General features: G+C 31.3%; 55 protein-coding genes and 2 pseudogenes (2 of these 57 only partly in view). 10 read left to right on the top strand and 47 right to left on the bottom strand.

The features are described from left to right. Window positions 1-201, top strand: partial view of a LysR family transcriptional regulator gene (locus tag C1I91_RS11640; protein ID WP_128213029.1) — the 3' portion only. Its footprint begins 654 nt before the window's first position; 201 of the gene's 855 nt are visible here — the last part of the coding sequence; its start codon lies off the left edge, out of view; its stop codon occupies window positions 199-201. A gap of 258 nt (window positions 202-459) precedes the next feature. On the opposite strand, the gene C1I91_RS11635 is transcribed toward C1I91_RS11640, so the two are convergent. The 3 genes from C1I91_RS11635 to C1I91_RS11625 form a co-directional block, all read right to left on the bottom strand. After that, window positions 460-1,095 (bottom strand): putative bacteriocin export ABC transporter, encoded by a 636-nt coding sequence (locus C1I91_RS11635; RefSeq protein ID WP_128213028.1) that lies wholly within the window; start codon window positions 1,093-1,095, stop codon window positions 460-462. Between the two features lies 1 nt (window position 1,096). Further along, window positions 1,097-3,094, bottom strand: coding sequence for a hypothetical protein (locus tag C1I91_RS11630; protein WP_128213027.1), 1,998 nt, complete (start codon window positions 3,092-3,094; stop codon window positions 1,097-1,099). Between the two features lie 148 nt (window positions 3,095-3,242). Next, window positions 3,243-3,608, bottom strand: a complete 366-nt coding sequence (locus tag C1I91_RS11625; protein ID WP_128213026.1) for a hypothetical protein — start codon at window positions 3,606-3,608, stop codon at window positions 3,243-3,245. Between the two features lie 472 nt (window positions 3,609-4,080). Between C1I91_RS11625 and C1I91_RS28890 the strand changes: the two genes are divergently transcribed. Next, a complete protein-coding gene (locus tag C1I91_RS28890; protein ID WP_238475982.1) occupies window positions 4,081-4,266 on the top strand; it encodes a hypothetical protein in 186 nt (61 codons plus the stop codon). A 2-nt stretch (window positions 4,267-4,268) separates the two neighbouring features. Next, window positions 4,269-4,982 (top strand): metallophosphoesterase family protein, encoded by a 714-nt coding sequence (locus C1I91_RS11620; RefSeq protein ID WP_238475981.1) that lies wholly within the window; start codon window positions 4,269-4,271, stop codon window positions 4,980-4,982. Window positions 4,983-5,218: 236 nt separating this feature from the next. Here the strand turns inward: C1I91_RS11620 and C1I91_RS11615 are convergent, their stop codons facing one another. The 14 genes from C1I91_RS11615 to C1I91_RS11550 form a co-directional block, all read right to left on the bottom strand. Beyond that, complete coding sequence (locus C1I91_RS11615) at window positions 5,219-6,940, bottom strand: MFS transporter (RefSeq protein ID WP_128213025.1); 1,722 nt, start codon at window positions 6,938-6,940, stop codon at window positions 5,219-5,221. A gap of 111 nt (window positions 6,941-7,051) precedes the next feature. Then, entirely contained in the window at window positions 7,052-7,579 is a 528-nt protein-coding gene (locus C1I91_RS11610) for a PadR family transcriptional regulator (protein ID WP_164880508.1), read from the bottom strand. Between the two features lie 170 nt (window positions 7,580-7,749). After that, window positions 7,750-7,932: a hypothetical protein gene (locus C1I91_RS11605; protein WP_128213023.1), complete on the bottom strand. Its 183-nt coding sequence runs from the start codon at window positions 7,930-7,932 to the stop codon at window positions 7,750-7,752. A gap of 195 nt (window positions 7,933-8,127) precedes the next feature. Next, window positions 8,128-8,940: an EFR1 family ferrodoxin gene (locus C1I91_RS11600; RefSeq protein WP_128213022.1), complete on the bottom strand. Its 813-nt coding sequence runs from the start codon at window positions 8,938-8,940 to the stop codon at window positions 8,128-8,130. A gap of 98 nt (window positions 8,941-9,038) precedes the next feature. Next, window positions 9,039-9,437 carry a MerR family transcriptional regulator gene (locus C1I91_RS11595; RefSeq protein ID WP_128213021.1) on the bottom strand — a complete coding sequence of 133 codons (399 nt, stop codon included), beginning with the start codon at window positions 9,435-9,437 and terminating at the stop codon, window positions 9,039-9,041. A 127-nt stretch (window positions 9,438-9,564) separates the two neighbouring features. After that, complete coding sequence (locus C1I91_RS11590) at window positions 9,565-10,929, bottom strand: S41 family peptidase (RefSeq protein ID WP_238476036.1); 1,365 nt, start codon at window positions 10,927-10,929, stop codon at window positions 9,565-9,567. Window positions 10,930-11,320: 391 nt separating this feature from the next. Continuing rightward, complete coding sequence (locus C1I91_RS11585) at window positions 11,321-13,129, bottom strand: M3 family oligoendopeptidase (RefSeq protein WP_128213019.1); 1,809 nt, start codon at window positions 13,127-13,129, stop codon at window positions 11,321-11,323. Between the two features lie 269 nt (window positions 13,130-13,398). Beyond that, the gene (locus C1I91_RS11580; protein WP_128215973.1) at window positions 13,399-14,442 is read right to left on the bottom strand and encodes a Fic family protein; all 1,044 of its coding nucleotides are present in this window, start codon (window positions 14,440-14,442) and stop codon (window positions 13,399-13,401) included. Between the two features lie 393 nt (window positions 14,443-14,835). Then, window positions 14,836-15,186 (bottom strand): DUF2200 domain-containing protein, encoded by a 351-nt coding sequence (locus C1I91_RS11575; RefSeq protein ID WP_128213018.1) that lies wholly within the window; start codon window positions 15,184-15,186, stop codon window positions 14,836-14,838. 263 nt (window positions 15,187-15,449) lie between these two features. Further along, entirely contained in the window at window positions 15,450-16,370 is a 921-nt protein-coding gene (locus tag C1I91_RS11570; RefSeq protein WP_128213017.1) for a phosphotransferase, read from the bottom strand. Window positions 16,371-17,047: 677 nt separating this feature from the next. Continuing rightward, entirely contained in the window at window positions 17,048-18,199 is a 1,152-nt protein-coding gene (fliB, locus tag C1I91_RS11565; protein ID WP_128213016.1) for a flagellin lysine-N-methylase, read from the bottom strand. Between the two features lie 841 nt (window positions 18,200-19,040). After that, complete coding sequence (locus C1I91_RS11560) at window positions 19,041-19,676, bottom strand: hypothetical protein (protein ID WP_128213015.1); 636 nt, start codon at window positions 19,674-19,676, stop codon at window positions 19,041-19,043. 130 nt (window positions 19,677-19,806) lie between these two features. Continuing rightward, window positions 19,807-21,009, bottom strand: a complete 1,203-nt coding sequence (locus C1I91_RS11555) for an alpha/beta hydrolase family protein (RefSeq protein WP_128213014.1) — start codon at window positions 21,007-21,009, stop codon at window positions 19,807-19,809. Between the two features lie 21 nt (window positions 21,010-21,030). Continuing rightward, window positions 21,031-21,603 (bottom strand): flavodoxin family protein, encoded by a 573-nt coding sequence (locus C1I91_RS11550; protein ID WP_128213013.1) that lies wholly within the window; start codon window positions 21,601-21,603, stop codon window positions 21,031-21,033. A gap of 142 nt (window positions 21,604-21,745) precedes the next feature. Between C1I91_RS11550 and C1I91_RS11545 the strand changes: the two genes are divergently transcribed. Further along, window positions 21,746-22,258 carry a MarR family winged helix-turn-helix transcriptional regulator gene (locus C1I91_RS11545; protein WP_238475980.1) on the top strand — a complete coding sequence of 171 codons (513 nt, stop codon included), beginning with the start codon at window positions 21,746-21,748 and terminating at the stop codon, window positions 22,256-22,258. 418 nt (window positions 22,259-22,676) lie between these two features. Here C1I91_RS11545 and C1I91_RS11540 read toward each other — a convergent pair whose 3' ends face one another. The 8 genes from C1I91_RS11540 to C1I91_RS11505 form a co-directional block, all read right to left on the bottom strand. After that, a complete protein-coding gene (locus C1I91_RS11540; RefSeq protein ID WP_238475979.1) occupies window positions 22,677-23,498 on the bottom strand; it encodes a gluzincin family metallopeptidase in 822 nt (273 codons plus the stop codon). Window positions 23,499-23,809: 311 nt separating this feature from the next. Further along, complete coding sequence (locus C1I91_RS11535) at window positions 23,810-24,472, bottom strand: response regulator (RefSeq protein WP_128213012.1); 663 nt, start codon at window positions 24,470-24,472, stop codon at window positions 23,810-23,812. Next, window positions 24,465-25,745, bottom strand: a complete 1,281-nt coding sequence (locus tag C1I91_RS11530; protein ID WP_128213011.1) for a sensor histidine kinase — start codon at window positions 25,743-25,745, stop codon at window positions 24,465-24,467. Before C1I91_RS11530 ends, C1I91_RS11535 begins: the two co-directional genes overlap by 8 nt. Window positions 25,746-25,909: 164 nt before the next feature. Next, complete coding sequence (locus C1I91_RS11525; protein WP_128213010.1) at window positions 25,910-27,004, bottom strand: alkaline phosphatase family protein; 1,095 nt, start codon at window positions 27,002-27,004, stop codon at window positions 25,910-25,912. A gap of 521 nt (window positions 27,005-27,525) precedes the next feature. Continuing rightward, window positions 27,526-29,085: an AAA family ATPase gene (locus C1I91_RS11520; RefSeq protein WP_128213009.1), complete on the bottom strand. Its 1,560-nt coding sequence runs from the start codon at window positions 29,083-29,085 to the stop codon at window positions 27,526-27,528. A gap of 154 nt (window positions 29,086-29,239) precedes the next feature. Continuing rightward, window positions 29,240-29,629, bottom strand: a complete 390-nt coding sequence (locus C1I91_RS11515) for a VOC family protein (RefSeq protein WP_128213008.1) — start codon at window positions 29,627-29,629, stop codon at window positions 29,240-29,242. Between the two features lie 298 nt (window positions 29,630-29,927). Continuing rightward, a complete protein-coding gene (locus tag C1I91_RS11510) occupies window positions 29,928-30,551 on the bottom strand; it encodes a class I SAM-dependent methyltransferase (RefSeq protein ID WP_238475978.1) in 624 nt (207 codons plus the stop codon). A 326-nt stretch (window positions 30,552-30,877) separates the two neighbouring features. After that, entirely contained in the window at window positions 30,878-31,336 is a 459-nt protein-coding gene (locus C1I91_RS11505; protein WP_128213007.1) for a GNAT family N-acetyltransferase, read from the bottom strand. Window positions 31,337-31,736: 400 nt separating this feature from the next. Here C1I91_RS11505 and C1I91_RS11500 point away from each other — a divergent pair, with 400 nt between their 5' ends. Then, window positions 31,737-32,303 carry a DJ-1/PfpI family protein gene (locus C1I91_RS11500; protein ID WP_128213006.1) on the top strand — a complete coding sequence of 189 codons (567 nt, stop codon included), beginning with the start codon at window positions 31,737-31,739 and terminating at the stop codon, window positions 32,301-32,303. Between the two features lie 565 nt (window positions 32,304-32,868). Then, window positions 32,869-33,420 carry a VanZ family protein gene (locus tag C1I91_RS11495; RefSeq protein ID WP_128213005.1) on the top strand — a complete coding sequence of 184 codons (552 nt, stop codon included), beginning with the start codon at window positions 32,869-32,871 and terminating at the stop codon, window positions 33,418-33,420. 250 nt (window positions 33,421-33,670) lie between these two features. Here C1I91_RS11495 and C1I91_RS11490 read toward each other — a convergent pair whose 3' ends face one another. From C1I91_RS11490 to C1I91_RS11435, 12 genes are all read right to left on the bottom strand, one after another. Next, window positions 33,671-34,045, bottom strand: a complete 375-nt coding sequence (locus C1I91_RS11490) for a DUF956 family protein (RefSeq protein ID WP_128213004.1) — start codon at window positions 34,043-34,045, stop codon at window positions 33,671-33,673. A 291-nt stretch (window positions 34,046-34,336) separates the two neighbouring features. Further along, on the bottom strand, window positions 34,337-35,248 hold the full coding sequence (locus C1I91_RS11485; RefSeq protein ID WP_128213003.1) for a PTS system mannose/fructose/sorbose family transporter subunit IID: 912 nt from the start codon (window positions 35,246-35,248) through the stop codon (window positions 34,337-34,339). 19 nt (window positions 35,249-35,267) lie between these two features. Next, complete coding sequence (locus C1I91_RS11480) at window positions 35,268-36,074, bottom strand: PTS mannose/fructose/sorbose transporter subunit IIC (RefSeq protein WP_128213002.1); 807 nt, start codon at window positions 36,072-36,074, stop codon at window positions 35,268-35,270. A gap of 52 nt (window positions 36,075-36,126) precedes the next feature. Beyond that, window positions 36,127-37,104, bottom strand: coding sequence for a mannose/fructose/sorbose PTS transporter subunit IIA (locus C1I91_RS11475; RefSeq protein ID WP_128213001.1), 978 nt, complete (start codon window positions 37,102-37,104; stop codon window positions 36,127-36,129). Between the two features lie 555 nt (window positions 37,105-37,659). Next, a complete protein-coding gene (locus tag C1I91_RS11470; protein WP_128213000.1) occupies window positions 37,660-38,397 on the bottom strand; it encodes an HAD family hydrolase in 738 nt (245 codons plus the stop codon). A 311-nt stretch (window positions 38,398-38,708) separates the two neighbouring features. After that, window positions 38,709-39,350, bottom strand: coding sequence for a dienelactone hydrolase family protein (locus tag C1I91_RS11465; protein ID WP_128212999.1), 642 nt, complete (start codon window positions 39,348-39,350; stop codon window positions 38,709-38,711). 92 nt (window positions 39,351-39,442) lie between these two features. Beyond that, on the bottom strand, window positions 39,443-40,495 hold the full coding sequence (locus C1I91_RS11460; protein WP_128212998.1) for a BtrH N-terminal domain-containing protein: 1,053 nt from the start codon (window positions 40,493-40,495) through the stop codon (window positions 39,443-39,445). A 78-nt stretch (window positions 40,496-40,573) separates the two neighbouring features. Further along, window positions 40,574-41,383, bottom strand: coding sequence for a MerR family transcriptional regulator (locus tag C1I91_RS11455; protein WP_128212997.1), 810 nt, complete (start codon window positions 41,381-41,383; stop codon window positions 40,574-40,576). A gap of 113 nt (window positions 41,384-41,496) precedes the next feature. After that, entirely contained in the window at window positions 41,497-42,093 is a 597-nt protein-coding gene (locus tag C1I91_RS11450; RefSeq protein ID WP_128212996.1) for a GNAT family N-acetyltransferase, read from the bottom strand. 322 nt (window positions 42,094-42,415) lie between these two features. Beyond that, a complete protein-coding gene (locus C1I91_RS11445; RefSeq protein ID WP_128212995.1) occupies window positions 42,416-42,841 on the bottom strand; it encodes a VOC family protein in 426 nt (141 codons plus the stop codon). An 82-nt stretch (window positions 42,842-42,923) separates the two neighbouring features. Next, complete coding sequence (locus C1I91_RS11440; protein WP_128212994.1) at window positions 42,924-43,310, bottom strand: VOC family protein; 387 nt, start codon at window positions 43,308-43,310, stop codon at window positions 42,924-42,926. 85 nt (window positions 43,311-43,395) lie between these two features. Beyond that, window positions 43,396-43,758: a dATP/dGTP pyrophosphohydrolase domain-containing protein gene (locus C1I91_RS11435; protein WP_128212993.1), complete on the bottom strand. Its 363-nt coding sequence runs from the start codon at window positions 43,756-43,758 to the stop codon at window positions 43,396-43,398. 192 nt (window positions 43,759-43,950) lie between these two features. On the opposite strand from C1I91_RS11435, the pseudogene C1I91_RS11430 reads away from it, so the two are divergent. Both C1I91_RS11430 and C1I91_RS11425 read left to right on the top strand, forming a co-directional pair. Next, window positions 43,951-45,152, top strand: a pseudogene (locus tag C1I91_RS11430) (IS701 family transposase). 237 nt (window positions 45,153-45,389) lie between these two features. After that, entirely contained in the window at window positions 45,390-46,298 is a 909-nt protein-coding gene (locus C1I91_RS11425) for a carbohydrate kinase family protein (RefSeq protein ID WP_128212992.1), read from the top strand. Between the two features lie 487 nt (window positions 46,299-46,785). On the opposite strand, the gene C1I91_RS11420 is transcribed toward C1I91_RS11425, so the two are convergent. The 7 genes and pseudogenes from C1I91_RS11420 to C1I91_RS11395 all read right to left on the bottom strand — a co-directional run bounded on the left by C1I91_RS11420 (window position 46,786) and on the right by C1I91_RS11395 (window position 53,452). Then, entirely contained in the window at window positions 46,786-48,210 is a 1,425-nt protein-coding gene (locus tag C1I91_RS11420; RefSeq protein WP_128212991.1) for a serine hydrolase, read from the bottom strand. A gap of 838 nt (window positions 48,211-49,048) precedes the next feature. Beyond that, window positions 49,049-49,522 (bottom strand): GyrI-like domain-containing protein, encoded by a 474-nt coding sequence (locus C1I91_RS11415; RefSeq protein WP_238475975.1) that lies wholly within the window; start codon window positions 49,520-49,522, stop codon window positions 49,049-49,051. Window positions 49,523-49,681: 159 nt separating this feature from the next. Then, entirely contained in the window at window positions 49,682-49,825 is a 144-nt protein-coding gene (locus C1I91_RS28135; protein ID WP_164880393.1) for a hypothetical protein, read from the bottom strand. A 120-nt stretch (window positions 49,826-49,945) separates the two neighbouring features. Then, window positions 49,946-50,605 carry an acyltransferase gene (locus tag C1I91_RS11410; protein ID WP_128212990.1) on the bottom strand — a complete coding sequence of 220 codons (660 nt, stop codon included), beginning with the start codon at window positions 50,603-50,605 and terminating at the stop codon, window positions 49,946-49,948. Window positions 50,606-50,645: 40 nt separating this feature from the next. Continuing rightward, window positions 50,646-50,969 carry a hypothetical protein gene (locus C1I91_RS11405; protein WP_128212989.1) on the bottom strand — a complete coding sequence of 108 codons (324 nt, stop codon included), beginning with the start codon at window positions 50,967-50,969 and terminating at the stop codon, window positions 50,646-50,648. A 266-nt stretch (window positions 50,970-51,235) separates the two neighbouring features. Next, a pseudogene (locus C1I91_RS11400) lies at window positions 51,236-52,764 on the bottom strand (IS1182 family transposase). Between the two features lie 115 nt (window positions 52,765-52,879). Further along, complete coding sequence (locus tag C1I91_RS11395) at window positions 52,880-53,452, bottom strand: AAA family ATPase (protein WP_164880507.1); 573 nt, start codon at window positions 53,450-53,452, stop codon at window positions 52,880-52,882. Between the two features lie 444 nt (window positions 53,453-53,896). On the opposite strand from C1I91_RS11395, the gene C1I91_RS11390 reads away from it, so the two are divergent. Together C1I91_RS11390 and C1I91_RS11385 are read left to right on the top strand one after the other, a co-directional pair. Further along, window positions 53,897-54,145 (top strand): hypothetical protein, encoded by a 249-nt coding sequence (locus tag C1I91_RS11390; RefSeq protein ID WP_128212987.1) that lies wholly within the window; start codon window positions 53,897-53,899, stop codon window positions 54,143-54,145. Between the two features lie 184 nt (window positions 54,146-54,329). Then, window positions 54,330-55,355: a hypothetical protein gene (locus C1I91_RS11385; protein WP_128212986.1), complete on the top strand. Its 1,026-nt coding sequence runs from the start codon at window positions 54,330-54,332 to the stop codon at window positions 55,353-55,355. Between the two features lie 462 nt (window positions 55,356-55,817). Here C1I91_RS11385 and C1I91_RS11380 read toward each other — a convergent pair whose 3' ends face one another. From C1I91_RS11380 to C1I91_RS11375, 3 genes are all read right to left on the bottom strand, one after another. Continuing rightward, a complete protein-coding gene (locus C1I91_RS11380) occupies window positions 55,818-56,774 on the bottom strand; it encodes an amidohydrolase family protein (protein WP_128212985.1) in 957 nt (318 codons plus the stop codon). Between the two features lie 237 nt (window positions 56,775-57,011). Then, entirely contained in the window at window positions 57,012-57,158 is a 147-nt protein-coding gene (locus C1I91_RS28130) for a hypothetical protein (protein ID WP_164880506.1), read from the bottom strand. A gap of 256 nt (window positions 57,159-57,414) precedes the next feature. Then, window positions 57,415-57,671 carry the final stretch of a P-loop NTPase family protein gene (locus C1I91_RS11375; RefSeq protein WP_128212984.1) on the bottom strand. It continues 268 nt past the right edge of the window, so 257 of the gene's 525 nt are visible here — the last part of the coding sequence; its start codon lies off the right edge, out of view — the gene reads right to left on this strand; its stop codon occupies window positions 57,415-57,417.

Below are 57,671 nucleotides of genomic sequence, written 5' to 3'. Positions count from 1 at the left end.
AGAAGTATTGGAGAAGGTTTAGGAATATCCCTTCTGCCTAAAAGTATTTTACCAGAAAGCAATAAGTTTTTTATTTACGACTTAGAGGATGGTTTTAGTGAGTTAGAGGTTAGGTTTGTAGTTAATAATAGCTTAAAAATGAATGGTGTACTTAAGAGCTTTATTAATATATCAAATAATTATATATTCAATTCAAAATGATTAGTATTTGCAATAATTTAGTTCTAGTATCTATTATCAAAATAATGTTGAGATTAAAATAAAAAATTTATAACAATATACTTTACCTACAAAAAAACATCCATAGCTTTATTAAAAATAACTATGGATGTTACTAACTCGTTTATATTTTTAGATATTTCCTTTCATCTCTTATGATTCTTCTACTCAATTATTGTACTAAAATAACTTTAACCTGGTACTAAAGCTCCGTCACCAAGTCCTCCGTCTCCTTGACTCTTATAATTTTATTATTCTATCGCAACAGTTTGCAACATAAGAATCATGAGTAACAATTATAATTGTTTTTCCTTGTTTATTAAAGTCTTTTAACATTTGAATAATTACAGCTCTATTTCTTTCATCTAAAGAGCCAGTAGGTTCATCTGCTAATACAAGTTCACATTCTTGCAAATAAAGCTTAAGCATTGCTATTCTTTGCTGTTCACCACCGCTTAACTTATATACAGGTTTGTCTTTTAGACTCTCTAATTTAAGCATTTTTAATGCTTCTTCAATTTTATTATTTCTCTCTCTCTTAGACAATTTCTTATATTCTAATACGATATTTAAATTCCATTTTACAGTTTCATCTTCAACTAAGCCATAATTTTGAAACAAATATCCTATTTTATTGCGCCTTAATAACATTGCGTCCTTTGAATATATATCAACATTTTTTTTATCAAATAAATATAAATCTCCGCTAGACGGCTTTGAAATCAGTCCTATAATATTTAGTAAAGTAGTCTTTCCTCTGCCGCTTTCACCAACAATAGCTATCATTTCTCCTTTTTGTATAGAAAAGCTAATATCGTCGATTACCTTATTATTATCAAACTCTTTATTTATTTTGTCTAATCTCATAACTTCCATACTAGCATCCCCCGTTAATTATCTTATATAAATCGTTAACTATTATTTTTCTATACAGGACTAATAGCATTATCAAATCATATGCAATAAATAATAAATAATAAATAAAATTTATTTTCAAGATGTATAGCACAATAGAACCGGCTATCATTATTACTGTTGTTATAATATTAGCGTTCAATATCTTAATAGCACTATATCCTTGAATATACTGTGCTCCATATTTTTTACTGTTCACAACCATATCTATATAGTTTGATATATAAACAATAAATAATAATACTAGCACAAATAGAAATATAAAAATATTTGCTTGCTCCATTAAAAATTTATAATTACTAATCTTCATCTCAAAAGGTCTCAGCATAGTACTTGCATTATAAATCTTGTCCAAATTATAACGTATTAGCATACTCTTAAATTGGTCCCTATCGTTTAACTTAAAGGCAATGCTACAATTTGTAAGATTGTCATAATAAAAGCTACTTTTAAAACTTCCATTATCTAAAATTATAATAGAATCGTGAATCACTATGTCTGTTGTATCTTCATTATAGATAGAGCTTAATATATTGTATTTTATACCATTGGGTATATAAATAATTTGTATATCCTTTATATTGTTCTCACTGATTTCTGAATCATCTTTTGAAATATTATTTAAATATAGATTATAAGTCTCTATATATGCAGCTTTTATTTCTTTTTCATCTTGCTTATATTTCTCTGGCACCAATATTGTTGGAATACTTTGATTAAAATTCCAATCTATCTTTATTCCAGTATAATCCTCTATATATTTTCTATTTAATATAAGTTTATTTCTTTCATAAGAGTTAACCATTTGTTCTCTTGTTTGGCCTAACTCCTCCTCAAAGGATTTATCTTTCAAATATGGCGTAATTAAATCCTTCATAACATAAGCTTTATCTTTATTTTCAACATACATCTTTTTGACATTATTATGTGCTTCAGTAAGTTCTTTCTTATTACTCCGAAGCCTATCATATTCATCAGAATTAAAACCATTAGAAGTATACATATTATTCAATGCTTTATAAGTATCACATTTCTTATAAAGTTCTTGCAAATTTCCATAGTACTTAATAGACATATTAATCGAAACCGTAATAAAAATAATCAATATAATTTTAATTACATGAATTATATAATTGAGTCTTGAAGAAAAAACCTTATTTTTTAATGCTGCAATGATGTCCATCCCTTTTACATACCTTTGAAGCAACAATATCAGTAAAATATTAATGCTACTTATAATAATAAGAAACAAAGTTAAAAATACTAAATATCTCAAGGAAAGCTTATTATTAAAATAATAGTAAATTGCATATCCACAAACTACTATTGCTATACAAGCGCTTTGTATTTGAACTGTTTCCTTAATATTAGTAAAGACTATTTTTACTGGGGAAAAACCAACCAACTTCTTCACTGAATTTACCTTATATCTAAATATTGTATATATGTATATTATTGCAAAGGTGATAATACACAGTATAACAAATTGAAGAGCATTTTGTTTCAAAATATCGCTATAAGCTATTTTTTGATTTTCTACCATCTTAATATTTATTCCGATTTTTTGTGAAAGCATTTTTATCTGCCCTGAGGGTAAATTAGTAGAAAACAATCCACTACTATCTACAAAATCATCTTGAGTCATTTTAAAATATCTATAAATATTATTTGATACTCCGACAATCTTTTTTATTGAATCTATATCTGTATGATAAATATCATAATAAATTTTATCATTACCAGATATAGGAGTTTTCACTATTTGAAATTTAGCATTATTTGCTGTAAGCTCCTTATATACCTTTAATAAATTTTCACCTTGTGTATCAGATATTTGATACTGAGTTAAAGAAGTATCCCCAATATTATTAAGACCATATATTTCATATATAGAATTGTTAAATACATAGGAGAATATTAACATTAAACCAACTAAATAAATAGCGTATATTTTTTTCATAAGCAACCTCTTTGATATTCTTATTTTATGTGAAGTAACACATCCTAAACTTACGGAGTTATAAGAGACTAAAAAGTTGCTGCTATATGGCTTATTCAACTTTTTAGTCTTATTAATTATTATACTTATTTCATTAAGTTTCTATATCTTAATATGCTGCTCCCCAGTTCTGATTAGTATACTCGGTGATATTAAGTTGTTCATAATCATAATATGATGTTTCATTTGTATACCAGTGTCTATCTTTAGATATAGATGCTGTTCCATAATGCCATCCTGATGAATATGTTGATCCTCCAACTTTAACACTTGCTTTACAGCCCCAAGCCTTGCCATCACCTTTTGTATTCCTAAATGGGGTCTTTGCATCATATATTTTGCTATAAACTTGGCTGTCAGTTTGTCCACCTTCATATCTTAATGCACCGCTTTCAAGATCTAATGCGTATGCTATAACTACAGGTACAGCCAAACATAAAACTGCTGAAAGAATTGCTCTTTTCACTTTTTTCATTTTCATTTCTCTCCCTTAAATTATATTTATATTATAATTTAGCGGCCACCAAACTTTAATACCTTTTTTTTACATTTTAATTATACGTTATTTCCCATAAGATGTAAATACTATTTTTACACTTATTCTTAATATAAGATACATTTACATTTATATTCTACTGTTATGAAACATTACTCGTATGTTTTATTACTTTTAATAGAATTTTCCAACCAATATGGAATCGATATTTGATGCTAATTGCTATATTGAAAGATGTAACCTTACACTCCAAAACTTATCTTTATAGCAAATTAACAACTTTTAATTAAAATTCAATGCGAAAACTGTCAACGGTACAATCTTATTTAATGTACGTACTGCTTCGCTAAAAACATCAAAACATTTTGTCGAATTTCGTAACTTATATTTACCTCCTCGAATATTATGTTACCAAAGGTACAACGCCTTTTATTATTATGGAGGGATAATTATGACTTTTTTTGATCAGTCACTTGCCGATTTGCAGGCTATCAAAAGCAAGCGTGATCCAGATGATTATAATATAGTATTCTTTGGGGACAGCTGGGTTCAGCGTAGCACAGGGAGTGATGTTAGGTTTGTAAGCAATGATATTTTCCAAGTAGCTATGCAAAGAGCAATGATATTTTCCAAGTAGCTATGCAAAGAGCAATGGATTTTAATCCTTTACTTTTTTTGTATGGTGGACACGGTGCCTTCATAAGTACAGAAGATAACCTTAATTTCCTAGTTGAAAAAATTAAAAGTTTAAATAAAGATAAAAATGGCGATACAGTGCCTTTTTTTATGGTTCCAGGTAATCATGATGCCGCAAAATTGGGTAATACACTTTCCTTGGATAACTACAAGGAAATTATTGGTCCTGACGATATTCATTGGTCCATTGATTTGCCTAAGTTCAGACTGAAGCTGATTGGGCTTAATTCTTTATATCATTATGTTTATAACGAATATGGTCTGACTGAAACTGAACTAGACTTCTTGAACAACAGATTAAGAAGTACTATGTGCACTTCCAATGTTTTTGTCAATATGCATGTTCCACCAAGAGAACCGCAGCTTGATTGGCTTGGAGATGATGCCTTTCCAAATGGAAGAGGAAGATTGGAGTTTTATAAAATAGTAAGAAACAGAGTGTCCAGAGTCCTTATGGGACACATTGATGATTTTCAACTAGCAGAATCTCATGGTGTTAAATTCGTTCTTTCTGGTGGGGGCGGAGCAACTCTTAATGTAGGTGCTCGCTTTCATATAGTTGTAATAAATGTTAGAAGCTGTGGTAAACACAGTATAATCACACAACAGTTTGTTCCAGTTGGCTGGCAGAGAGCAACCGAGCCTGTATCCCCATAAATAGTAACTTCACTCAAATAATCTATAAGATTCTCAGAGCAAAGTATTAGTAATGACAACCCGCTTAGCAGGTGTTTTTCTTTAATCACCAAAGAATAAAATTGAAAGGTGTCCCATTAAATATAGGACACCTTTCCTTCTAAATGGCTTTTTATAGATTTTGCAATTCTCCAATGATTCTTTAGTAGATCTTCTCCTTCTTAATTTCCATGCTTTCTCTCTACATTATCTTCATATTATCCTCTGGACTTGGGACGAAAGCTCCGTCCCTCTGTCCCATTCTTATCACTGAATAATGCAAAGAGTATGCCTGGTAAAAGAATTAGCGAGCTGATTTTAAATGTAAAACTAAAGGCTTTAACAGTATAAGTCAAAAAGGTAGCTTGGATATTAGGTGCTATTTTTTTGATTTCCTTATTTTGAGCTTCTTTCATTTGGGTTTCTTTACTTTGAACTCCTTTATCTTGAACTTCTTTATCTTTAGCTTCAAAACTTGCTTTGATCTTATTTTCAGAAGTGGCCTGAGAAGATGCTACAGCAGCAGTTCCTTCTTTATCATTTTTGTTTAATATTTTGGAAACATCTGCACTTTTATCACTACCTGATTTTATAGAATTAATTATCTGCCGCTTGGTTTCATTGTCGAGCACAGTGTTATTTTGTATTGTTTTCACAACAGAGTTTTTAGCATCAGACATTTGGGTAGTCATATTTGATGTAAATATGGTTAAAAACAAGGCAACTCCAAGTACAGTTCCAAGTGTTCTCGTCATGTTATTTATCCCTGAAGCCATTCCTATTTTATCTACAGGAACGTTAGACATAATAGAACCTATTAGTGTTGCCATACTTAAACCAGTACCAGAACCAGCAACAATTAATCTTAAAATAATATCTATATTGGAAGAATGTTGAGTAAGAGAACTATTTAAGTAGCATGAGACGCAGAGTAAAAAAATGCCCAATGCGCTAGTAAACCTGCTGCCTACTTTTTTTGTCAAAATAGGAGCTACTAATGAAAAACACATTGAAGTTAAGGACATAGTTGAAATGATAAGTCCTGCTGACAATTGATTTAAGCCCTTGATCTGAATCAGGAAAAAAGAGAGCAAGTAGGTACCAGACATCATACCAAGTCCCAGTAAGAATAGAGTAATTGAGCCGTTTGTAAAGGGTAAGGATTTGAATAAACTAAGGGGAAGCATAGGTTCTTTAACTTTTAACTCGATAATAACAAATAGTATAAGCGCTATAGCAGAAACCGCAAATAAGGAAAGTGTAAAACTTGAAGTCCAGCCTTTTTCATTAGCCTTCATCAAGGCGAAAGTTAAGCAAAACATAGCAATTGAAATTGTTATAATTCCTCCAAAGTCTATACTTTTACTTGCAGTTGGATCATAAGATTCCTTTATGAATTTCATAGTTAATAGTATGCAAATACAACCTATAGGTATGTTTATAAAAAAGATATATCTCCAATTAAAAAATTGAGTTACAATACCGCCAATGGATGGTCCACTTGCTGCAGCAAGCCCTGAAAAAGCTCCCCAAAGTGCCATAATAGTTCTTCTCTTTTCCGGTGGAAATATTTCAACAGAAAGAGGCATTGCAATAGTCACCACAAAAGCTGCTGCTAATCCTTGAAAGGTTCTAAATAATATGAGGGCCTGAAGAGAACCTGAAATACCACATAGCAGTGAAGATATGGTAAATAGAAATACTCCTCCAATAAACAGTTTTTTTCTGCCAAATTGATCTGCTAGTCTTGAAGCAGTCACTAAGATGACTGCGGTAGCTAGATTATAGGAATTTACTACCCAAGAAATATGATCCATAGTAGTATTAAAGTATTGGGTCATTTTAGGCAATGTGATATTTACCACAGTTGTATCTAATAGGGCCATAAAGAAGCCTAAGATGATAGCTACAAAAGAAATGTTTTGATGTTTTTTGTTCATAAATCGATCCTCCTAAACAATATATTAATATATAATAAAGTACTATAAAGTATAGTAATGCGGTGAAAAAAATCTCTCCTAATATAAAGATCTATTAGAGACATTAAAGTATTAATTATAGTAGTCAAAAACTTTTTCAGACCATTTTTCCAAAACGTTATAAACTTCGTTATATAAATCTAGTATAAGAAATTCAGAACCAGATCTTTCCTTGTGTTGTTTTTCATAATTATAAACTGATTCCACAAAAGCCCTACGCTCCTCTGCCTTCTCTTTGAAATTGCTGAGGTATTCTTTTCTTTTTTCATCTGGCAAATTTTCTATATTAACCAAAAACGCATTAAACTCCAAATAAATATTACCTATATTTTTTGAACTCTCTTCCATTAGTTCATTGAAGTATAAATTCCCTTTTTCGTTTAGTGAATATAGTGTTTTTTCAGGCATTTCGCCTTCTTTAACAGTTCTTGAATCTAGATATCCGCTATCACATAGTTTAATTATATTTTTATAAATTGACGGGGTACTTATTTTTAGCCACTTATTAAGATTCCAAACTTCAAACTCTTTAACCATTTCATAGGCACTTTTCTCTTTATTTTTCAAATAGCCAAGTATTATTAAATTTATTGAAGACAATTTAATCACCACCATTTATTATACTACTATATAATATAGTAGTATAATAAATATTTGTCAATATAGAAATTTATAACATTATCATCGAGTTAGTAAATATTTTCCAAATTTTTAAAGGACCTTAGAAGGTCCTTTAGTTCGCTTATAATAATTATTGTAATTTATTAAATTTACAATTGCTTTTTATTAAGCTTTGAATTACGTGAATATTTCATAAGGTCTATAGCACTTCCAATGCCAATACCAGTAATCATCCCCCAATCAATATGTTTAAAGACAGCACCAAAAATTATTCCTAATGCGCAACCATAGAACATCCCACTACTCATTGTATTATGCTTTTTAATTGCCATGCTTACTTCTCCCAACTTTATAAAATTATTACATATATTATACACCATTTAAATTTATTTTCTGTCTCAAAATTTGAAATAAATTTATTGGCTTGTATAATTAATAAACAGTAGTAAATCCTCATACCCATCGATTTAGCTAATTTTTTAACTCATGATATAATTATTTGCAATGTTTATACCATAAACTTTATTTTAAGCTTCACTTTTTCCTATTAGTTCAATAACCTTAATATTAGGATTTGTATATCGCTTTCTTTTTATGGTTTTATTCCCCCATTGAATGGCCTGTACAGGGCAATATTGAATACAAGCTGTGCATTGCTGACAGTTATGTTTCCATGTTGGTTTATCCTTATTAAACTGTATATTGTTAACTGGACAAATCCTTTCACATAATTTACAACTACTGCAATTATCATTAACCCAAAAATCTTTGTCTCTTAAGTGAAGGTTTTTAACTATCTTGTCTGTTGTCTTAATAAAAGCTCTATCAATTAATATATCAACTACTAGTTTACTTAGTTCACATTTACAGTTTTTTCTTTCTTTTATTATATCAGTTATTTTCTTTACTTTTTTCTTTTCTCTTTGGAAAAGCTTGTTTTGTCTTTCAGTAGAATCTGGGCCATATGCAAAAATATTATTTCCTGGCATGTGAATTAAAAAGCCAGAATTTAAAGTTATACCTTTGCTTTGCAATACTTTTTTCAATTTACTCAATACTTCAGCAGGCGCTCCCCCATGGGTTGCTACTGCAAAAACATAGCTATCTTCACTAATCTCAAGCCTTTCTAACACTCTTTCTAATATCAATGGTAGCCGTGCATAAATTACAGGAAAAACTATTCCAAATACTTTCCCTTCAATTCTTATCTTCTCTTCTGCTCTAATTGAAGATATATTACACAGCTCCAAATCTCCTAGTTCACTATTTATATCCTTAGCCACCTGCAAGCTGTTACCTGTCCCTGAACAATATAAGATTGTATCCTTATCTATTACCATAAAAACCTCTCCTTTAATATTCCTCCATTATTTTTCACAATGAAGATCTTAGTTTTTAATGGTATTATAGACCAGGTACTATAGTACACAGTCAACACTTATTTCTTAATATAGATTTGCAAGTCATTGCAAGCTTCCATATCTTCCGATGATAAAGTTTTGTTGACTTTCTCAAGTAAGCTCTTTTTTTCCTCTAATTCATTGATTTTTATATTCAATTCATTAATTTTACCCTCAACCATTGTTATGATATCTTCAATGCTTCCACATAATATTTCACCATGTATTAATATACTGATTTCCTTCAAGGAGAAACCGAAACCTTTAATTACCCTTATAAATCTAATCATTTCTATATCTTCTTTTGAATAGATCCTATATCCGTTTGTATTCTTTTTTGGCTCAGAAAGCAAACCAACTTTTTCATAATATCTTATTGTCTCCTTGTTTATCTTTAATTCCTTTACTAGATCCCCAATAGTATATTCATCTTCCATATACATCTTCCCCTTATTTCAATAATGTCAGCTTCTTTGTAAATATTATACTATAGACTTCATGGTTTGCTTATTTAGAAATAATTTTTTCATACTATATATAACCTTTTTGTTCATAAAGTGGCACTTAAGCTCCGTCCCCCTGTCCCTTTAGCACCTCATTAATGCAGTTATCTAACTTAAAATCTTCATTTATACTTGCATCCTTAACATAAATATCTGGTTCAGTCATGAACTCGTCGTCACAGGTTCCTTCTGAGTGTGTACCAAGAGATATTTCGAATTTAAATAGGAATGCACTTTTAGGTAACATTAGTGTGGTTGGCCCTATTCCATTGTCCCCTCCTTTGGTTTTCTCTCCTACCAAGGTCGCTAATTTACTTTGCTTACAGAAAACCGCTAAGGATTCTGCTGCAGAATACACTGATTTATCAACTAATAAATATATCTTCCCTTTATAATTTATTGAAGCTTTAGGATTTATCTCATTTACATCGGTTTCATAATATTTAAAATCACTCAATACTTCTTTAGGGATATTAGGAAGCTTGCTTACTAAATCTTTTGTTACTATACCTATGCCTTTTAAGTCATCGCCATAAGTATATTTTAAGTAATCCTTTGAAATGTCACCATCTCTATAAAAGTTATACCTTGTGCTGGAAAATGTTTTATTAATAATCCTAGGAAATAGAACCTTCTTCCAATAAGAATCCGTTCCGCCTCTGTTTCCTCTTATATCGATTATTAAACTTTTGTAGTCTCTTACCTTTTCCAAATACTTGTTAACAACCTCTTCATCTTTCTGTATATTACTATCATCAAATGAGTTTATACGTATATAGCCAACCTTATCTTCAACTATATATTTAGCAATAATATTATCATTTCCAGCATTTTCACTGGATACTTGCTTATCATTGTCCTTTGGTTTATCAGAATCAATATTTAAATTATTAGTATCTATATTGTTTCTTTCAAGAAAAGTTTTGTTTTCTATTATCTTAATTGTATTTCTCTCATGCCAATTGTTTTTGTGATTTTCTTTCTCTAATTTATCTTTATTTTTCAAAAGCGCTTTGATATCTTCAGCATTTACTTTATACATAGTGGTATGTGGATTATTTAAATCCTCTAATATTCCTTGTAATACCATGTAAAAGTCAGTATCATTGTCAGTTTCTTTTATTCTTTGCATATAAAGTTCTTTATTCTTTTCCCAATCTATATTATTGATTCTTTTGTTAACCTGTAAAAAAGGATAGTTTTCTTCTATTCCCTTATATAAATAATTAAAATCCTCTATTTTTTCCTCTTGGGATAAATCCTTAATTATTTTGTTATTAGGATAATCTTTACTTACCTCTTTACCAATCTTCACATTCTTAAACATAACAACAACAAGTGCCAGTGCTATTATCATAAATATTGTTATAAAAATTAAATATCTTCTATTAGCTTTATTTCTTAAGATAAATTCCGTATTAATCATCACCTTTTTGAGGATTTATATAATCCTGTATTAGTCTCTAATATATATGCTAATAAAATTTGTTACCCCTGATTTTATACTCACATTAACTCTTTGTTTAAACAATTCACTTTTTCTATCAATCACCTAAAACACTATCATATTTACCTTAAACTGTAAACATAGATAAGCAGCATGGTTCTTACTCTCATTATTGACTTAAAATACTATAAGGCAAATACCTTCTATACTAGGGGACTATTTTTTACTATACTTCTTAAAAAGCTATTATTGGTGAGTTTAGCTGAAAAAATTAAGAACATCCATAGGTTCACTATATCAACCATGGATGTTCTTAATTCACTTATATTTTCACAAATAATTTCTTTCTTTAGTGAGTCTTTCTAACTTATTAAGGTTGTCTATTAATTGATACTTGGGACAAAAGCTCCGTCCCCCTGTCCCGAAATTTTTCAATGTCCTTTTCAATTAGCTTTAATGAATTTCTCCAAAAATCTATTGAATGTACATCTATACCCATTATTTTTGCAGCATCAGAAATGTTATTGGTGCTTGTCGCACTTAAAAACTTATCATATTGGGCAACAAAGGATTGTCCATTTTTTATAAATTCAGCATATAAACCTTTTGAAAACAATACTCCAAAGGAATATGGAAAGTTTAAAAATTCATTTTCAGCCATAAAGTATCCTGGTTTATTCATCCACATATAAGGATGAATTGTTTCGGCTTCAATACTGTCTCCATAGGCTTGTTTCATGCAACTAATCATTATCTCATTTAATTCTTCCACAGATAAAGAACCTGATTTCCTTCTTTTGAGCAATTCATTTTCAAATAAATATCGGCCATAAAAATCTATTAGATAATACAAACTATCAGAAATGCTGCTTTCTAAAATTACTAAGGCCTCATTACTTGGTAGTTTCTCTATTAATTGATTATTTAATATAGTTTCACAAAAAACTGATGCTGTTTCTGCAATTGGGGTAGAATATTCAGTATTCAACATGGTTTGCCTATAAACCTTAGAACCATGGTATGCGTGTCCTATCTCATGGGCTAATATACTAACATCAATAAATCTCCCATTAAAATTAGCCATTATCCTACCTTGTTGTATTGGAAAAATATCTACTTCTAGTGCAAAATTGCCTTTACCTCTTCTTGGCTCGGCATCAACCCATTTATCCTCGAAGGCCTTTCTTGCAAAGCTTGCAAGCTCCTCACTGAAGTTTTGAAAGCTTGATATTATTAGCTCCTTAGCTTCTGCATAAGAAACTTCTTGATTACTATCACTAATAGGCACATATATATCATAAAAAGGAAGCTTAGATTTATATCCTAGCATTTCAGCTTTTTTCTCATAAAACTTGCGAAGCACTGGCAAACTTTCCTTAATAGCTGATATCATGGTGTCTAACGTTTCAGCATCCATTCTTGAGTTAATAAGAACTTTCTGTAATGGTGACTTGTATCCTTTAGCCTCATATATAGTTAGTGCTTCTCCGCTAATTCCATTTATACATTTAGCACAAGCCTTAGATAGTCCTTCGCATAAATCAGCTTCTTTAAAATAAGCTTCTTTCCTTAGGAAACTATCCTTATCATACAGCATATTTTTAAGCTGAGAAAGTGTGAAACTTTCCACTTTTCCTCTGATAGTAATATCCTCTGTAGTAAATGCTGTTAACTCCATATAGTATTTTTCCCAAGCACTAGATCCCGAATTCTTCAGCTTGGCAATAATTGCTTCCTCTTTTGCACTTAATAAATATTTTCCCTTTAACAAAAGCTCTTTGAGATAGAATTCATGCTCTACTAAATATTCTGTTCTACGTATTACTTCATCTAAATCTTCAATAGTCTTAAGCCACCTGCTAAAGCTGACAAAGACTTCTGTTAACTCAGAGTTTTTATCTTCAAGCTCATCAAGAATATTCGCAGCCTCAATATTTTCAAAGTCAGCATTCATAAGTAAATATGCATAAGAAGATATCTTACAATATATTTTCTTATATTCATTGTTAAGCCTTAAGAATTGTTCAATTTTTGATACTATATCTATAGTATCTGTCCATTTATCAACCTCGAGACTTTTTATATCAGCTATATAAGCCTCAAGCTGCTTCATATCATTTTTAAACTCCTCAGAATCCAAGGACGTATATATATTATCTAAACTCCACGCTAAATCCATTAATAAGCATCTCCTTTATAAGAACAGTATTAAGTTTTAAATTATAATCAAATTTTCACCTACATATTTAAAACACTCATAAAAATATTCGCTTATTATATAATTAATGGATTTAGAGCTAATTATTTGTATGTTATACCAAAATCTACATACATGTCAAGTATAATTAAAAAACTCATATGATTTAATAAAATCTATATGTCGTAAAATTTGGATTAACCTTATACAAAAACTCTGGGACAGAATGTCCGTCCCCTTGCCTCTGTTCATTATATTTTCTTCCACTTAGAATTTCTTCCCTTACCAACAGCTTCTATTTTCCCCTCAATTTTAAGCTTTTCAAACACCCTATTTATAGTTGCTTCTCCTACATCGGGACATATTGTTCTTATTTCACTCTTAGTAAAATAACCTAGTTTTCCTTCTATTGCATTCTCTATTCTTTCACTCTTATTTCCCTTAGTATTTTCGATATAACCTACCCTCTCCTCTAATTCCTTATAGGCTTTTATGATAACTCCAAGAAAATATTCAATCCATATTTGCAAATTATTTTTCCCATCATGCCATAGCATAGATGCTTTATTCAATGCTTCGTAGTAAGTTTCTTTACTATCTTCAATAATTTTTTCTAAACTAATAAACCTTCCAACCTCAAAACCACTTTGGTATAGAAGTAAAAGTGTTAATAATCTAGACATCCTTCCATTTCCATCATTAAAGGGATGAATGCAAAGAAAATCTAAAATAAATGCTGCTATTAAAACTAATGGCTCAACTTCTCCTTTTGCAATCTCCTTTCTATATTCTTCACAAAGTGTGTCCATATAACTTGGAGTTCTGAAGGCATCTACAGGCTTAAATCTAATGTATTTACTTCCATTTGGTAATATTTCCTCAATCACATTGTCGGTACTTTTATAGTTTCCCCCTTTTGCAGATGAAAATTTGTACAAATCCCTATGTAATTGTAATAATACAGATGATCTTATAGGTATAGCATCAAAGTCACTATGAATGGTATTTAATACATCCCTATACCCAGCAATCTCACTTTCACTTCTATCCCTTGGCTCTATTTTATTATTCATTATTTCGCGCAATCTTTTATTAGAAGTATAAATTCCCTCTATTCTATTAGATGATTCTGCACTTTGCACAATTGCTACATCTTTAAGCGTATTTAATATTTGAGGTGATTGCTTTTTATACAAATCTTGTTTTCCTTTATATTCATTTATAGCAGTTAACATTCTCACTATATTCATTGGCAATGCTAGGTTATTCAAATTATTATTTTCAAAAGAAATCACTATAACTTCTCCCTTACTAACATTATATTTTATTATTATCATTTTACCATAAATATAATCATCAAAGGTAAATTGACTATGTTTATTTGTAAAATAAATATATCAAACTACAATAAACATTATCATTTAACCCAAAATGATAATGTTTTTATATCATGAACCCGTTTGTAATATTACTTTTAATAATGTCTTCATTGAGTTTCTTTATTCAGTTGCCTTTCCGGATCCATATACGGAAAATTATTAGTAAAGATAATTTTTACCGCATATCCTAATAAGCTATTTTAATACCTTTAGATTACTAGGCTTAGATAGGCAAAAATTTTTACTGATCTTAACAAAAAAACACCGATTGCTTATATACTGAATCAGTGTTTCTCCGTTTTTTAATTATTATTTTCGCAAAATCTTCTCCATGGCTTTTCCCTTTGCTAACTCATCTATTAGCTTATCCAAATGCCGAATTTCCTTCATGATCGGTTCTTTGATATCTTCCACCCTGACACCGCAGACCACACCTTTTATTAAAGCTCTAGAAGGATTGAGAGCAGGAGCTTCAGTAAAGAAATTTTCAAAGTCTATCTGTTTTTCTATCTGAGCTTCTAACTCTTCTTGACTATACCCTGTAAACCATAATATAATTTCATCGACTTCTGTTTTCGTACGTCCTTTTTTCTCCGCTTTCGCAACATAAAGTGGATAGACACTTGCAAAACTCATTGTATAGATCTTATGTTTTGTCATGATATCTCCTCGCTTGTATGATTTTCTCTATTGTATCATGAAGTATATATGAATATAAATCTCTTTTGAATATACTTTTTATAAGCTTTACTTTCATTTCGCTTTCCCTTTTCGAAAAAAAACTGCAGTGGTTCCTTATACGGGTGATCCTAACTCATTTCTATTTTCAGAGCTAGTCTTTTATTTATGCTGATTTCTTCCTAACTAATTGAATCATTCTGCTAACTATTTGCTGGGACAAAAGCTCCGTCCCCCTATCCCACTTAGCTAAACAAGCTTACTAATGCCTCTTTAACTTCTAGTATATCAGATAGCTCAGCTATTTCTTTTCCAATAACTCTTTCACAAATTAGTTTTACAAAATAAAAACCGAACTCATGCATTAATATTCCATAAAAGCACTTTTCAGCGAAAGTCTCAATACCTTCTCCACCTATAAATTCATTAATCATGCATTTATCGAAATCGAATAGATCAAACAAAATTGGTGGAAATTCATATTCTTTTGGAGCTATTCTGCCATCGGCAAAATCTATTATATAAAGCATCCCTTTCTGAGTGATCATTACATTATCACCTGTAATATCTCCATGGACATACACCTTGTTTACCATGTCATATCTTATAACAAGCTCTTTAACTTGACTAACTATCTTATTACTAAATATATTCCATCGTGCATTGGTTAGTATTCTCTCTTTTACATCTACTTCTGGATATTCCCCTTTGTATGTGGTATTCATCTTTCTGATATTTTCTTTTAATTGACGAACAAATTCAATCTTTTCACTATCTGAATAGTGCTTTAACACATCTTTAGCATCTTCCCCTTCTATGTAATCCATAATGATGTAACGAAATAAATATTTATCTTCAATAAATGAAGCAGCTATTACCTTAGGTATATTTATCCCCATATCCATTGCTCTTTTCATGCCAAGTATTTCACTGTTAAAATCAATTTCTGTATTAAAACCTGATTCAATTGGAGCGAAAATTTTCACAACAAAATTGTCCACTTTGAAAACTGCATTCGTCCCAGCTGTTAAGTTTGAAATCTCTTTGCAATTAAGCTTTTCCTTTTCAAATATTCTCTTAATTAACTTCTCAAAGGCAGGTATAGACTGAAACACTTCTCCCCAAGTCTCCCACCCTTTAATTTCTTCAAGAAACACATTACTCATAATCTCTTACCCCTTAGTTGTTATATTATAAATACAATTTGGGTTATTTTCACTACGCAAAACTATATCAACCAAATTTGCAGTGATATCTGATTTTTCTTGAGTTTGTCTATATTGTATTGATATTAATTAGTTTTGCTTTCAAAAATATGAACGAAGAATCTGAACGCTTTAATTATACAATACAGTATTTTGTAATAAAAGGTAAATAATAGTTATGTTCGTTTTATACAAAAAACCTCTACAAATATAAAAACTTGCAGAGGCTTTACTCATTTTAATCAATGTTATTCTATTTTTCAGAAGAATTGTAGAAATTTCGCTGAAGCGACCTTCTTTAGTAACTTTTTTCAAATATGGCTTTCCTGATGCATATGCAAAAAATCTGGCAGTCCACATAATTTTTCTTTTTTATTCTTTCTCCCCTATATAAATTTAAGGTATCTGAATATACTTATACACAGGTTTATCTAAAATATAATTTCATACGAAAAAGACAGGCTCTTTCCATCTTTTGTTGAAGCTTTAGCCTTTCATGCTGGGTTTATAAAAATAAACTATAGGGAACTTTCACTTAAATTTTAGGCTCTGTTAGCTGTACTTTGGGAATAGAGCTCCGTCTCCATGTCCCTGCTCCGCTAACTATATATTGGGACAAAAGCTCCGTCCCTCTGTCCCTACAACATGCTTAAAAAGCTTTCTAAGTTAAATGCATCATTAGTTTCAAAGAGCTCTGCTAGCTTTTCTATATTTTCTTCCAGATGCTCAACATCTTTAGAATACATGTGCATTATGTCTACTGCGTCTTCATCAGTGAGTTCTCCGCTTTCTATCCATCTAAACAAAAATAATTCCTTAATCATTATATAGCTAACCACCGCTGTTTTCACTTTTGCAGATACATCATAATCAAAAACTGCTTTCATAAAATATCTAAATATAAAATAAACTAAAAGATTTTCAAATTTATAAAGTTTGTCTTCATAATACTGATTAAATTGTTTATGTTTAGCTAGATAAAACTCTTCATCATTATTGCCCTGCCAGAGAAAGCTTAAAATCTTGTCCAATCCTAATGGATCATTAGTGGTTATATGTTTTAATTCTTTAAAGACTTTAAAAATCTCATATGTATTATGATATTTGATATTACCCTTATCTTTATACTTATCTAGACTATTAATAATCTCATTTCTAAGGTCACTATTTAAGTATTTCTCATTAATAGCTTTTATTCCAAGTATGTTATTTTCATCTATTAATGCTTGAACTTCACTAGTAAATTGGAGAGTTAAGGAAACCCTATGCTCTAGAACGATATCACGATTTTGAAGGATATCAAAAACTATTTTTCTACTTTGTAAAAGATATATAAAAAGCATAGCATTAATATCATTATATGAAGTTATTTCTTCTTCAATTTCACTTACTTCAAACGCAGCCTTTTTAGAGTCTCTTAATATTATTCTTGCTGCTTCTGGACAGGAAAGTGATAGCCCTATTTCACGTAAGCCACCAAACTCTTCAGTGTACCTTGGATATTGCTTGCAAGTATGACAAAGACTATCGCCTCCAAGTTCAGTATATATATCGCACATTTTGTTTTCATTTAGAAATGCACAGTTGTCGCCTTTTAATACAAATATATTATCTCCATCACTTGGTACTATGCTATCTCGTAGTCTTTTCCCAAATGCTCCCTCTACCTTTTGATATTTATTATAGGTTTCATTATCGATAACAATTTCCCAACCAGCACAGCAGGTATCTTCACAGTCTGAAGCTATGCATTTGAATTGTTTAAAATAATCTGGCACTCGAATCTTCATTTTTTCCCTCATCTTATTTATATTATTTTTAAGATATAGAATTTCTAACTCAATTGTTAATTCATATCTACCTGAAAACCAAAGATTTTCGAACAAGTATAAATCAATTTTTTATATTCTACCTCTTTGTATATGTGTAGCACTTAATATTAAAATTTACATTTTCAAATTCTTCTCTCAGAATCCAAAGAGCTTTAAAAATAGTTTTTAGATTTAACTAGTACAGCTTTATTATTTTATTTTAATACCTATTGATGATATCATCAAGTAACCAAAGATTTGTATTAGGGGACGTAAAACTTAAAGTAGAGATCTTACTTAGATACATTACTATCTATAATTAGCTTTATGTTCTTTTTATTATATTGTTCACCGTGACTATTATAAATGAGGTCTTTGCATCTTATTCTTGTGTATAAATTCTACATAAATATTGTATAATTCCAGGGTAGAATTAAAGAATTCCGTAATGGATATGCTAGAATTAATTATAAAAAAACTTTCTTACTATTTTTGTTGCTGGATTAGCTTTAACTTATAATATTTCTGTTCTAAGTTAATCATCAAGATTAAGTTTCTTAGTTTTTATATAGAACTTAATGGCAACGAGAAAAAGCACCCATCCAACAAAGAATAGTGCTTCACTCTAGAATAAAATATTAATTTCAGTTCATCCAATAGCTCTAAAATAATATAAATGTTTTACGAATTGCTTAGTGTTATCAACACTAAGCTTTTCTTGTTTATCCTATATAGAGTTTTTATAAAAAATAAACCTGTATAATTTTTTCTATTTAAAGATTTTAATCTCAATAATATAAATTGGAGTCTATAGTAAAAATTATCTCAGCCTTTCCTTGCAAAACTTAAAAGCATATTCATTCAAAGTTTTTCCTTTACTATCAACATGAAGGTATACATCTTTATCTTCCTTTTCAGTACTTTCATTTAAATATGTTAGTGCTTTTTCATAATCTTCATTGTAAATACAAATAATTGCTTTGCTCAAATTAGATACTTTATAGTCAGTAGGTTCTTCCAATAACACATTTACACTGTTTAATATGACTTGATGATCACTTATTCTTTTCTCAATATCTCGCAAAGCGTTTTCTAAAGAAAGGCTAAAATTATTATTGTCATATGGTATTCTATATGATTCGTACTTAATATCATTAATATTAAATGCACCTCTAAAATGAAATGTTTTCGGTTGAGTCTGCATTTTCTCCATATTCATATTCTGAACCTTCCAATAAGTATCATTAAGTATCCATGGCTTTATAAATAATGAAACATATAAATCTTCATAATACATTGGCCTTATATCAACAATAGCAGTATAAACAAAGTCACCTTCAAATCTATATAGATAACCATAGGCAAATTTAAAATTATATTTCTTGCATAATTCTTTTAAATCCCTTTGTATTATTTTATTTAAATCTTTTATTAACTTTTGCTGTTCTCTTTTCATAGAATAGAGCACCTCTATAAATCACTATTTGTCCTTAACAAAAATTTGTTTCCAATTTTATTATAACATATTTTGTAAATGAACTATTACTTATAATATGGCTCTATATAATGCCAAAGGCTAGTGGTAATTATTTTCCTGAAAGAACATCTTCTATCCAGCTGAAGATTCTCTCGTTGCCAATAAGTTTTGCACCGCATTGACAGTGTGCACCTGCACCCTCTTCGCCAGTAAAGAGCATATAATCCTTTCTGCAAGTGAGAGCCTCATAAAGTGGCTTAGCTTGTGAATCAATAAGTCCATCCTCGTCGGTATCAACCACAAGTGTGGGGCACTTTATATTTTCTGCAATGCCTTTCATTATATATTTTCCTGTAGCTTTAACAAATTCCGCTGGAGTACTACATCCGAATACATACATGCCTTGAGATATTTTCCATCGGAATTCAGAATTTTTTTTCATAAAATCGTATAGCTTCTTATTAAGCGCATCAGGCTCTTTTTCAGCAATGGTGAGTATCTGCTCTCTTGTTAATCCAAGCCCCTTTATTCCGCCTCCAAGGAAATCATAGATCCCGCTGTTTGCTATACATGCAGCAAGACGGTGTTCAAAAGCTGCTGCTCTTGGTGCCAAGTATCCTCCAAAGCTTTCACCCCACAGAACTATCTTTTCTGGGTCGATAAATTCATTTGTAAGCAGGTAATCTACAGCAGGGCTAACAACAGCTTCATAGTCAGCTCTAAAATATAAATGCTGCTTTTTAACAACTTCACCTTGTCCAGGACCTTCTATGGCAAGACAGTTCATTCCATGTTCAAGGGCTGTCATAGCCAGTCCATAGAATTCTTCCTTTGTACCGTCAAATCCTGTTAAGAGTATTAGAACTGGCTTTGGCTCCTTTGTATCATTTAACTTATAATAATGGGCAGGCAGAGTTGTACCTTCATAGGGTACCAAAACAGACTTAATTACGGGGTTATTAAGTTCCATAACCTTTGAAAAGCATTCTTCGCTTGCATTAAATAGCTTTGCAATTTTTTCTGAGTTTGGATTTTCATGAAGGAAGAATTCTGCAGTACGATAATAGTTAGAAGCACGGAGATAGGCTTTTCTGGCACTTATTAAATGCCCTTCTGCGAAGGCTTTGTCACCTATACCATGCAATCTTTCTGCGGTTTTAGTCCATTCATCACACCAACTGTCATAATCACCTTCTGTTATCCTATTGCTTGTGGAGACAACTTCTCCTATATCAGCTGCACAATAGGCTGTTTCTCCAAGTAATCTTAGTACCTGAAAATCAAATTGGTCATCTTTAAACAATATACTCATAATGTATTAACCTCCCAAAAATTATTTACTCTGAATAGTACAGTTAAAGTCGTTGAACATCTTTTCCGCAACTACTTCTGATCTTTTTTCAAAATCAGGTTCTATGCTTGATTCTGCAACGTAGGTACCAACAACGGTGGTTTTGAACTTATCTCCTTCATTTATATCAAAAGCACGTCTAAATATGGTTTGCACACAGTCTGCATTGTTAGTTTCTTTACCTCCGCAAGTAACTAGCAGTGCTGAAAGTTTGCCTTTTAATAGATCCTTATTCATCAGACTGAAGTGTCTGTCAATAATTGGCTTAAGTTGAGCGGTTATATCAAAACAGAAAAGCGGTGATGAATATATTACAGCATCTGCAGCCATAATCTTCTTAAATACCATGTCCCAGTCATCTTTTTGAGGACATCCATGTTCTGAGCTTTTACCCATGCAGGTGTAACATTCTTTGCAGTTGTTAATTTTTATATCTACTGCATTAACTCTCTCAATTTCATGTCCAGCCTTTCTCATACTGTCTTCGAATAGTGATAGTGTAAAAGCAGTTCTTCCATTTTTCTTCGGACTCCCCATAATGGTTATAACTTTCATTTTTTATTCTCCTTAATACTCTTTTTTATATTAGTCAATGCATTGTCTAATATAAATATATGCCTCTAAAAATATTTTGTCAACCCATTGTCTATATGTGATATAATATTTTTATTAACTATAACAGTTGGGAGGATTAAAATTGGATAACAAAGACTTTAGTGAACTATTGTATATAATGGATCAGACCTACGCCAGTCTCATGGCAGTCTCAAACAAACTTCAGACTGCAGGTGACAGTTATTGCGGTGATCTAACAAGCAAGCAGCTGCTAACACTATTAGCCATACTTCATTTACCAAAAGGCGATACTACCATCATAAATATAGCAGGTAAGTTGGGCACAACTAAGCAGAATGCAACGAGGATTATCAAAAGTCTTGAGAAGAAAAAATATATTTCAATAGTGTCATCAGAAAAAGATAAAAGAGCTGTTAATGTAGTGTTGACAGAAGCAGGCATCAATTCTCTTTCAAAAAATGCAATGGATGCTAAGAAGAATTTTATGGCTGATATATTTAAAGGTTTCAGCAAAGAAGAATTGGGAACCCTCTGGCAGCTTTTAAAGAAGCTATATAGTTATGATGGTGTTCCAATGGATGGCTTTGAAGAAAGAATTAAAATTCCAAAGCCTTCTGCTGATATGTTAGAATAATTGCGAAAAGATAGTGTGATTTAGATAATCTATGGTAGAATACGAAAATAAAGTTTTCACAAAAGTGGCTGACATTAGAGAAATTCGTCTATTTTGATTTCATACAATCTTCATGGTAATAAGTCTACATAACTAACTGTAGCGGTGGAATTTTATTAACAAAATACATAAGGCACTTTACGTAAATTGAACGTAGAGTGCCTTGCTTTGTTATTCTTTTTAATTTCTGCCACTAAAAGCAATTTGCTATGCTAATCTTTGTCGGCCCTTTGGTAACAGAGATTATGAGCTACCTTATAAACTCTATATTGGAAAAGTATATTGTAGAGTCGCTTCACCGTACCTAATGTATTGCTTCATATTAAAACATATATTTTCATAAATAATATTTCGCCTATGCTAGTTCTTTTCTGCCTTTTTAAAGTACTCCGCTAACTGTAATTAGGGACAAAAGCTCCGTCCCCCTGTCCCTCGTCCCCCTGTCCCTTTTAATATACTTTAGCCATTCGTTGTATATATCTTCTTCTGATTTGCCAAACACCTTTTCATAATCTTCCGTTTTAATTATCAGCATCACTTTGTCCCATCCATAGTGTTTATCAATATATTCTATATAGCTATTTGCAAAGGTATAACCTCCCATATTGGCAAATTTAATTGGATTACTAGTTTTAGTTTCTGAGTAGGTTGGAATATGGATATTATCGATATCTACTTTGTCAAGAGGTTGACCATTGGATAGATATAAAGCCATTCCTTCGGTTAACCACAGTCTTATCCGTGGATTTATTATACTTACATAGGCGTGAACCATTTCATGTAAAACCGCTTGCTTATTATCATCATAGTTATGCGCCTTCCCGGGGTTGGCAGGTGATGTTAATATAACATTTGTTCCTAGGTTGTCTCCAATATACCAATCTAGCCCTAACATTGATCCTATTAGCCCATACTTTTTTCTTTGCATTGTTGCCTGATGGTCATAAATATAAATGCTTATATTTTGCTTTTTACTAAAGCCTAATTTCTTAGCTAATTCACCAGCCCTTGTATCGGCCAACTGAGCAACATCCTTCGCAGCAGCTTCTTCCTTTTCATAATAAACATTGACCCATTGCCCTTCTATAACCTGCATATTTGATGTCTTTAGTCTAAGTGTCGGAATAAAGTTAATAAAAACAAGTAATGCAGCTACGACAAAAATAATTCCAAGTACCTTAATAGTTCTATTTCTTTTCATGTACTATTCCTCACTTCTTCCCTATTTCCTATAGAATACCTGAAATACTTTCCATAAAGAAGTAACCACAGTCATTAGTTATATATGACTGTGGTCATGTTTATTTGCGTATGTAACACTTCACATTAAAATCTATATTTTCAATTTCGCTTCTCATAAGCCGGAGGAATTTTTCAAATGGATTTTTGATTGAAGTGGTACAGCGTTATAGAATTCCTAACTAAACTATTAATTTTTTAAATGCGAGAAAATTATCAGAGCCTAAGATTTTTGAACAAATATAAATTAAGTTTGGATATAGGAACTCTTTATTAAGAGAAAATTTTTGCAAGCTTTAAGGCTAACAGGGTTCTGTCCTTTATTCCTGTTTTATCATAGATAGTACTTATATAATTTTTTACCGTTCCTTCAGAAATATATAAGAATTCTGCTATTTGAGAGTTGGTATATCCATCAGAAAGCAGCTGACAGATTTCAATTTCTCTTTCTGTTAGATTTTTTAATATCTCTGCCTCCGCATATTTTTCTTTGTATTTATTTTCAGTTGATCGCTTTGACATTATATCTGCTAAGGCAGTCATTACTTTACTGTCAAGTATGCTTTGACCATTCATAACATTAAAGATTCCTTGAACGATAACTTTTGTTCCTGCATCCTTTAGCAAGTAGCCATCTGCTCCATTCCGTACTGCATTTACAATGTTCTCTTCATCATAAAAAGTGGTTAAAACAAGTATTTTCATTGAGGAATAGACTGACTTTATTTTTAGTATTAAATCCTGCCCTGCCATTCCCTTCATATTTAAATCTACTAAGGCAATATCTGCTTGTTTTTTCTCTAATATTTCTAAGGCTTCTTTCCCTTCCTTTGCCAAACCTACTATTTCGAAGGCTTCATTCATGGATAATATTAATTCTAGACTTTCTAAAAGAAGCTTTTCATCATCTACTATCAATATTCTTATTCTATTCATTTTCTCCACCTGCTCTTATTGGAACTTTCATTTCTACCAGCAAGCCTTCTTGATTCTTTAGCTTTAAAGCTCCGCCTATGGAAATTAAGTAGTTGCCGATTTTTCTTATTCCAAAGCCATTGTCTAATAATTCTTGACAATCTCTTATATTTTCAATTCCAGTTCCATTATCCTGAATTATTATATTTATATTGTTTATATCTATTTCTATAACTACAATAATTGCTGTTGCCTTTCCATGTTTTACACTGTTAGTTACTAATTCCTGCAATGCCCCTACTAAAAAGTCAATCCTCTCAATACAAATATCTTGAGTTTTCAATTGCTGATCACTATAATGAGTTTTAATCCTTATCTTAATATCAAAATCCTCTTTTAATTTATTGATATTTAGAGTTATTAATCTCATAAGGTCCTCTATGGTTTGTCCACCCGCCTTTGTGCTTATGCCGCGTACTGCTTTTCGTATAGCTTCAAGACTTTCCCGCATTCGTATATTAGCAAATTTTATTTTTTCCATTGCTTTATTAGAATCCGCATTATACACTGCTTCTGCTGCATCCAAGCTCATAATTGCCGCCATTATTGTATGTCCTACGCTATTATGAATATCTCTACTTAACTGCTCTCGTTCCTCATATTTTATCTTCTGTAAGGCTATAGATTTTTCAAGCTCAAAAATCTCTTTATCCTTTATAGCCTTATGATACTGTACCATAAGCCCAGAAGTACGATTGCACAATATGTAAAATAAACTTCCGCAGCATAGGTATTGAAGTACTCTTGGCACCGCTCCATATAACATTATATTTCCTAAGCCGTTAAAGGGCTCTATCCAGGGTTGCATTAGAAAATAAAAGCTAAATAAATGGGCTAAAACTATATTAAATACTGATTCAACAATCACCACTATAAGCTGTGCTTTTCTAAAATACATAGAGGCAAGTATCGTTGGAACAACAAACATTAAAATTGTCTGAAAGGTTAATAATGTATAACATATTCCTGTAGAAATCACAGCACAAGTAAGTATTGAATACTTTATCCATGGTTTATTCAACTTCAACATGTCCACTAAAATAGTAGGCAGCAAAAGAGGAATTATAAGTAATACATTCATTTTTATCATCACACTCTGAGCAACATCAAATATATGAATTAAATTAAAAAGCCCAGCTATAAAGGAGAAATATAAAACAATTCTCATTGCCTTTGATACGGTTTTATTAGTTTCTATTTCATTTTTCCATAATAATATGTCCACCTGATTCATTCTATACCTCTTGTATCTAATATTAATTGAAAAAAGTCTGCTAAACTCATCTTCTTCAGTGAATTTTTTACCATCTGTCTTTCCATATCAATATAATGAAAGCCTGGCAGGAAAAATGCTTTCTCTTCTTTGTGCTATATATGCAATTAAGCCATCCAAGCTAATCATTTTCTACTTATTGCTATAAGCGGTATGTTCATTTCCTGTTCGGTCATTCCGGCATGATTGGAGATAAATTGCTTTGATTCTTGAGAATATACAATGCCTTTATCACTAATTGCTACTGCTAAATAATCTCCTATAAATTCTTCAAACTTCGGATGCATTTTGCCAGTGCCAAATATATTTTTTTTGATAACCTCTTCTTTTGAATACAGTAAAAAATCATCTCCAAAATTATTGTGGAACTCAGCTCTAAAATCATCTAGATATTCATCTTTTATATAGAAAGCTATAGCTCTTGTCTCCACAGAAGTTGGACGTTTTAACATATTAAATAACTTAGGATAATCACTCAAAATATAGTATTTCACATTACAATGTCCATGATCTGCAGTAACTATTACCAATGTATCAGACAATCTATTGCACATAGTTGCTACTCTTTCTTCTAGCTCTTTTATATTGTCAGTAACCTGGCTGTTATAGCTACCAACCATATGCATTAAGCTATCAGGGTATTCCCAGTATCCATATATGTATTTCTTCTCTGAGGTAGCACATAATCTCTCTACTTCATTGGTCAATTCATCAAAGGTTTCTATTTTATTGCTTCCGAACTTTGACACGCTATATGCCTCAGCACTACCAGCAGCTCTTATTTTTTCGTAGATGCTTTTATAGGGTATTATTTTACTGGCAACATGATATTCCTCTGCCTGAAGCTCTGTATCTTTTTCTGTATTAATAAATGCATTTACTATTTTATTTATCTCACTAAAATACAAACTCCATCCTAACCATCCATGTTCCAGAGGGGTTAGGCCACTTTCCATAGAGGTGGTTGCTGATGTAGTTGTTGGAGGAAATACAGATGAATATTCCTTAAGCAAATTCTTTCTAAAAAAACTATTTTCCGATAAATTATGCTTTAATATATCAATGCCTAATCCATCCAATAGTAAGACAACTACATTTTTATATTGAGCTTTCAAAAGCTCATCCACTTCTTTTAGTGTACTATGTTCACTGTCAGCACCAAAATATTTCAAGATAGAGCAGGCAAGATTCACGATACTATTATTATAATTAACAAACATATTTTCCCCCTATTTTTAACAGCTTACTAGAAATAATATTAAGTTAGCTAGTTTATTTATAGGAAACCTATACGAAAACTTAATTTATACTTGTTATAAAATCCCGGCTTCTGGGGATTTTGTGACATGTATAAATTAATAGTTGAAGTTGGTTCCCTATAATACAACTTAATTTTTCAATAATTATAACTTATTTGCCATAACATTACAATTATGAGCTTGTACTTTTCTCATTATTTAACCTTTAATATGAGTAATAACCTGTAAACTCCGATTTCAGAATGCATAAATATTGGATAATAAAACACTTTATAATAAAATGTACTAATTTTCCAATTCATGTGAGGAAGCTGGCAGGCGAATAAAGATTGGTTTCTTACTGTTCAACCTAACTAGCTGTTCTAAAGCCTTGATATTACTAATTTTAGCTAGTGTCTTTTTTGTATAACTGGCTTAGACGGTAAAAAAATAAGATAGGCATATAAAGCCTATCTTACCGAACTACTCATATCTCATTACCACTAAATTTCTTTAATTTTGCATTCATGTTCCTTGCTCTTTGAATCATAACATATGGCTACAGCTAATACTTTTTTACCTTCATTTTCTTTCTTGAATTTTTCTACATATTCTTTTTCTATAATTTGTTTTATTGCTACTTCTGGTAACTCATCTTTTTTAAGTTCAACAATAAAAGAAACATCATTCTTTCTTCTTGGATGAAAAGTGAAATCTGCATAGCCTTTTCCACTCTTTTCCTCCCGTTCTACTCTATAAGTATCTCTAGCTGAAAGATATGCAAGTGTAAGAACGCAGGATAAGCTATTTTCATCATTATACTGCAAAACTGGAATTTCTGAGTTATGAATATCATGAAGAATTTCTTCTATAACTTTTGTATCGCCCTTCACTGTTGCTTTCAACATTCTCTTAGAATTTTCTATTATCTTCGACACATATCCAAAAGCTTCATCTTTTAGAGCCTTCTCAAACTCTTTCATTAATTCTTTATTAGGAATCTTTAGATATCCATCATAATAGGATAAGAAACCTAAAACAATCATAGCTGAATATATTTCTTCCTTATTTCTTGGTGCCCCTTGTCCCGCTCTAAACTCTTCATCAATTATAATATCAATTTCTTGTCCTGATACCATTTCTATAACATCATCTCTTATATCTAAAGTGTTATATTTCAAGTATTCTGCTACTTCATCCATAGCACCTGTATTGGTCCAATAACTTTCACAATGATTATTTTGTAGTGCTTTAACAACTGATCTAGGATTATATACTTTAATTCCCAATGCCGTTAAATATCCATTGTACCAGCTTTCAAGTTCTTCAAAGCTCAACTCACTATTAATTAAACATAAGTTCTTCACTTCATCTTCAGTAAAACCAAAAAATTCTCCAAAAATCCTATCTCTCAAAAATGTATATTCATCAAACATATTAAGAGCAGAACCACTGGAATACTTTTTAATCGGTAAAACTCCTGTCATATAACAAAGTGCCACATATGGTTGATCTTTTAGAAGGTTTCTTAGAAATTCTAAGAAATCATTTTGATTTTCTTCAAATAAGTTATTAGTGAAAATATAGTCCCATTCATCAAAAATAAATATAAATCGATCATTTGTTTGACTTAACATATGGCTAATATTATAAAAATCCTTTATTTCCAAATCTGGATACATAGTTTTTATATCATCTATTATTCCGTTCTGAATTATACCAATATATTCATCATAAGTTTCATTTTTATCTGGTATCGTATTAAAACTTATGTTTATCACATTGTATTTATTTAAATGCTCTTTATAGCTATTTACTTTACTTATTTTAAGCTCATTAAAATAGTTCTTTGAATCTACAGCTTTAGAATAATACGCACCAAGCATATCTACAACACTAGATTTTCCGAATCTTCTTGGTCTTGTAATGCATACATACTTACTCTTAGTAGATATTTTTTCATTCAATAATTTTATTATTAGTGATTTATCTACAAAATACTTTTCATTTATTAGCTCTTTATAATTTTTTAGTGGCCTATCTGTGTTTAAATACATGGTCATATTATCATCTCCTTCTGTAGTTTATTTCTCATTACATTATAACATAAGCCAAAGATACTTTTAATATCATTGGCTTAATCTCATTATTTTAAACATTCATTTTAATTTGGTTTCTTTGCAGATACGCTTTACTATATCCTTATTATCCTTATATCTAAACACTTACGTACCAAAATATGCCGAACTTATCAATTACATTTGCACAGCAAGTATTCCAAGGCAATGGTCCTATTGGAAGCAATATATTTCCCCCTTCTATCAAGACCTCATAGGCTTTTTTTACCGCGTCTTCACTTCCTAAAGAAACAGAAAAATTCATTGTTGGGTAGTCAGTAGGAGAATATCTTTTTATATTCTCAAGGCCAACGCTAGTAGATGCTTCACTCAAGGCAATCAAGAGTTGTCCATCTAAATTTATTTCTGCATGCATAAAGGTACCATCATCATTTCTAACGTTATACCCTAAAGTACCTCCAAAGGCCTTTTGATAAAACTCTACAGCTTCAACAGTTCCTTGGATATAAGCCTGCAATCCTATTTTCATAACAAATTCCTCCCAAAATTAAAGTATTTCTTATAAAAAATCGCTGAAGCGACCTTCTTCAGTGAGCTTTTTTGCGCGTCTGCCTTTTCTAAATGTATGTGAAGAAATTCTGGCAGGCGACATAATTTTATTTTTTAAGGTTTAACCTAAATAGCTGTTCTAAACCCTTGATATTGCTAGATTAGATAATAATATTTATACCTTCCTAGACAGTAAAAAAGTCGCTGAAGCTGCTTTCTTTAGTGAGCTTTTTTTGCGTATCTGTATTTCTGAAAGTATTGTGTAAAATATTAATTTCTCATTTATAAATTTCCGCAATCCAGGTGAAGTTTACAACATGTTCCAAAGTAATTTTCAAATTATTTTCTTCTACATATTTTCTTAACTCTTCAACTATAAAAAAATTCTTACTTTCTATAAACTTCCACAAGTCTGGCCTGTTGTTTCTTAATAAGTTTTCTTTATATTCTTCTTTTGATTTCATATTTTCAAACATAAAATCTATTAATATAACTCTTTTTTGGTCATTAAGTAATAGCATATTAGAGAGTGCTTTCCGTTTCTCCTCTTCATTTAATCCATGTAAAACATAAGACGATACAACAATATCTGCTTTCTCTTTTATACTTGATACATCCAAAATACTGCATTCAATAAAATTCATTTTCGGGTATTTTCTTTTGCCTTCTTGAATCATTTCAACGCTTTTATCTATTCCTAAAACATTAATTTTTTCACTTAAAAGACCGCATAAATTACCTGTACCACATCCAAAATCAATTACATTTTTTATATCATATCCTGTTATTTTATCTCTTATCTTTATGAACGTCTCCTCATACTTATCAAACAAACCAAGTTCATCCCCAGATTTTTCTTGAACCATTTTATCATATCTTGCACCCTTGTTTAGATTTTCCACCTTATTACTCCCCCCAGACTAACCAATAAAACTTTATCTCTAATTATTTCTTCACACTTTTTCAGTAATCCTTAATTTTAAGCAGTTATAGCTTATATTAGATAAAACCATAACTAAACACTTATAGGTTTCTCATTATTTAACTTTCATTAATATCATTTATCAAAGCACCATTTATAATAGTTATTCTACAAAATATATAGGTTATTTATTGGTATATTAATTTAGAAGCTCTGCTCTTCTAAGGCATTAAGAAAAATAAAAAAGTTCATTATTTGCTATTCTTCTGGATTAATATAACTGCTGAATATGCTATTTTGCTGTAGTTAGAGTAACTTATTCATTGATGTATAATTTGATACCTGAAATCCAAGATTTTTATATAATGGCTTTCCTTTTTCAGTGGCCATTAAATCAACTGCGGCAACACCTAATAGCTTAGCTTCTGCTAAAAGTTCAGTCATAACTTTCGTCGCAATTCCTTTTCCTCTATGTTGAGGGTATGTAAAAACATTATATACCGTACCGACAAGGTATGATGAGAATGCTATTATCGGAGGTCTTTCCACAATTGACATAAATGCAACTGCCAATACTTCATTTCCATCCTCAGCAATGACAGCAATAAATCCAGTGTTAAGATGTTGAGTAAAATATTCCTTTAACTTCGTTCTAATATCTTGTACCTCTTCCGAAGAATACACACCTTTTTCTGCAAACAGGTATTCCATTCGAATCTTTATGAGGAGGTCGATATCCTCTTTACGCAATTTTCTTATATTCATGTTTTGCACCGCCTTATATTTATAATCTTCAGTTATCACTTTAATCAATATAAATTTTTTTATAATTATAACTTATCTACCATAACATTACAATTAAACATTTATCTAGTATATTAACTACTTTTATTCTTAATATTCTTTTATTGCATAACTTCAGTGGAAATATATTTTCAATGTTACTATGATTTTATGAGGGACGATAAAATTAAAACTGAATATCCGTATCCTTTTGTGATATAATGTCAACAAGGTTAAATATTACAAAAGGAGGCGGTATTATGGTAATGAATAACATAAAAACAAATTATGAGGTGATTGCTTTATAGATTTATTTGTTTCGCTTTAACCCTGTGAATAAAGTACTATACTGTAATTCTAATCACCTAAAGAGGAGATTAAAATGAGTAAAATACTATGTTTTGTTTATGAAAGTATGGCAGACTTCGAGATTACTTTGGCCTGTCACATGTTAGGGTGGATTCCAGATAAGAAATTAATTAGCATCGGTTATGAAAAATCGTCAGTTAGAGCTTCTTCAAATCTTCAATACATTCCTGAAATCACAGTTAAAGAAGCCATATCTCTTGATGACATAGATGGATTAATTATACCTGGCGGCTTTGAGAGGACATGTACTCCTGAATTAATTGAGCTAATACAAAAGCTAGATAAAGAGAAAAAACTGATTTGTGCAATATGTGCTGCTCCAGAGTTTCTAGCTAAAGCAGGTGTATTAGACAATCATTTATATACAACAACTTTAGTAGAAGACTATTATAAAGAAAATGGACTCCAGGACCAGTTCCCTCGTCAAAACTATTTAGAACAAGCAGTAGTAAGACATGAAAATATCATTACTGCTAAAGGCAGATCCTTTATAGATTTTGGAGTGGAAATATTAGATTATTTTGAAGCCTTTGAGGATGATTCAGAGAAAAGTATGTTATCTAAATCTTATAAAGAATAATAAACTTCAGCTTTTGTTATTAACCCCATATGCTAAAATCCAAATGCTTATTAATTGCGAAGTACAATTGACTTAATAAGAATTAGTAATGAGCTTTTATAGATTTTATTAAAAAAGATTTCAAAAAAGGTCTCTCAGTCGGGAGGCTTCTTTTTATTATTTATAGACCATGCTTTGCAATAATATTGCAATTATATGATTATTTTAGTGTAAGGCAAATTACTTCTATCAAACTAGAGCTAAAAGAATTTATTTGTTATTAACTTTATTAATGGCCTTTTGCCAAATATAATCACCTTACTTAAGTTACCTAAAGTATATTTGTCTATCACATTGTATAAGTCAGTGTGACACATAGTGCAGTGGCCACATATAGAAATAAGATTTACCTGTAGTGATTCTTTCTACTTAAATTAAGTATTCTGTTTCCTAAAATTTAGTTCTCCTATCTCCGTTAATTTGGATTTGGGACAAAAGCTCCGTCCCCCTGTCCCAGTTAACTTGGATTTTAGACTAGAGATCCGTCCCTTGTCCCCTATTTTTACAGAAAAAGAGAGGTTCAAATATGTTATTAAACTACGTTAAAGAGGGATTTAGTTTTTTTATAAAAAGTGTACCTATAGCTTTTATTATTTTTATGTTTATAACTTGTTTGAAATGGATTATAAAAAGAAAGCTTGAGTTTAAACCTATTACTATGTTTTGCGAGTTTGCATGGATACTTAATGTCTATGCAATACTTAGGATTACTGGAATCATTGGAATGGATTTTAGAGTTACAGAAGTATTAAATGGTCATATTCATTACAGTATTAAGCCATTTGAGGACGGATTGTCAGCAGCCATGGTTTTAAATCTACTGCTCTTCGCTCCTTTTGGTTTCTTTACGCCAATAGTATTTAAAAAGATGCAGAGCAAGTGGTTATTTAATCTTATAATTGCAGTACTCTTCTCTGGAAGCATTGAGTTTCTTCAGATATTCTCAGGCAGATATGCACAAATTGATGATATTCTTATGAATACCTTAGGTTCATTATTGGGTTATGCATTATATGTTTTATCATTAAAATTAAAGTCTCAGTTTAAACCTCAAAAATCTTCTATTCATAATAATTAGTTTTGTAAGATCTACTGTGTTTAGAGTAATGATTAATTTACTAAAGTCTATTATAATTTTCATATTGAGACAATCTAATTATGATTTCTCTATCTTTAGAAATTATAAATATAAAAAGCAGGCTAAGCCTAGTATATTGCTAGGTTTAGCCTGCTTTTTATAGAGAAAATTTATTAGGACAAAAATGCCGTATCTCTGCCTCCGTTAATCTCTAGCTGGGACATAAGCTCCGTCCCCCTGTCCCAGTTGATTAAGCCTTTTTAAAAGTTGCTTTAACTGCTCTCTTTATAACATCAAAAAAGCTTAGTGAAGAAACCATATGACTTGGGTCAACATAATTTCTAATGGCACGAAGTACTTTTTTTGCATCTTTAGAAGCAAAGGTATATGTACCATTTTTCTTCGTACGGATTGCATATCTTGGAATCCACTTTCCTTTGAACATAATTGAAGCAATTACGTAGTCAACTTCTTCCCACGGAATTTGAATAAATTTGTGAGTATCACGAGAATTGTAAAACTCAAAACCTTTGTCTCCGATCATGATCTTACCATAATCTGAAAAGCCCGTAAAGGATGTTCCATCAATTACCAAATCCACCTTTGTATTTAGGGATTGAACCATTAGATCTACCTCTTTTCTACTTATACGCACATTTACTGTTATTATATATTGTTTATATTTTTCTATCAAGTATTCAAAAGTTCGTTAAAAATCACAGATATTTTGCCAGTTTATTTAGTTAATGTATAAGTTCTATTTTTTTATAAGATTCAAGGCTCAAAGTATAATTTATACTCCTATAGAAAGCCTTACAAAGTCTATTGTTAGCAAGACTTATAGTTTAAGTACTTTAAATAAGCCTTATATTTTAATAAAAGCCCAGGCTAAAAAGCCTAGGCTAAGAAATAAATATTACATTAAACCGATTAAGTGGAAAACTATACCAATTGCGAATAATCCAAGGATTATTATGATTGGAGATACTTTCTTCTTAAGTAACCACATACAAATAAGTGTAATTACTAATCCAGCAAGACCTGGGATTAATGAATCTAAGTTATTTTGTAATGTTGTAACTTTAGTATCAGTTAATGACATACCTGATCCTTGTTGTAATAGAGCTTGCTTAATTCCTTCTGCTCCAGCAGGAAGTTTGCTCCAATCTATGAAAGCACCATCACTTAACTTAACAGATGATACTACTGGTGCAAACTTAACAGATACCCATCTGTTAACTAATGATCCTAGTATGAACATACCAAGGATAGATGCTCCCTTTGTAATATCTTGTAATAAGCTACCTGATAAATCTTCACTGATACGTGATCCAGCTTTGAATCCAAACTCTTGTGTATACCACATAAATGCCATACGGATAATATTCCATGCAAAGAAGAATATTATTGGTCCAAGTATGTTACCACTCATAGCAAGTGAAGCAGCTAATGCTCCTAATATTGGTCTAACTGTGAACCAGAAAACTGGATCTCCAATACCTGCTAAAGGTCCCATCATACCTATTTTAACACCTTGAATAGTTACGTCATCTATTGGCGCACCATTTGCACGTTCTTCTTCTAAAGCTAGAGTTACACCTATAACTGGTGAAGCTACATATGGGTGAGTGTTAAAGAACTCTAAGTGACGTTCTAATGCAGCTGCTCTATCTTCTTTAGTCTTATATAATCTCTTGATCGCTGGGATCATTGCAAATGCCCAACCACCATTTTGCATTCTTTCATAGTTCCAAGAACCTTGAAGGAAAAATGAACGGAACCAAACAGAAACTCTATCGCTTTTAGTTAATTTTAATTCTTTTGACATTTTCGTACTCTCCCCCTTCTTAGTATCTATCGATGATATCGCCTATTGGATCACCAGTATTTGAACCACCAGCTTTACCCATACCACCTTGTTTGCTAAGTGCTAAGTAAACAAGAGCTATAGCTACACCTAGTGCACCTAATCCAATAAGTGTAATTTGTGAAATTGTTGCTAATACAAAACCTATTGCAAAGAATGGCCATACTTCTTTTGTAGCCATCATGTTGATTACCATTGCATAACCAACAGCAACAACCATTCCACCACCGATAGCTAAACCGCTTGTTAACCAAGTAGGCATAGCGTCAAGTAATGAACGTATTGGGCCTGCACCAATTGCTAATATTAAAGCAGCTGGGATTGCGATACGTACACCTTGTAAACATATAGCGGCTATTTGCCACATTTCAATAGCTCTAAGATTTCCTTCTTTTGCAGCAGCATCCATAAAGTGTACAAACGCTGTAGCTATAGTACGACATATAATTGTTAATAATAATCCTGCAACAGCTAGAGGAACAGCAATAGCGATTGCTGAAGAAACTCCTGCTTGCCCTTGACCACCAAGTACTAAAATAATTGCAGATGCAACAGATGCTAACGCTGCATCAGGTGCTACCGCTGCACCGATATTTGCCCAACCTAAGGCGATCATTTGAAGAGTACCACCTAAGATTAAACATGGTAATAAGTTACCAGTTACTAATCCGATTAATGTACAAGCAATTATTGGTTGATGGAATTGGAATTCATCCAATATACCTTCCACACCAGCTAGAAATGCTACAATAATGACTAATACTATTTGAATTATATTTAAAGTCACGATTATTAAACCTCCCTTTGTGTAAATAAATTAGATTCCTTAAATAATTAAATTACTTTAATTTAGCTAATTCATCTTGTGCTTTTTTAAGTATTTCGTCCATATTTCCCTTTGAATCATTTGGTACTTTACGAACATCAAAATTTAATCCAGCTTTTTTAAGCTTATTAAATGTATCGATATCTGCTTGATTGAAAGCAAGCACTTTACTTGGTTGTACTTTACCTATAGAGTGAGCCATTGAACCAACATTGATTGTCTTCAAAGGTATTCCGCCTTCTACAGCTCTAAGTACATCCTGTGGATTTTCGAAAAGAAGCATTGCGCGTTGCCCACCAAAGTGTTGATCATCTTTTGCAAGTTTAATCATGTGATCTACTGGAACAACATGAGCTTTAACCCCTGGAGGAGCCGCTTGTGTGATTAAGTTCTTACGTAGGTCATCTTTAGCTACTGCATCTGAAACTACAATAATTCTTGTAGGATTCATAGCTTTTGTCCACGCAGTCGCCACTTGTCCATGAAGTAAACGGGAGTCAATTCTAGCTAAAACATATTCGAATTTTCCAGGTTTACCTGCATTTGATTGTTGATTAGAAGCTCCAGAAGCTTTAGCTTCATCTGCTGGTTCTAATGCTTCAGGCTTAACCTTAACTCCTTCTTTAGCTGATGTTAAAATGAAAGTTGCGATTTCATGTGCAGACTCCATTGAAAGACGAGCACCATAAGCTTCAATAAGCATTGGTAGATTTAAACCAGCTACAATTGCCCATTTGTCTTTGTGTTCTTCAAATAGAGCATTTGCTTGATTGAATGGTGTTCCGCCCCAAAGGTCAACTAAGAATAAAACCTCATCTTGGTTGTCAAAGGATGCTATTGCTTCTTTCATTTTTGCTTTAAGATCATCAGGTCCTTCGCTAGGCATTAAAGTAATAGCTTTAACGTTTTCTTGTTCTCCGAAAATCATTGAACCAGATTGCAATATGCCCTTAGCAAATTCACCGTGACTAGCAAGAATAATTCCTACCATTTTACATATACCTCCTAGTTATATATTTGTTACAAAATCAAAAAGGCATGAGCACTAAAATAAAATCTATAATACTAGGTTGCAGTTTATTCACAAAGTTTATACATAAAAATAATTCTTATTTATATATAATGACTTGTCCAACTGTTTAAACTATGTGAAATAGCTAACCAATATTAAATAATTTCATTATTTACGCTCATGCCTGATCTAATCAGTAACATTACGAATATTAAATTTTATTGTAATCTAACAGGTAACCATCGCTTGATGTTCCGCTATTGACTACGTTTCCATAATAACATCATTTTAAACATGTTTCAATAGTTTTTTTTCATATTTTTTAATTTTTTTTAAACTTTCTCCCTCTATGGTAACATTTTATACATATTTTCCATTAATTCCTAATAAATTTAAAAATCGTTTATCCTATTGAGGTGAAGGTTGAAATTCTCTTTAAATAAACACTTAATGCTTGTGATCATTATATCACCTAAATTATATAGTTCTAGGAATCTGCAAGATTATTCAACATTTGTTTATATCATTTTCAAGCTATATAGACGGGACATTTACTCCATCCCCCTGTATCACTTCTAATAATTCCTCTAGAGCTTTAATCACAATGAAATTTTTGTTATTTATAACTGTATCCTTTTTACGGTTTATAAAAACTGGCATAAATCCAAAATTATATGCTCCTAACACATCAGCTTCAAAGTTATCTCCAATAAAATAAACCTCTTCCATTTCGATGCTAGCATCATACATTTTAATATCATCAAATACAATTTTAAAAAAGTCCTTATGAGGCTTTCTTATGTTATAATCTGCACTGAAATATATATTTACAAAATATTTTTCTAAATCAAACTGGTTAATGAATTTTTTCATTACATTCTTTTTAAATATGGAGTTACTTAGTAGATATACCGGAATATCTAATAACTTAAGCTGCTCTAATGTAGAAACAGTGTCATTAAAAAGTTCAGTAGCATTCATTTCAAGTGCACAATTAAACAAAACTTCCTCTAGCGGATAATTCACTTTAAAGCCATATTTGTTTTTAAAATCTAAGACTTCATCTTCAAATGCTATTTCTGAATTGTCCTCATTTCGTTTATCATAAAGATCTTTCCAATATGTAGCTGCATACTCTATAAATTCAGCTTTATCAGTACCCTCTGATAAAATATTTTCATGTAGATAGGATAACCCTGAATCAAAATCGAACTTAATATCATGAAGCAATGTGTCAAATAAATCAAATATAATGGCTTTAACTTTTTTCATAAAACTCCTCCACAAAAATTATCTAAAGGCTTGGTCAAACTCTATAACTGCATCACGGTTTTTCCTGTCTTCATAAATGTCTGATTAATAGTATTTACCACCCTGCGCATCAGCTAGGTAGCCATCTCTTAGTTCCATTGCCATAAAGGCCGGATAAATTCCCCCATTACAACGCCATATTCAGCTGCTTCAACAAATCCAAACTGATTCATTAACAATAAAAAAACACAGAGTAATTATAATACCTATGGATGCCATAATTATTTTATATTTTATGAAATAAACATTAATCTGTGGTGAGCTTTCCAAGCCTAGATTAAAGTACTCTTTTTACTATAGTCTGGGACAAAAGCTCCGTCCCCCTGTCCCTGCAAAAAGTTATCAACCAATTTTTGTGCTTCTTTAAATGACTGTTCGCAATAGTTTTTAGAAAAAGGATTACCAAAGCCATGCTTTCCATTTAACATATAAGCACTAATATTATCCTTATTCAAATAATTAACTAATTCTTCTACATTAAAGGATATCTCTTCAGAAGGGAAAATTAGAAGGGTTGGACATTTTGGAGTGATATTCATATAATCCCTAATTCGTGAACCATAATATCCTATTATCCCTGTACACATATTTTCTTCCTCACTGCATAACCATGCAACTGTTGCGCCTACACTATAACCTAACAAAAATATATTCTTATATTTTTTTTTAGCTTCCATAATCACTTCTTTAACTTGCCTTGTTGCGAGATCAAACCCGATATTATCCATAAAATGTTGATATGCTTCTTTCTCAGAAGAGTATTTAAAAGCTTGCGGAAGATTAATTAGATTTGGGCAGATAACATCATATCCGTTGCTAGAAATCTTCTTACAAACCGTCTTAATATGTTCATTAATTCCGTATATCTCATGTAGTACTATTATTACAGAATCATAATTATTTACAATTTCCATATTTCCCACCTTAGATTTATTAAGTAATTTTTTACTGCTTCCTTTAGCTTTAAACTTGGTAATAATAATTAATTATACTAGAAGTAGACCTCTCAAAGGTCTAATGCATTGTACCCTTCTATCATTTTCTCTAAAACTTTAGAGAACAGTTCAGGTAGCAATTGTGTATTATCTTCTTTATCACATAAATATTCGATTATAATCTCAGAAATTTGCTTAATAACTGCTGCACCTTCCTCAAAAAGAGCTGATGACTTTATCCAGTAATGATTTTTTGTTTCATCTCCTAAATATCTAAGCATCACACTCATTTTATCAAAGCCACCCTTAAACTCAATGAAATCAGGCTCATCAATTCCTTTAATAGCATTTGGAATCGTTGGAACTGATCCAAAAAACTCTACCATGTTAAGTAATATTTTATCATACTCTTCTTTACTAAGCTCATCCTTCCACCTTGGAAGTTCACTGATAAACTTTTCAAAGCCTTTATATCCTAGAAAACCTGCTGTTGGATTTAGGAATAGCTCTTTTTTCCTTGCAATAGCCTCTTTAGCGATTTGGATTTTATCTAATTTTTCAACCATTCTAATGGTACAAAGTGTATTGGGGTTGCTTAAGCCAGGATAGTTACAATTCATAGCATTACGTAGTTCAGTATAAGGAAGTGATAGACGCTCTAACCTACCACAATCATATAGGTAAATACTTTGCTCTTCATCATCATACCCAACCATAAGTATGTAATGAAAAGGAATATGTTCCTTTCGGTACAACTTTTCAAAATACGGAAGATAAAACATATCTATAGCGCCCAAAACCACAGGGTATCCAGAATTAATTTCGGCTTTGGCTTTTATTAGAGCTTTTTCAAAATTACTGTATTCATAATGCTTATATTCAAACCCTATTATTGGGGACAAAAACTCATACATCTTTTTTGTTCGCCCATCTCCTAAAGCCACCAACCTCTTAAGCTCAGCTTTTTTAGTTTTTAAATAACAAAAGGAACCAAAACTTGCTAGAGTAAAGAAAAAATTATCGGGCAAGCTTTCTCCGGTTTTATTCATATATATATCTTCTATACCATTCCACATGCATTCATAATCGTCCATATGATGCTCTATATCAATTATTTTTCTCATATTACATCTCCTAAAAATTATACTTGTTGCAACACAAATATAATAAACCCTCGTACGATACAAGGGTCAATAGTCTTTTCAAATCTTCTTCAGAGGATAGTAATATTCTGTTATATAATCCTTGGGATCACACTGGTTATTGGGAGACACAAGATATTTACGTATTGGTGCGTAACCTAGTTCATACCCAATATCTTTGATGTATTTATGCACATAGCTGCTGATATCACTTATTCTGCTATAGATTCCCTTAAATGACACAACAGCAACTTCAATTGGAGGCAACTCGTAATAATTTAACCCCTTGGTTTCTGTTGTGCCTTCACTAACTATACGCAAAACTTCTGTATCTATTATATTTTTTGCCAAATCAATACTATGCGTGATGGCATAGGAATATTCGTTGTTTAAGATTTTCACATTATTTTCAATACATTTGCGCTCAAAGCTTTTCCACAGTAACCCTTCATCTTCAAATTTACTTATATTGTCTCGCAGACTAATAACTTTCCGCGACGCAACAGTAGTTATTTTCACAGAAAAGGTAAATTCACTATACCTACCAATGTGATTAATAATTTGATCCATACGATTAATTTGTTCTTCAATATGTTCTTTTTCCTTCTGTTTTTCTAAGATCTTATCTTTAATCAATTTACGTATGTCGTCATCAGAACTACTGTTTATCATTGAAATCTCTTTCAAAACGAAACCTAATTCTTTGAGTATTTGAATACGATTAGCAATTATTATTTGGCTCTCACTATAGTATCTATAGCTATTAACTTGGTCAACATGCTCTGGAATTAGCAGACCTATTTTGTTATAATTTCTTAACATATTAATACTAATTCCAGTAAGCGCAGCAAACTCACCTATTTTTAGCATTTATAGTTCTCCTTCTCTATATATACTCACTAGAAATATTCCGCAATCATCCCTTAGTTTCAAAAGTATACCTGCCCAATTACTTGTAGATATACTTCTCTAAAAATGATTATTTATCTAAAGGCTTGATCAAACACTTTAACTGCTTCACGGTTTTTGCTGTCTTCATAAATATCTGATTCATAGTATTTACCACCCAGTGCTTCAGCAAGGTAGCCTTCACTTAGTTCCATTGCCATAAAGGCTTGATAATTCTCCCCATTGCAGTCTGTTACGCCATATTCAGCTGCTTCAACAAATCCAAACTGGGGATAATACTCTGGACGTCCAAAAAATATGATTGCACCATATCCAAGTTCTTTTGCATTATTGATCATTGCTTGTATAAGGGTTTTTCCCACTCCCTGACGCTGTAATTGTGGCAATACACTTATTGGGCCAAAATCAAGTACCTGTAGTTTTCTTCCGTCAGGTATTTCAACAACAGCATTGCTGCAAATAATATGGCCCACTACTTGTCCATCTACTTCAGCTACCAAGCTTAATTCTTTAATGCCATCACGTTTACGCAATTCATTGACCATCCAGTGTTCATAGGGAGAACCAATGCCACCTCGTTCTATTCTTCCAGGATAGGAAAATGCCTCTCTTGTGATTTCTTCAACTCTACGATAATCCTTTACTTCTTCGGTTCTCACTACTATATCCATTACCAAACACCTCGCTAAATTATCGTTTATAATTTTTATTTTAAATACCTATATGTTAATAATACATATTTGAATTTGTTAATCCTCACATATAGGTATCCTTTACGAAAACTTAATTTATACATGTTCGATAATACAGGCTTCTGGGGATTATCGGGCATATATAAATTAATAGTTGAAGTTGGATACCTATAACACTTGTACTATCGGCTTATTAACGAAAATTGACTAGCTGTTTAATTGTGTTAATTATGCTGTAGTAGCAATATAACTTCCCCATATTTACAGAAATATTGTAAACCGCATTTAAATTGGTAATTTTCTACAGCAACGCAAAATGAGGACTCTCCATAACTGCTTTCATTTGGCATAAGCAAAAAGGGTGTCCAGAAGGGTCAAGCATAACTGTCCAATCATCGGAAAATTGCTCAGATGCCATTGTTGCTCCACACTGGATTGCATATTGAACTGCTTTTTCTAAATCATTAACAGCGAAGTCTAAATGTGCCATTTGCTGCTGAGCTTCAGGCTTGTCAGGCCATACAGGTGGTTCATACTCATGATTCTGTTGAAACAATATAGAAGGATATGTTCCCTGATTGGTTCCTGGAGCGTAAACACATGCCCATTCTTCACCCATAGACATTACTTCCCACTTCAGCAATGCTCCATAAAATTTTGCTAATTCATGGGGTTCTTTGCAATCCACCGTAAGTGAGTACATCTTGATTTTCAATTCATCATCCATAACCTTAATACCTCCTAATATAAATAATCTGTTCTATAAATCGGAATAATTTGTCAGCTTCGTATTATGCCTATTGGGTTTATCATATTGCAATCCACCAACACACTCCAAATTTGTCTATAACAGTCGCACAACACTTGCTCCATGGAAGTTCCTGAATAGGATTAATAATAACACCGCCATTACTCAAAATATTAAAGGCATTATAAACCGATTCTTCGCTTCCCATCTCAAAAACATTAAAAGTCATAGTTTCCCATTTCATTTTATGAACTATGTTTATGTCACAAGGGTTTGCTGCTTCGCCCAATGCTAAAAAACCTTCACCATTTACGGATAATTCACAGTGTACATAAGCAGTTTTGTCATCATTTTTCACTTCAAATGTAATTTCTGCGCCAAAAGCTTTGCAATACATTTCTGCCGCTTCAAAACTACTTTTCACATAGACCTGAGTATAGTTTTTCATATTTTCCCTCCTAATATAATAATCCGCAGTTAAAAATGCCCGATAAATTTACTATTTATAGTTTTTATCTAAAAAACTTACAATATTATCTATCTTCATATTTATGTTCATATTCTTTAACATAGTTGCGCCCCATATTCTTTTCATGCTTGTCTATGTAAGATGAAGAAATTTCATCTGCTGTAATTCCGTATCTAAGTAATGTATCGTTAAAATACATCAATACGTCACTCATTTCCTCACAGAATGCTTTTCTTACATTTTCGTCCTCCATTATTGCAGAATCACCTTTTTTCTTTATTATGGCGATGCACTCACCTACTTCTTCCATCATCCAGAGAATAGAGTTCCTTCCATACTGAGCTTCTAATGGTGGCCAGGTATCCTTATGTACTTCATATAAAGCCTTTTGCATGTTTAACATATCTGAAATTCTTATATCCTTCATTTTATTACCTCCTCAAATTGTAGCCATTCACTGGTTTTATTCCTATATCTTCAACTTCTTTCAATTATAACCTATAATAGTGCAAAAACACTTGAATAATTTTACAACTAAATAAAATAAAAAAACATTTATGCTAAATCTTTGTTATAATTGAGTTCCCACACAACAACTACAGCAAGGAGATTTGCATAAATGTTTCAGAACACAATTATATCAGATGAGTTATCAATACACAAATTCTTTAAACAACTAAATTTTGATTTATACCTAACAAAACCACAACTAAAGCATCTAGAGAGCATTATAAATGCTATGCTATCAAAAGGCTATAAAGGGAAAATATCCGATATAGCGGAGCTTGCTTCGCAAAGGCATCGAACCAGTATTACTAGATTTCTAGCAAGCAGTTCATGGAATGAAGATTTTTTAATTAAAGCCTTAAAAAAATTAGTTGTAGAATTAATTTGGAGCAAATCTAAAGAAACTAACAAGCCAATATACTTTATCATAGATGATACTATTTCTGAAAAAACTAAGCCCTCGTCAAAGGCTAAAAATATTATTGAAAAATGTTCTTTTCATAATTCTCATCTCAAAGGTAAAACAGTGTACGGTCATCAAATTTTAGTTTCATTGCTTTCTTGTGATGGTTTGGTACTTCCTTATTCAATAGACATTTACGATAAGGATTTTATGAGTAAAATAGAACTAACTCAAAAGTTAGTTGAATCACTACCTAAACCTGAAAATAAAGGCTATGTGTTGTGTGATAGTTGGTATAGTTGTAAAGCTATTTTTAATAGTTCCGAAAAAGCTGGTTACAGCTACATAGGAGCTATAAAAACTAATAGAGTAATTTATCCTAAAGGACATGAAAGGCTCGGAGTAAAACTTCATAAATTTGCAACAACACTCGATATAGATGACTTTGACCTTGTCACAGTTAAAGATCAAGAATACTATATTTATAGCTATATTGGAGATTTGAAGGATAGAAAAAATGTTACCATTATTTTAAGCTATCCTAAAGATTCCTTCCATAAAGACGGTTCACTAAAAACATTTATAGCATTGGATAACTCTTTAGTTCCCTTAGATATTTTAACTCAATATACTGACCGATGGGCGATTGAGCCATTTTTAGAGATTGTAAAACTTACTTAGGACTAGACGGATATCAAGTAAGAAGTGAAAAGAGTATCAATAGATATCTTGCAATAATGACTATAAATTATACTTACTGCAAATTATACTCTAATGAATCATATCACTTTAATACTGGATATAAATCAGCCAAGAAAGCTCTAATAAAATCTAAAATAACATATATCTACGAAGCTGCCGCTACCGGAAAGTCACTAGAAGAAATTTTTAAAACATTAAAAATAGCTTAGTTAATCTTTTGGTTATTTAACTGTAAAATTATTCAAGTAAAAACGCACTATTATAGTATAACATATTTTTCGCATATAGCTTCCAAACTTGTTATATTTTCCTAGCTATCATACAGCATGTTTCTTATGACTTGTAACATGGACAAAAGCTCCGTCCCCCTGTCCCTTCTCCCACTGTCCCTGTGATATAATATAATTATTTAACAAATCCATTTTACATAAGCTTAGGAGGTAAACATGAAAAAAACGCTGATTATTGGATCTACTGTACTGGACATAATCATCAATATAGAAAAACTACCCACTACCACTGAGGACTGCCACATAAATGGCCAAACTATGTCTATGGGTGGCTGTGCTTTTAATGTGCAGAATATAATAAAGCTTTTTGAAGTACCTTATGTGTTTTGCTCACCTATCGGTACTGGAATTTATGGAGATTATGTGGCTTCACAACTGAAAAAGATAGGATTATCACCATTTGTCAGAGTTGAAGATCAAGATAACGGGTGTTGTTATTGTTATGTTGAATCCAATGGGGAACGAACTTTTCTATCATATCACGGTGCTGAATATACTTTTGACCCTATGTGGCTTGACGATATTAATATGAATGATTTTGACCAAGTTTACATCTGTGGTCTAGAAATTGAAGAAGCCACAGGTAATAAAATCATCTCTTTTCTTAATGAAAATAAGCATTTACAAGTTTTCTTTGCCCCTGGTCCAAGATTCTCCATAATAGATAAAAAGAAGCTTGATGACATCTTCAAGCTTTCACCGATTATTCATCTAAATATGGATGAAATTCTGACTTTTACAAAGGCAGTAACTTTAGAACAAGCTGTTAAGATCCTGTACTCCTTAACCAATAATTTGATTATCATCACAGATGGTGAAAAGGGCTCCTATATATATGATGGTGAACACCTACAGCATTCTATGGGTATCAAAGCTGATGTTGTTGATACAATTGGTGCTGGTGATTCTCACATCGGAGCCTTTATGGCTTGTAGAATGTTGGGCTACTCCTATATAAAAAGCCTAGCGATAGCCAATCAAGTATCTGCAAAAGTCGTGGGGATAAAAGGTAGCCTTCTAACTTCTGATGTTTTTAGGCAGATAGTACCTGAATTGAAACCATGAATTATATGAATAAATTTATGAAAGTTCATAATTGAATTTTTACTATTTCCCCTAAACAACTGTTATACGGCTTTAATGTTGCTATATCTAGATAATAAAAAAATTTATACTGGTCTTAACAGAAAGAAAGGTTCACTTAACGACCTTTTTCAGTGAACCTTTTTTTGCGAATCTGTCTTTCCTGATCCTATGTGAAGAAATTTGGGCAGGTTAATAAGATTTGTCTTTTACTTTTCACCCTAAACTACTGTTCTAAAGCCTTAATATTGTTATGTCTAGATAATAAAAAGATTCATACTAGTCTTAAAAGTAAAAAATGTTCACCAAAGTACTCTTCTTCAGTGAACCTTTTTTACGAATCTGCCTTTTCTGAGCCTATGTGAAGAAGCTCTGGCAAACCACATAATTTTTCCTTTTTATTCTTTGTCCCATATCAATGTCACTAAAAAGCTTTCTCAATTTGTCACTTCTCACTATATAAACCAAATCACATAATTGCCTTATTTTTAGGGAACAGTCCATAAATTAGATTTGTAACTACAAGTATGAAAACAGTATAAGTACACATTCTAGCCACATATGATTCTAAAAGTGCCAATCTAAAAAAATAAAAAAATGCGTTCCATACAATAAGGATAACCATTCCTATACCAAATCTTACCATAAGCTTAGCTTTAAATTTTCCAAAACTCCTCTTCCCCTGTCTTACACTTCTATATAAAGCTATCATTAAAATCACCGACAGTATTATTGCTGCCATAAGTGCAACAAAGGCAACAAGTTCAATATTTTTATAAATATAAAATAGTGATGGAGTTTTACCTGTTTCGTATCCCTTCCACTGGTTAAGCACATCATTTATAATGGCAATGCCGTTGTCACTGTTGGTAAAAATAATTATTCCGTCCTTTTTTCCAGGTATCATCTCGAATTGAGCTTCCCATCCTCGATTAGCACCAGCATGATATATAGCTGTAGTTCCATCAGATAAAGTCTCTCTGGCAAATCCAAATCCGTAACCTGATTTAACTGGAGTAAACATGGTATCAAGATTTTCCTTGCTTATAATTCCAGCTCCATCATCCATACAGGCAAGCATGAACTTTGAAAAGTCACTAACTGTAGTCTTTAATCCTGCCGCAGTTGCTTCAGTATATTTATATGTTGGAATCTTCTCTCCAAAAAAACTATATGCCTTTGACATAGTTTCAGGAAAATACTCAGCATCATAAGAGCTATTTTTCATACCTAATGGATTTAAGATTTCTTCATTAGCATATTGGTAAAAAGGCTTCTTTGTAACCTCTTCCATAATAAGCTGAAGTATTGTATATCCACCTCCAGAGTAGCTATATTGGCTTCCAGGCTTAGCTGTAATTTTTACTCCATCTGAAAGAGACTTTTCTAAGCTTTGAAGCTTTTTATCTGGATCTGTTCCACCATAACCATGAATTGAAATACCTGCTGTATGACTTAAAAGCCGCCTTATGGTTACATCGTCTTTATTGTATTTTGAATCAGGAATGTGCCAGCGGGTTAAGTACCTTTCAGCTGGAGCATCCAAATCAAGCTTTCCTTCTTGAACTAAGTGCATTACTGATACAGCTGCAACACTCTTAGATACAGAGCCTACCTGAAACACTGTATCATTAGTTATTGGTTTATTTTCACTTTTATCACTATATCCATAGTTTAGAACATATGTGAGTTTACCACCACTTATAAGTCCTATGGAAGTTCCCCCTATATCATACTTTTTCAAAAGTTTAGGTACTCTGCTGTCTAGTTTAGCTTTAAAATTCTTTAAGTCATTATTATTAACTTCAGCATGCACCATAACGCAAAAGGCTAAACTTAATATTACAAGGGATATAAAAAACTTTCTTAGGAAGTTCTTAGATTTTGGATTCATTCCTATACCACCTTTATTAAAGTAATTCTGTTTCTTTAAACTGTTAAAACCTAATCATTGCAAATAATTATGTTACCTTATATAAAATAATAATTCATAGTTATCTCAGGATATTCATTTAAAAAATAAAAATATCCTTATGGTATTTATATCTTCCACATGGATGATATTGCCTCTCTTTGCTCGTAAACTTCTCTAATCAAGTTAAACATTCCGTGTATTCATAGCTTGTATATAAAATTCTAGCTTTTGATCGTATTCATATCATTGTAATAACCACTAGTTTTTTTACCATCTCTAATATAAACGCCGCTACTTGAAATAATATCTCTAAAAGTAAAAAATTTCAACCTCGATGTAATATATCAAAACTGAATTTCTTCAATGATGTGTGATGACTGTAATAGCTTAGACTATACCAAATGTCACTTCTATTGAATCAAAAGCCTCAAAAAATAGAGCCCCCCCCACTATACTTAACTTAGTGGGAATAAATATGCTATAAACTATCTGAGCATTGTATCCAATACAGATATCCTTATAAAACAGCCCTAACAGTTCATATGATGACAAAATTTTATAATTAAATAATTATATAAATATATAGAATTCATGCGGGGTTCAGAGATATATTACATATCTCAGCTTATCAATAAATAAGTGGCTTACAGGAAACTCTTTTTAGCAAATCATCTTCTTGAAATGAGAAGTAAAAACACCACAATACTCATTCTGAATAATGCGGTGTTTGAAATTATTATTCGTTTTTTAGTTGTGTTAACATATATAAATGTTATGCATCAATCTTGGTAGCAAAATGCTTATTGATCATAGAACCTTATTTTTTAATAACTGGTATCCAAATTTCGATTTTGTAGTCAGTTGAACTCATATCACCTTCCGAGTACCACTCCACTTCTGGTGCTTCTGCATGCTCATAACCGGATGTAGGAAACCATTGGGCAAAAATCTGTCCCCATACTTCTGCCATTGCTGTAGGCATAGGACCGGTTATTTCAAATATTGCCCATGTAAGAGATGGTATTTCAAGCTTACACAATGTTTCAGGACAGCTTTTTTTCGTTATAGTGGCGATATAATAGTCAGTTGTATTGTCCTCATACATTCCACTGTATACACCTAATAAACCATATGGTTCGGTGTCCCCCAGTTCAGCGATTTGCTTAAATGTCTCTGATGGTGTATCACTCCACATTCTTCCTATGTTTTCACCTAAGCCTTCAATATGTGAAAACCTTTCCTTGACACCTGCAATGGTAAACGAATTTTTTTGCTCAATTCTGTAGTTCACTTTAAACACTCCTTTTAATGATAATGATAAAGTTATGCGGAGATACGCCTTTAGAGATACTCCATTTTCTCTTAATTTTGAGGTCGTTACTCTATGCACTAATATTATGACTTAATCACTTGTAATCATATCATATATATGGAAATTATTACATATATTCTATAGATGAATAAATATTTTCATAACATCTTTCACTGCATTATATAATCTCATGTATTTCTTTGATATATCGCTGTCAAAGATAAGTATATCATCAGAGTTTATGGTTAGATCAACTCTAAAACTCACTTCTTTTCTCTTCATACTCTTTTCTGTGTATAATAGATTGATAACTTCGTTGATGATTTGTCATAAAAGAAAAATATGTATTAAAACACAGTAAATTTCACTTCTGAAATAATACGATATTCTGATTTCCTGACTTTATTTTCTCTCTACAATTTCACCACTACTTTTCAAAATACTATTCTCTGGAATATAACCCCTCACAGAGGATAATGGATAAACGATACTATCTTTTCCTAATATTGTCCCTGGGTTTAAAACTGCATTACATCCTACTTCCGATGAATCACCTAAAATTGCACCAAATTTCCTTAAACCAGTTTCAATAATATCTGTACCATATTTTACTTTTATCAATGTTCCATTAGACTTTAAATTAGAGGTTATTGCACCTGCCCCTAAATGGGCTTTATACCCTAATATTGAATCACCAACATAATTATAATGGGGAACCTGGGTTTTATTAAAAAGGATTGAATTTTTAATTTCAGTTGAGTTTCCAACTATAACATTATTACCAATAATAACATTGTCTCTAATGTAGGCACAATGCCTGATTTCGCAATTATAACCAATTATTGCAGGACCTTTTATCAGGGCACTTCTTTCAATAGTAGTGCCTTTGCCAACCCATACAAATTCCTCTATTCTTTCAAAATCATTAGGCAGAGTCTTTGCGTATTCAAAAATGAAATCCCTGATTTTTGTAAGGGCTTCCCAAGGATACTTAACCCCACAAAATATTGCTTGTGCATCTAATTCACTCAGTGTAAAAAGTTCATCAACAGAAATTTCCATAATAATCCTCCTTAAAGTATTTCGCAGTATAAGAATATCACTACTTAATCATCTTCCTTTTAACAGTACCTTGTTTTGTCCACATTTCTAATAATTTTGTTATTAAGAAATATGAAATTGCAATATATCCCGGATATTTCGAGAAATTAAAAATTATAATAAACCCAATTATAACTCCAAGTATTCCGAATAAAATGTTTGTAATGAATAGTTTAAATCTATATTTAGGTCTATTAATTATTTCATATTTTTCAATATTTACTTGAAAAATATCATAATGGTCTTTCTTAGATATTAATATAGAGAGCGTCAATACAATTGATATTAAGATACTACTTATTCCTAATATTAATTGAAGATCCATAAACATATCCTCCTAACTTATTTCTATGTAAAATAGTGTTATTGTACATTATCTTACCATTCCGCCTTAACTATTATTAATTATACAATATGAAACCAATTACCATAAGAAACCCGTAGACCGAAGAGGTTTTTCAATAAATTTATCTGAATATAAAATCTTCATCTTCCATTTATATATCCTTTTTAAGCTAAATATAGGGGACATAAGCTCCGTCCGAAACCACTGAAAAAGTAGCATCTTTTAGACAATAAAAAACGGCTTCTTCAATAAAAATAGATTAAACATCCTTTATTTGTAAAAAACTTCAGTATATCTAATAAAAAGGAGGATACCAGCTTGGCTATCCTCTTCAAATTTACCGCTAATGCCGTTAACCGGGCTTGCATGCCCATGCTTCTTAGACCATACCCTTTGGCACGATCTAACCCATGAAATCTCTTCATTTCACCATTTTTCCACTCATTACAGGAACGATTTTTATATTTTTCTAGAAAATCTTGAGTCTTTGCACGTTGACTATACTCGTAGTACTCATGTGCATTTACTCCAACTTCTAAAGTTCTTGCTGACACTTTACCATTAATACATTCAGAACGGTGTGGACAATCTTTACATATTTCTTTGTCAAAAGTATATCTAAAACTTTTTTTACCACTTTTATTGATTTTTGCTTTCTTTTTTACTGTATTGTTTCCATATTTACAATACCATTGGTCGGAGTCTTTATTATAATTAAATTTACTCTCATCGATACGATATACAGATTCACTAACAGGTATATAAGCTTCTGCTTGATCTTCTTTAATTAAGTCTAAAATGGGTTTTCTAAAGTATGCTTTATCACCATAAACTTCTTCCGCTTCAATCCCTGCTTCCTTCGTTAGCTCGTATAATTCTTTAAAACCTGTTCCGTCAACATAAGCTCCATCATGTACTGCTACCGCAGTGATTATACGTTCTGAACCTGTAGTCATTATAAATTCTGTCTTGTATCCAAAAAAACTATCAGTTTTACTTTTGTTTCCCACTCTTGCATCTTGGTCTACTAATGAACGTACTCCTTTTGTTGAATAAATTTCTCATCGGATATGATTTCACGAGCATTCTTAATAACCGCTGCGGTAGCAGAAGTATCAGGATTTTCTATATGATTTTCTGCTTTCTCCATAAGATCTTCCAAGTATGCTTTCATTGTTTCTTTGGCTACTTTGTGATCGTCGATTGCTTTATAATCAGGAATGTTTGCATCAACACCCTCAGGTATTGACCCTCTTTCTTCTTCTAGGTTCTTTAGGATTTTTTTAGCTAAGTGTTTTAATACTCTCTCAGGAACTAACTTACCTGTATTAGCATGTGTATGAGTAGCATCAATGCTTATACTATGTCCTTTTATAATTCCTTTTTCAACGCATTGTTTTACAACTTCTTTTATGATTTCATCCATTGTAACTTCTTGTAGTCTATGAACTCTAAATTTAGCAAGAAGACTTGGATGCGGAAGTTCCTCTTCTGGGTTTAAGTCAACAAACCACATGGATGCAAGATTTAAAGAAGTTTCTTCTATTATTTTTTCATCCGATAAATTATATAAATATTGTAAAATCAACAATCTTATCATCATTTCCGGTTCCTTTGCGGGACGGCCATAATATTTGCAATAAGAACTTTCAAGAAGTTTATTAACAAAACTAAAATCCACAGCTTGATCAATTAGTTTCAATATATGATTATCGGGAATTTTGTGGTATAATATAGAATATAGACTGTATTGTTTTGATTGATTTCTTAACATATGGTTGAACCCCCCTTTTTGGTTATGGTTGTCGCAATTCCATTATACCATTTTAAGGGGGTTTTTTGTATTCTATTCTACTTTATTCTAATTTATTTTACATATTTTCAAATATTTATAATATGTTTTTCAGTGGTTTCGCTCCGTCCCCCTGTCCCTGATGGTGACTAGTACATTCAAAACTCTTTTTTAAAATAAGTTCTACTACTTCTTCAATACTCAAATTATCTGTTTTAATTCTTATGCCCATGATTTCTTTCTCAAGCGAAGGTAAGCATCTATCCATCTGCTGGGCTGGCCATGAATTATTTGAATCACCTCTTGCTGCTAACCTACTTAATAAAGTAGACCTTTCAGCAAGTAAAATATAATGACGAATAGAAATTCCCTCATTAATCAGCCTGCCAATAATTTGACTATAATATTCTTTATTCACCAGTGTCATTGGCACAATGATTATTCCAGAGTAATTTTCATGTATATATTTTAACATCTGATAATTAACATCACGCCACATTAATATATCTTGAAAATCACCTTTACGACTAATACAATCAGGTGAATTATTCCAAATAAATTCTCCTGCATTTTCAGGGTCATATACAAAAGAATCTTTTAATTTTTTATGTAATTCATATGAAACTGTTGTTTTTCCAACTCCAAATGGACCATTTATCCATATAATCATAATTACTTGCCTCATAAAATATAAATATTATTTGTTTCACAAAATCTTTCTGTTCCGACTTAATTACTTGTAATTATACCACATTTAACCAAATTATTCGTAACTATAAAACTACATGAAGGTTTTAATGTTATTCTCTACACTGCATTATTCTATTTTCAAAGAGCATTGTTAGCATAGTAAATTTCGCAAGTTATGTCGTCTTATTCTTGAATTACGACAAATCTATTTATCAAATTTCATTATTTAAAGAAATTTTTTATACAAAACTTTAATGTATAAGAAAGCTTTGGTGAATCTTTTGAAATAATTAGTAAAAATAAACTTACTAATCCTCTAATAATAAAGAAAGAAATTGAAGATAATTTATTTTTAGATTATGAAGGAAAATATGTAAAAATATAGAATTTATATATATAAATAATTATTATTGGAGGGGATAGAATGTGTAAAAAGAAATTTAAAGTTTTTGGTGCTACAACTTTATGTATGTTGTTGGCTAGTAGTATTTTTATTACTATACCAGCAAAAGCTGATTATTATAGTACATCAGGGCTGGTTTCCTGGTATGAACCTGGTGGTAAAATAGGCTATGATGGAAAAGTGATAACTGACCAAGATTGTGCAACTAAGTTGTCACAGGATAATCCGCCAGGGGGAACAGAAATACACGTAACAGATAAAACTAATTGAACTGAAGCTGTATTTTATAAATATGATGTTGGTAATTTCAAATCTGGTGTTATATTAGATCTAACATGGAGAGGATTTGTGGTTACTTTTGGGCATCTTGGAAGTGATGGATATTTTCAGGGAAGTTATTATCATTATTAAATAACATATAATTGATTTGAAAATTAATTATATGGAGGATAATATGAAAAAAAAGATTTTTATATATATATTAATTTTTATAGTAATATCTTTTTCAATACTTATAGTTATATTTAGTTCTAAAATCGCAAGTGGCAAAAATGAAAATAACATCAAAATATCAGTAATGTATACTAACAAAGATTATATCGCAAATTATGGAATATACGACTTAAAGAAAAACGACTTTAAAAAAGTTTATTCGAGAAAAAATGAATGTTTTTCAGACTTTAGTATAGATCAAAAACATAATATTTTGTATTACTCTAATTTAATTGAAAAAAAATATAATATATATAAAGTGGATTTAACCAATAAAAAAGATAATACTGAAAGGGTAGCGTTTAATAATTGTAGTGGAGATATGTTTGATTTATATGATAATACATTAATTTTTAGAACTCTTCAAAATGTTAATAATAAAAATTATACATTAGGTGTATTTGATATAGTAAATCAAGATATACGTACTTTTAAGAATGATGCAGATTTGCAAATATATAAATTTTATTATAACAAGGTCAATAATAAAATTTATACAATAGAACGTTCTATAAGTGAAATGGCGTCAACTAAATCTCCTAATATACCAAGTAATAAAGTAGCTGAATATGATAAAAGTGGAGAAAATAAAAAGCAAATTTATAGTGCAAATAAATTTATTGATAATATTTCTGTTAATAATAATGCGGATAAACTTTTATTTGATGCTACAGATATAGTTAATAAAAAGACAATACACAGTATTTATTTAATTGATTTAAAAAATAAATGTGAAAAAGTTATATTAAAGCCTGGCGATAAATTTGAAAATACTAAATTTAATATAATTAAAAGTCCACAATTTTCACCAGATGAAAAAGGATTCTATTTTTTGGGCTCTACATTAAACTCAAATATTATTGATCAATCTAATAAAGGCAATACTGTAACTTCAAATGCATTATATTATTATGAATTTTCAACTTCAAAAATATCTAAAATTTTTGAAGTTGATGATGCTATTATTAATATTTTTAAAGTTAATTAATAATAAATATTATGTTAAATTGTAAAATAGCTCAACCTAGTCATTATTATGTGGCTGGTATTTACACGTAAGTCGGCTGTACCCTTATTTTAATTTACTTTCCAACACACACTGGAATTTACTACGTGAATTCCAGTGTGACCTGCGGGGCTTTTTGGAGATAAAAAGGGAGTTTAACAACTCCCCTTCGCTTTTTTAAAGGCCGATATAACGTGTTTTATCGCGGAGGTTTTCCATCTTATTCCTGACTAAGTTTCATCCTATCAACTGTTACTTCCATAAACTTCTTAAGTCCTTCATCTGAAAAACAAGTCATATTGCCTTTTTCATCAAAATTAATTCCTAATATTTTGCAAATTGCTAGCAGTTGAGTTGGGCTTAAAATATAAAAAGCTATAAAGAATTAATTCCTCATAGCTTTTAAGACGTAAAATTTTCATATGGCATCATAAACTCCGATTTTTATAATCTTCTCAAGCCATTTATTCTTATATCATCAATCTCTTCAGCGGTTAATGTGTCCGCGTTATATAATCTCATATATTCCTTGGATATATCGCTGTCAAAGATAAGTATGTCATCAGAGTTTATGGTTACATCAACTCCTGAACGGTAAAGTTCCTTGATTGGATGTGTTGCTAATCTTTCAACTCTTCCAAGTTTAATGTTGCTTGTAGGGGTAATGTTTAATCGGATATGATTATTTATTAAAAACTCAACTACCTCTTCTGAAGTCACCGCAGCAATGCCATGTTGTACTTCATCTAGTTCTAACAATTCAACAGCCTTTTTCACATCATATGCAGTTCCCCATTCTCCAACATGGGCTTTAAGCCTCAAACCTTGACTTTTAGCTTTCTTATAAATCGGGATAAAGTTTTCAATTGGTTGTGAAAGCTCATCTCCGTATAAATCAATAGAATAAAATATTTCATTTCCCCAAAAGTGTTCTAAGCACTTTGTCAAATAATCTATGGGACAATGTCTTGATAATCCTATTTGTAGCCGTAACTCAATTTCTGGCGCTATCCTTTGGTTTGCATCTTGAAATGCATTAATTAAATATTCTATTTTATCATGATAAAATTCTCCTAAGCCCCAAACATCTTCACCTATCTCAAGAACTTTAATTCCATCATGTTTTGCTTGTACAAAAGTGGCATCAACCAACAGTTTTCGCATTTCTTTGTTGTTAAACTTCTCACCAATATACTTATCATTCCAGTTATGCATCTCCTGCATAGTGGACAAAACTTCTTTACAAAAAGGAATATCTATTCCAGTTTGGAGTTTAATGTAATCCCTACTTCCACCTAATGTAAAATGATTGTGCAAGTCTGATTTTGGTATGTCTCTTAATTTATCCATATCATGATTCTTTAATGCTTCAATGAATTTATCTGAAGATATGTCCTTCATCTTATCCTCCACCATTTCCCTTTGCGTAGCTTTTTTAAGTTAAATATATGAGACATAATCTCCGTCCCCATGTCCCTGATGATATGCTGATTTATAACTTTTAAATCATCACAAGTTTTCGTTGAGATTTTCTTGTAATGCCACGTAAAAAAACTGCATACTCAATTGTGAATAATGCAGCGTTTTAATTAATTATTAGTTTTTATTTATGTAATGCTAAATAAGGAGAATATGAAATTATAGTTTACTATTTTTCTTATCATTAATATATAAGTCAAGCGCTTCGGTTGCTTTAATAGCTAGTTTTATAATAACAATAAGTGCTATTATAAAAGTAACATTAACTATCCATCCTGTTATTTGGCCAAAAACATAAAAACTCAAATCCTCTTCCCCACCTTACATTAAATCGTATAATCTTACCACTCTATATTGATTATACCATATTATTCCACACTTCTCTAAGAAATCCGTATACCAAAAGGTGTTTTAAAATAATTCTTTACTGCATTATTCAATCTTCAAAGAACATTGTTCCTACTCTAAGTTCTAAAAGTTACGTCTCATCTTAAGAATATTCCTAACTAATTAACCCATAACCTTTGTATTAATAGTTCCTTTAAAAGTACTCCTCAGCAATTTATTCAGCATATTCTTTTCTTAAAATATCTATAAATTCTTCTACTTCTCTATAATTACTTAAAATTTTTACGTTTTTATCAGGAAAATTTGTTAATATATTTTTAATTTTAGGCATTGTATCCATTTGAAAACTTTTTATGAACTCAACGAATTCTTCTGACACTGTATAATCAAAGCCCTCTGCCATGTCATCCCTAATTACACCTTGCTTAATATTTTCTTCAGCTCTTTTATAAGCATTGGCTACACATATTT

The sequence above is a fragment of the Clostridium manihotivorum genome (assembly GCF_004015185.1).
GTDB lineage: Bacteria > Bacillota > Clostridia > Clostridiales > Clostridiaceae > Clostridium_AR > Clostridium_AR manihotivorum.
Note: the sequence above shows the minus strand (reverse complement) of the source record. Positions and strands in the feature narration are given on the sequence as shown.

Excerpts from the sequence above, each read along its gene's own strand:
- C1I91_RS11460 (WP_128212998.1), bottom strand. The coding sequence starts at position 40,495 with ATGAGAAAAATAATTGATATAGAGCATCATATGGACGATTATGAATGC.
- C1I91_RS11465 (WP_128212999.1), bottom strand. The coding sequence starts at position 39,350 with ATGGAAATTGTAAATAATTATGATTCTGTAATAATAGTACTACATGAG.
- C1I91_RS11570 (WP_128213017.1), bottom strand. The coding sequence starts at position 16,370 with ATGAGTAATGTGTTTCTTGAAGAAATTAAAGGGTGGGAGACTTGGGGA.
- C1I91_RS11615 (WP_128213025.1), bottom strand. The coding sequence starts at position 6,940 with ATGAACAAAAAACATCAAAACATTTCTTTTGTAGCTATCATCTTAGGC.
- C1I91_RS11425 (WP_128212992.1), top strand. The coding sequence starts at position 45,390 with ATGAAAAAAACGCTGATTATTGGATCTACTGTACTGGACATAATCATC.
- fliB (WP_128213016.1), bottom strand. The coding sequence starts at position 18,199 with ATGAAGATTCGAGTGCCAGATTATTTTAAACAATTCAAATGCATAGCT.
- C1I91_RS11500 (WP_128213006.1), top strand. The coding sequence starts at position 31,737 with ATGAGTAAAATACTATGTTTTGTTTATGAAAGTATGGCAGACTTCGAG.
- C1I91_RS11630 (WP_128213027.1), bottom strand. The coding sequence starts at position 3,094 with ATGAAAAAAATATACGCTATTTATTTAGTTGGTTTAATGTTAATATTC.
- C1I91_RS11550 (WP_128213013.1), bottom strand. The coding sequence starts at position 21,603 with ATGAAAGTTATAACCATTATGGGGAGTCCGAAGAAAAATGGAAGAACT.
- C1I91_RS11525 (WP_128213010.1), bottom strand. The coding sequence starts at position 27,004 with ATGTTTGTTAATTATAATAATAGTATCGTGAATCTTGCCTGCTCTATC.
- C1I91_RS11620 (WP_238475981.1), top strand. The coding sequence starts at position 4,269 with ATGCAAAGAGCAATGGATTTTAATCCTTTACTTTTTTTGTATGGTGGA.
- C1I91_RS11495 (WP_128213005.1), top strand. The coding sequence starts at position 32,869 with ATGTTATTAAACTACGTTAAAGAGGGATTTAGTTTTTTTATAAAAAGT.
- C1I91_RS11515 (WP_128213008.1), bottom strand. The coding sequence starts at position 29,629 with ATGAAAATAGGATTGCAGGCTTATATCCAAGGAACTGTTGAAGCTGTA.
- C1I91_RS11625 (WP_128213026.1), bottom strand. The coding sequence starts at position 3,608 with ATGAAAAAAGTGAAAAGAGCAATTCTTTCAGCAGTTTTATGTTTGGCT.
- C1I91_RS11635 (WP_128213028.1), bottom strand. The coding sequence starts at position 1,095 with ATGGAAGTTATGAGATTAGACAAAATAAATAAAGAGTTTGATAATAAT.
- C1I91_RS11595 (WP_128213021.1), bottom strand. The coding sequence starts at position 9,437 with ATGGAAGATGAATATACTATTGGGGATCTAGTAAAGGAATTAAAGATA.
- C1I91_RS11405 (WP_128212989.1), bottom strand. The coding sequence starts at position 50,969 with ATGGATCTTCAATTAATATTAGGAATAAGTAGTATCTTAATATCAATT.
- C1I91_RS11390 (WP_128212987.1), top strand. The coding sequence starts at position 53,897 with ATGTGTAAAAAGAAATTTAAAGTTTTTGGTGCTACAACTTTATGTATG.
- C1I91_RS11410 (WP_128212990.1), bottom strand. The coding sequence starts at position 50,605 with ATGGAAATTTCTGTTGATGAACTTTTTACACTGAGTGAATTAGATGCA.
- C1I91_RS11585 (WP_128213019.1), bottom strand. The coding sequence starts at position 13,129 with ATGGATTTAGCGTGGAGTTTAGATAATATATATACGTCCTTGGATTCT.
- C1I91_RS11560 (WP_128213015.1), bottom strand. The coding sequence starts at position 19,676 with ATGAAAAGAGAACAGCAAAAGTTAATAAAAGATTTAAATAAAATAATA.
- C1I91_RS11590 (WP_238476036.1), bottom strand. The coding sequence starts at position 10,929 with ATGATTAATACGGAATTTATCTTAAGAAATAAAGCTAATAGAAGATAT.
- C1I91_RS11445 (WP_128212995.1), bottom strand. The coding sequence starts at position 42,841 with ATGGATGATGAATTGAAAATCAAGATGTACTCACTTACGGTGGATTGC.
- C1I91_RS28135 (WP_164880393.1), bottom strand. The coding sequence starts at position 49,825 with ATGAAGAGAAAAGAAGTGAGTTTTAGAGTTGATCTAACCATAAACTCT.
- C1I91_RS11505 (WP_128213007.1), bottom strand. The coding sequence starts at position 31,336 with ATGAATATAAGAAAATTGCGTAAAGAGGATATCGACCTCCTCATAAAG.
- C1I91_RS11420 (WP_128212991.1), bottom strand. The coding sequence starts at position 48,210 with ATGAATCCAAAATCTAAGAACTTCCTAAGAAAGTTTTTTATATCCCTT.
- C1I91_RS11470 (WP_128213000.1), bottom strand. The coding sequence starts at position 38,397 with ATGAAAAAAGTTAAAGCCATTATATTTGATTTATTTGACACATTGCTT.
- C1I91_RS11380 (WP_128212985.1), bottom strand. The coding sequence starts at position 56,774 with ATGAAGGACATATCTTCAGATAAATTCATTGAAGCATTAAAGAATCAT.
- C1I91_RS11605 (WP_128213023.1), bottom strand. The coding sequence starts at position 7,932 with ATGGCAATTAAAAAGCATAATACAATGAGTAGTGGGATGTTCTATGGT.
- C1I91_RS11485 (WP_128213003.1), bottom strand. The coding sequence starts at position 35,248 with ATGTCAAAAGAATTAAAATTAACTAAAAGCGATAGAGTTTCTGTTTGG.
- C1I91_RS11475 (WP_128213001.1), bottom strand. The coding sequence starts at position 37,104 with ATGGTAGGAATTATTCTTGCTAGTCACGGTGAATTTGCTAAGGGCATA.
- C1I91_RS11555 (WP_128213014.1), bottom strand. The coding sequence starts at position 21,009 with ATGAGTATATTGTTTAAAGATGACCAATTTGATTTTCAGGTACTAAGA.
- C1I91_RS11600 (WP_128213022.1), bottom strand. The coding sequence starts at position 8,940 with ATGGTAATAGATAAGGATACAATCTTATATTGTTCAGGGACAGGTAAC.
- C1I91_RS11455 (WP_128212997.1), bottom strand. The coding sequence starts at position 41,383 with ATGCTAAAAATAGGTGAGTTTGCTGCGCTTACTGGAATTAGTATTAAT.
- C1I91_RS11385 (WP_128212986.1), top strand. The coding sequence starts at position 54,330 with ATGAAAAAAAAGATTTTTATATATATATTAATTTTTATAGTAATATCT.
- C1I91_RS11530 (WP_128213011.1), bottom strand. The coding sequence starts at position 25,745 with ATGAATCAGGTGGACATATTATTATGGAAAAATGAAATAGAAACTAAT.
- C1I91_RS11535 (WP_128213012.1), bottom strand. The coding sequence starts at position 24,472 with ATGAATAGAATAAGAATATTGATAGTAGATGATGAAAAGCTTCTTTTA.
- C1I91_RS11450 (WP_128212996.1), bottom strand. The coding sequence starts at position 42,093 with ATGGATATAGTAGTGAGAACCGAAGAAGTAAAGGATTATCGTAGAGTT.
- C1I91_RS11395 (WP_164880507.1), bottom strand. The coding sequence starts at position 53,452 with ATGATTATATGGATAAATGGTCCATTTGGAGTTGGAAAAACAACAGTT.
- C1I91_RS11575 (WP_128213018.1), bottom strand. The coding sequence starts at position 15,186 with ATGACAAAACATAAGATCTATACAATGAGTTTTGCAAGTGTCTATCCA.
- C1I91_RS28890 (WP_238475982.1), top strand. The coding sequence starts at position 4,081 with ATGACTTTTTTTGATCAGTCACTTGCCGATTTGCAGGCTATCAAAAGC.
- C1I91_RS11520 (WP_128213009.1), bottom strand. The coding sequence starts at position 29,085 with ATGACCATGTATTTAAACACAGATAGGCCACTAAAAAATTATAAAGAG.
- C1I91_RS11440 (WP_128212994.1), bottom strand. The coding sequence starts at position 43,310 with ATGAAAAACTATACTCAGGTCTATGTGAAAAGTAGTTTTGAAGCGGCA.
- C1I91_RS11540 (WP_238475979.1), bottom strand. The coding sequence starts at position 23,498 with ATGAAAAGAAATAGAACTATTAAGGTACTTGGAATTATTTTTGTCGTA.
- C1I91_RS11435 (WP_128212993.1), bottom strand. The coding sequence starts at position 43,758 with ATGAAGGATATAAGAATTTCAGATATGTTAAACATGCAAAAGGCTTTA.
- C1I91_RS11490 (WP_128213004.1), bottom strand. The coding sequence starts at position 34,045 with ATGGTTCAATCCCTAAATACAAAGGTGGATTTGGTAATTGATGGAACA.